48 protein-coding genes (1 of these 48 only partly in view) are annotated in these 57671 nt (G+C 71.4%); 21 read left to right on the forward strand and 27 right to left on the reverse strand.

Going from position 1 to position 57671, the window contains the following annotated elements; genetic code table 11:
* A protein-coding gene (locus ACFVH5_RS01500) for an extracellular solute-binding protein (protein ID WP_385831145.1) crosses the window boundary here: on the reverse strand, positions 1-499 show its 5' portion. Its footprint begins 758 nt before the window's first position; the window shows 499 of its 1257 coding nt (coding positions 1-499); it begins with the start codon at positions 497-499; its stop codon lies off the left edge, out of view.
* A 312-nt stretch (positions 500-811) separates the two neighbouring features.
* On the opposite strand from ACFVH5_RS01500, the gene ACFVH5_RS01505 reads away from it, so the two are divergent.
* From ACFVH5_RS01505 to ACFVH5_RS01535, 7 genes are all read left to right on the forward strand, one after another.
* Entirely contained in the window at positions 812-1651 is an 840-nt protein-coding gene (locus ACFVH5_RS01505) for a GntR family transcriptional regulator (RefSeq protein ID WP_385831147.1), read from the forward strand.
* Between the two features lie 180 nt (positions 1652-1831).
* Complete coding sequence (locus ACFVH5_RS01510) at positions 1832-2416, forward strand: TerD family protein (RefSeq protein WP_385831149.1); 585 nt, start codon at positions 1832-1834, stop codon at positions 2414-2416.
* 204 nt (positions 2417-2620) lie between these two features.
* Complete coding sequence (locus ACFVH5_RS01515) at positions 2621-3922, forward strand: MFS transporter (RefSeq protein WP_385831151.1); 1302 nt, start codon at positions 2621-2623, stop codon at positions 3920-3922.
* A gap of 66 nt (positions 3923-3988) precedes the next feature.
* A complete protein-coding gene (locus ACFVH5_RS01520) occupies positions 3989-4570 on the forward strand; it encodes a sugar O-acetyltransferase (RefSeq protein ID WP_385831152.1) in 582 nt (193 codons plus the stop codon).
* Between the two features lie 11 nt (positions 4571-4581).
* Positions 4582-5130, forward strand: a complete 549-nt coding sequence (locus ACFVH5_RS01525; protein ID WP_385831154.1) for a TetR/AcrR family transcriptional regulator — start codon at positions 4582-4584, stop codon at positions 5128-5130.
* An 82-nt stretch (positions 5131-5212) separates the two neighbouring features.
* Positions 5213-5626: a VOC family protein gene (locus ACFVH5_RS01530; RefSeq protein ID WP_385831155.1), complete on the forward strand. Its 414-nt coding sequence runs from the start codon at positions 5213-5215 to the stop codon at positions 5624-5626.
* An 80-nt stretch (positions 5627-5706) separates the two neighbouring features.
* Positions 5707-8097 (forward strand): ATP-binding cassette domain-containing protein, encoded by a 2391-nt coding sequence (locus ACFVH5_RS01535; RefSeq protein ID WP_385831296.1) that lies wholly within the window; start codon positions 5707-5709, stop codon positions 8095-8097.
* A 48-nt stretch (positions 8098-8145) separates the two neighbouring features.
* Here the strand turns inward: ACFVH5_RS01535 and ACFVH5_RS01540 are convergent, their stop codons facing one another.
* Entirely contained in the window at positions 8146-9699 is a 1554-nt protein-coding gene (locus ACFVH5_RS01540) for an FAD-dependent monooxygenase (RefSeq protein ID WP_385831157.1), read from the reverse strand.
* A gap of 50 nt (positions 9700-9749) precedes the next feature.
* Here ACFVH5_RS01540 and ACFVH5_RS01545 point away from each other — a divergent pair, with 50 nt between their 5' ends.
* A complete protein-coding gene (locus ACFVH5_RS01545) occupies positions 9750-10388 on the forward strand; it encodes a TetR/AcrR family transcriptional regulator C-terminal domain-containing protein (protein WP_385831158.1) in 639 nt (212 codons plus the stop codon).
* On the forward strand, positions 10385-11014 hold the full coding sequence (locus ACFVH5_RS01550) for a DinB family protein (RefSeq protein ID WP_385831159.1): 630 nt from the start codon (positions 10385-10387) through the stop codon (positions 11012-11014). The genes ACFVH5_RS01545 and ACFVH5_RS01550 overlap by 4 nt, the downstream gene beginning before the upstream one ends.
* Positions 11015-11027: 13 nt before the next feature.
* Here ACFVH5_RS01550 and ACFVH5_RS01555 read toward each other — a convergent pair whose 3' ends face one another.
* The 5 genes from ACFVH5_RS01555 to ACFVH5_RS01575 form a co-directional block, all read right to left on the reverse strand.
* Positions 11028-12284: a saccharopine dehydrogenase family protein gene (locus ACFVH5_RS01555; protein WP_385831161.1), complete on the reverse strand. Its 1257-nt coding sequence runs from the start codon at positions 12282-12284 to the stop codon at positions 11028-11030.
* A 76-nt stretch (positions 12285-12360) separates the two neighbouring features.
* Positions 12361-14703, reverse strand: a complete 2343-nt coding sequence (secD, locus tag ACFVH5_RS01560) for a protein translocase subunit SecD (protein WP_385831162.1) — start codon at positions 14701-14703, stop codon at positions 12361-12363.
* Between the two features lie 70 nt (positions 14704-14773).
* On the reverse strand, positions 14774-15247 hold the full coding sequence (locus ACFVH5_RS01565; protein WP_385831164.1) for a hypothetical protein: 474 nt from the start codon (positions 15245-15247) through the stop codon (positions 14774-14776).
* 145 nt (positions 15248-15392) lie between these two features.
* A complete protein-coding gene (locus ACFVH5_RS01570; protein ID WP_384804372.1) occupies positions 15393-15620 on the reverse strand; it encodes a helix-turn-helix domain-containing protein in 228 nt (75 codons plus the stop codon).
* Positions 15620-16117 carry a DUF2975 domain-containing protein gene (locus ACFVH5_RS01575; protein WP_385831166.1) on the reverse strand — a complete coding sequence of 166 codons (498 nt, stop codon included), beginning with the start codon at positions 16115-16117 and terminating at the stop codon, positions 15620-15622. Before ACFVH5_RS01575 ends, ACFVH5_RS01570 begins: the two co-directional genes overlap by 1 nt.
* A gap of 218 nt (positions 16118-16335) precedes the next feature.
* Here ACFVH5_RS01575 and ACFVH5_RS01580 point away from each other — a divergent pair, with 218 nt between their 5' ends.
* Entirely contained in the window at positions 16336-17541 is a 1206-nt protein-coding gene (locus tag ACFVH5_RS01580; RefSeq protein WP_385831167.1) for a cysteine desulfurase-like protein, read from the forward strand.
* A 22-nt stretch (positions 17542-17563) separates the two neighbouring features.
* Here the strand turns inward: ACFVH5_RS01580 and ACFVH5_RS01585 are convergent, their stop codons facing one another.
* From ACFVH5_RS01585 to ACFVH5_RS01610, 6 genes are all read right to left on the reverse strand, one after another.
* The gene (locus ACFVH5_RS01585; RefSeq protein ID WP_385831168.1) at positions 17564-19354 is read right to left on the reverse strand and encodes a hypothetical protein; all 1791 of its coding nucleotides are present in this window, start codon (positions 19352-19354) and stop codon (positions 17564-17566) included.
* Complete coding sequence (locus ACFVH5_RS01590; protein WP_385831169.1) at positions 19351-22995, reverse strand: DUF5682 family protein; 3645 nt, start codon at positions 22993-22995, stop codon at positions 19351-19353. The genes ACFVH5_RS01585 and ACFVH5_RS01590 overlap by 4 nt, the downstream gene beginning before the upstream one ends.
* A gap of 5 nt (positions 22996-23000) precedes the next feature.
* Complete coding sequence (locus ACFVH5_RS01595) at positions 23001-24170, reverse strand: AAA family ATPase (RefSeq protein WP_385831170.1); 1170 nt, start codon at positions 24168-24170, stop codon at positions 23001-23003.
* Between the two features lie 61 nt (positions 24171-24231).
* On the reverse strand, positions 24232-29292 hold the full coding sequence (locus ACFVH5_RS01600; RefSeq protein ID WP_385831171.1) for a hypothetical protein: 5061 nt from the start codon (positions 29290-29292) through the stop codon (positions 24232-24234).
* Complete coding sequence (locus ACFVH5_RS01605; RefSeq protein ID WP_385831172.1) at positions 29289-30146, reverse strand: DUF4132 domain-containing protein; 858 nt, start codon at positions 30144-30146, stop codon at positions 29289-29291. Before ACFVH5_RS01605 ends, ACFVH5_RS01600 begins: the two co-directional genes overlap by 4 nt.
* A 168-nt stretch (positions 30147-30314) precedes the next feature.
* Entirely contained in the window at positions 30315-30905 is a 591-nt protein-coding gene (locus tag ACFVH5_RS01610; RefSeq protein WP_385831174.1) for a TetR/AcrR family transcriptional regulator, read from the reverse strand.
* Positions 30906-31236: 331 nt separating this feature from the next.
* Between ACFVH5_RS01610 and ACFVH5_RS01615 the strand changes: the two genes are divergently transcribed.
* Positions 31237-32133 carry an alpha/beta hydrolase family protein gene (locus ACFVH5_RS01615; RefSeq protein WP_385831175.1) on the forward strand — a complete coding sequence of 299 codons (897 nt, stop codon included), beginning with the start codon at positions 31237-31239 and terminating at the stop codon, positions 32131-32133.
* Between the two features lie 69 nt (positions 32134-32202).
* Here ACFVH5_RS01615 and ACFVH5_RS01620 read toward each other — a convergent pair whose 3' ends face one another.
* A complete protein-coding gene (locus ACFVH5_RS01620) occupies positions 32203-32586 on the reverse strand; it encodes a MerR family transcriptional regulator (RefSeq protein ID WP_385831177.1) in 384 nt (127 codons plus the stop codon).
* A 129-nt stretch (positions 32587-32715) separates the two neighbouring features.
* On the opposite strand from ACFVH5_RS01620, the gene ACFVH5_RS01625 reads away from it, so the two are divergent.
* Entirely contained in the window at positions 32716-33789 is a 1074-nt protein-coding gene (locus tag ACFVH5_RS01625) for an alkene reductase (protein ID WP_385831179.1), read from the forward strand.
* 45 nt (positions 33790-33834) lie between these two features.
* On the opposite strand, the gene ACFVH5_RS01630 is transcribed toward ACFVH5_RS01625, so the two are convergent.
* Positions 33835-34260: an SRPBCC family protein gene (locus ACFVH5_RS01630; protein WP_385831180.1), complete on the reverse strand. Its 426-nt coding sequence runs from the start codon at positions 34258-34260 to the stop codon at positions 33835-33837.
* 221 nt (positions 34261-34481) lie between these two features.
* On the opposite strand from ACFVH5_RS01630, the gene ACFVH5_RS01635 reads away from it, so the two are divergent.
* Positions 34482-35018, forward strand: coding sequence for a DUF6328 family protein (locus ACFVH5_RS01635; protein WP_385831182.1), 537 nt, complete (start codon positions 34482-34484; stop codon positions 35016-35018).
* 6 nt (positions 35019-35024) lie between these two features.
* Here the strand turns inward: ACFVH5_RS01635 and ACFVH5_RS01640 are convergent, their stop codons facing one another.
* The 8 genes from ACFVH5_RS01640 to ACFVH5_RS01675 all read right to left on the reverse strand — a co-directional run bounded on the left by ACFVH5_RS01640 (position 35025) and on the right by ACFVH5_RS01675 (position 43766).
* Positions 35025-35534, reverse strand: coding sequence for an SRPBCC family protein (locus ACFVH5_RS01640; RefSeq protein ID WP_385831183.1), 510 nt, complete (start codon positions 35532-35534; stop codon positions 35025-35027).
* A 38-nt stretch (positions 35535-35572) separates the two neighbouring features.
* Positions 35573-36067, reverse strand: a complete 495-nt coding sequence (locus ACFVH5_RS01645) for a GNAT family N-acetyltransferase (RefSeq protein ID WP_384804343.1) — start codon at positions 36065-36067, stop codon at positions 35573-35575.
* A gap of 94 nt (positions 36068-36161) precedes the next feature.
* Entirely contained in the window at positions 36162-37355 is a 1194-nt protein-coding gene (locus tag ACFVH5_RS01650) for an acyl-CoA dehydrogenase family protein (RefSeq protein ID WP_385831184.1), read from the reverse strand.
* Between the two features lie 79 nt (positions 37356-37434).
* Positions 37435-38451 carry a ThuA domain-containing protein gene (locus ACFVH5_RS01655; RefSeq protein ID WP_385831186.1) on the reverse strand — a complete coding sequence of 339 codons (1017 nt, stop codon included), beginning with the start codon at positions 38449-38451 and terminating at the stop codon, positions 37435-37437.
* A 59-nt stretch (positions 38452-38510) separates the two neighbouring features.
* Positions 38511-40658, reverse strand: coding sequence for a PQQ-binding-like beta-propeller repeat protein (locus ACFVH5_RS01660; protein WP_385831187.1), 2148 nt, complete (start codon positions 40656-40658; stop codon positions 38511-38513).
* A gap of 161 nt (positions 40659-40819) precedes the next feature.
* Positions 40820-41695, reverse strand: a complete 876-nt coding sequence (locus ACFVH5_RS01665; protein WP_385831188.1) for a citryl-CoA lyase — start codon at positions 41693-41695, stop codon at positions 40820-40822.
* Positions 41692-42894, reverse strand: coding sequence for a CaiB/BaiF CoA transferase family protein (locus ACFVH5_RS01670; protein ID WP_385831189.1), 1203 nt, complete (start codon positions 42892-42894; stop codon positions 41692-41694). The genes ACFVH5_RS01665 and ACFVH5_RS01670 overlap by 4 nt, the downstream gene beginning before the upstream one ends.
* Before the next feature lie 86 nt (positions 42895-42980).
* The gene (locus tag ACFVH5_RS01675) at positions 42981-43766 is read right to left on the reverse strand and encodes an IclR family transcriptional regulator (RefSeq protein WP_385831190.1); all 786 of its coding nucleotides are present in this window, start codon (positions 43764-43766) and stop codon (positions 42981-42983) included.
* Positions 43767-43895: 129 nt separating this feature from the next.
* On the opposite strand from ACFVH5_RS01675, the gene ACFVH5_RS01680 reads away from it, so the two are divergent.
* Genes ACFVH5_RS01680 through ACFVH5_RS01705 form a run of 6 tightly spaced genes read left to right on the forward strand, consistent with a single transcriptional unit; the run spans position 43896 to position 51983 of the window.
* Positions 43896-45401 (forward strand): aldehyde dehydrogenase family protein, encoded by a 1506-nt coding sequence (locus ACFVH5_RS01680; protein WP_385831191.1) that lies wholly within the window; start codon positions 43896-43898, stop codon positions 45399-45401.
* Positions 45398-47194, forward strand: a complete 1797-nt coding sequence (locus tag ACFVH5_RS01685; protein WP_385831192.1) for a thiamine pyrophosphate-binding protein — start codon at positions 45398-45400, stop codon at positions 47192-47194. The genes ACFVH5_RS01680 and ACFVH5_RS01685 overlap by 4 nt, the downstream gene beginning before the upstream one ends.
* A gap of 58 nt (positions 47195-47252) precedes the next feature.
* Complete coding sequence (locus ACFVH5_RS01690) at positions 47253-48431, forward strand: ABC transporter substrate-binding protein (protein ID WP_385831193.1); 1179 nt, start codon at positions 47253-47255, stop codon at positions 48429-48431.
* Between the two features lie 35 nt (positions 48432-48466).
* Positions 48467-49336: a branched-chain amino acid ABC transporter permease gene (locus ACFVH5_RS01695; protein WP_107017219.1), complete on the forward strand. Its 870-nt coding sequence runs from the start codon at positions 48467-48469 to the stop codon at positions 49334-49336.
* The gene (locus tag ACFVH5_RS01700) at positions 49333-51201 is read left to right on the forward strand and encodes an ATP-binding cassette domain-containing protein (protein WP_385831194.1); all 1869 of its coding nucleotides are present in this window, start codon (positions 49333-49335) and stop codon (positions 51199-51201) included. The genes ACFVH5_RS01695 and ACFVH5_RS01700 overlap by 4 nt, the downstream gene beginning before the upstream one ends.
* A complete protein-coding gene (locus ACFVH5_RS01705) occupies positions 51198-51983 on the forward strand; it encodes an ABC transporter ATP-binding protein (protein WP_385831195.1) in 786 nt (261 codons plus the stop codon). The genes ACFVH5_RS01700 and ACFVH5_RS01705 overlap by 4 nt, the downstream gene beginning before the upstream one ends.
* Positions 51984-52004: 21 nt before the next feature.
* Here ACFVH5_RS01705 and ACFVH5_RS01710 read toward each other — a convergent pair whose 3' ends face one another.
* The gene (locus tag ACFVH5_RS01710; RefSeq protein ID WP_385831197.1) at positions 52005-52877 is read right to left on the reverse strand and encodes a helix-turn-helix transcriptional regulator; all 873 of its coding nucleotides are present in this window, start codon (positions 52875-52877) and stop codon (positions 52005-52007) included.
* A gap of 173 nt (positions 52878-53050) precedes the next feature.
* On the opposite strand from ACFVH5_RS01710, the gene ACFVH5_RS01715 reads away from it, so the two are divergent.
* Together ACFVH5_RS01715 and ACFVH5_RS01720 are read left to right on the forward strand one after the other, a co-directional pair.
* The gene (locus ACFVH5_RS01715; protein ID WP_385831198.1) at positions 53051-53917 is read left to right on the forward strand and encodes an SDR family NAD(P)-dependent oxidoreductase; all 867 of its coding nucleotides are present in this window, start codon (positions 53051-53053) and stop codon (positions 53915-53917) included.
* 44 nt (positions 53918-53961) lie between these two features.
* Positions 53962-54960 (forward strand): aldo/keto reductase, encoded by a 999-nt coding sequence (locus tag ACFVH5_RS01720; RefSeq protein WP_385831201.1) that lies wholly within the window; start codon positions 53962-53964, stop codon positions 54958-54960.
* Positions 54961-55004: 44 nt separating this feature from the next.
* Here ACFVH5_RS01720 and ACFVH5_RS01725 read toward each other — a convergent pair whose 3' ends face one another.
* The 3 genes from ACFVH5_RS01725 to ACFVH5_RS01735 are packed head-to-tail and all read right to left on the reverse strand — an operon-like array spanning position 55005 to position 57519.
* A complete protein-coding gene (locus tag ACFVH5_RS01725) occupies positions 55005-55364 on the reverse strand; it encodes an STAS domain-containing protein (RefSeq protein WP_384804311.1) in 360 nt (119 codons plus the stop codon).
* The gene (locus ACFVH5_RS01730; protein ID WP_385831203.1) at positions 55361-56710 is read right to left on the reverse strand and encodes a SpoIIE family protein phosphatase; all 1350 of its coding nucleotides are present in this window, start codon (positions 56708-56710) and stop codon (positions 55361-55363) included. Before ACFVH5_RS01730 ends, ACFVH5_RS01725 begins: the two co-directional genes overlap by 4 nt.
* Positions 56710-57519 (reverse strand): alpha/beta fold hydrolase, encoded by an 810-nt coding sequence (locus ACFVH5_RS01735; RefSeq protein ID WP_385831205.1) that lies wholly within the window; start codon positions 57517-57519, stop codon positions 56710-56712. The genes ACFVH5_RS01730 and ACFVH5_RS01735 overlap by 1 nt, the downstream gene beginning before the upstream one ends.
* Between the last annotated feature and the right edge of the window lie 152 nt (positions 57520-57671).

The raw sequence follows: 57671 nt of genomic DNA on the forward strand, positions 1-57671 counted from the left end.
TCTTGATCGCGGCCGGGTCGACGCCCGCCTTCTCGAAGAGGTCGGTGCGGTAGATGACGACGCGGTTGGCGGCGTAGTAGGGGATGCCGTACTGCTTGCCCTCGAAGGCGCCGGGCTCGGAGAGGCCCTTGAGCCAGTCCTTCCCGCCGAGTTCGCCGACCTTGTCGCTGAGGTCGAGCAGGCCCCCACTCTGCGCGAACTGGGCGACCTGGGTGTTGCCGGTCTCGATGACGTCGGGTGCGTCGGTGCTGGCGAGGGCCGCCGTGACCTTCTCGCCGATGCCGTCCCACTCCTGGATCTGCACCTTGACCCGGATGTCGGGGTGAGCGGCCTCGAAGCTCTTGACGAAGTCCTTCTGGAACTGGTCCGAGACGCTGTCGCGCATCAGCCAGACGTCGATGGCGGTGCTCCCGTCGGAGGCGTCGGAGGAACTGCTGCAGGCACTCAGCCCGGCGGTCACGACGAGCGCGGACACACCGGCGAACAAGCGGAACTTCACGGTTCACCTCTGGAGGACATGAGCAGACCACCTGACCAGTGAAGCCCACTGGACAGCTCACCTCTCGATGCGGGGATGAAACTGGCATAGACCAATCGGCGGCGTCAACCCCTTGCGCTGCATGGGTTGTTGGGGCTCACGTGCGTCAGTACTCAGGCGACGAACCATAGACAGCGGTTACACTTCGCCCGACCAGGAGTGACGCGGCGCGCGACAACTGGTCAACTGGTAAAGGGGATGTCGCGCACGACAGCCCGAGGGGCACAGCATGGGGGGCGTCATGAGGGTGAGCGGTACGAGGGCGGGAGCGGCATGAGGGAAGACGCATCGGGTGCGGTGCTGAAACGGGAGCGGGTCCGCGACTTCATCCTCGACCTCGTCGAGTCGCGCAGCCCGGGTGACGCGATCCCCTCCGAGCGCTCCCTGTGCGCCCGTCTGGGAGTGTCCCGCCCGACCCTGCGCGCGGCGGTCGACGAACTCGTGGCCGCGGGACTCCTGGTGCGCGAGCACGGCCGGGGCATGTTCGTCGCGCCCGAGAAGATCACCCAGGAACTCGTCTCCGGACAGCAGACCATGACGGCACCTCAGGCCTCCGGAGCCTGGTCGAGCCGCCTGCTGGAGTTCACCACCTTCGCGGCCGGCGCACGCGTGGGCCGCAAACTGCGGATGTCACCCGCCGCCGAGATCGTGTACGTGGCACGGCTGCGCCTCGTCGACGGCGCCCCGATGGCCATCGAGCATCTGCACATCAGGGCCGATCTGGTCCCCTCCCTGTCCGCGCAGGAACTGGAGGCGGGCGACCTGTACGAGCACCTGCGCGAACAGCACGGCGTACACGTCCAGGAGGCCGTGCAGGCGATCGAGCCCACCGTCGTCACCCGCGCCGAGGCCGAACTGCTCGACGTTCCCGAGCTGTCCCCGGCCCTGCTCTTCGAGCGGCTCACCTCGGACACCACCGGCCGGCCCGTCGAATACGTCCACTCGATCTACCGCGGCGACCGCTACCGCATCGTCTCCCGCCTCACCCTCGACTCCTCCGCCACCGAACCTCCGAACCGCCTCGGCCACCACCCCGGCATCCCGCCGGGCGACTTCGCCCATCGCGAGACGATCGCGTCCTCCACGCGGGGGGACATCCAGACGGGGCAGTGAGTCGTCACAGGGCGGTGAGTCGTCCCGTGGTGAGGGGACGGATCGCCTGATGGGCGTATCGGGGCGCCTGTGACCCGAGCGGGGCGGGGATCTGGTGATTCGTGTGGGTCCCGGGCTATGTGGTGTGACACGGGGCAGGCACACTGCATACAGGCATTCTCACGATCAAGAGGAACAGGCATGATCACGCTTACGAAGGAAGACGGCCCGGCGGATCTCGACGGAGTGACCCACCTGTCGATCGGGGTGTCCTGGGACCCCACCGTCGGCAGCAGCGGCGGACTGATCGGCAAGCTCCGCCAGAAGACCGGCACGGACCTCGACCTGATCGCCATCGCCATGCAGGGCTCGGACCCGGTCCGGCTCGCGGGTCTGGACTCCCTGGACCCGCTGGGCAACGGCTCGTTGGTGCACACCGGCGACAACCAGACCGGCAAGGGCGACGGTGACGACGAGACGGTGACCGTCGAGTTCTCCCGCGTCCCGACGAACATCACCTCGATCGTCTTCGTCGCCGCCGCCTACAAGAAGAGCAGCTCCTTCCAGAAGGCGCGGAACATCAGCTTCAAGGTGTACGACGCCAGCGGGGGCAGCACGCAGCAGGTCGCGGACATCTGGCCCAGCCTTCTCAGCAACGACAACGGCTGCGCCGTCGCCAAGGCGATCCGGGTCGGCGGGGCCTGGAAGCTGCAGGTGATCAACGAGACCGGGAAGATCAAGCAGGGCGACGAGCAGGCCCTGATGCGCTTCGCCGCGAGCAAGTAGGTCACACGCGAGCGATCGCGCGGAAGCGGGACGATCGCGCAGAGGCGGGACGGGGCGGGACCGGCGCACATGCCGGTCCCGCCCCGCCGTGCGTCCCGCCCCGCCGTACGCCGTGGCCCGCCGGGCGCCCTGCCCGGCCGTGTGTCCTGACCTGCTCGAAACCAGGAGTGTACGTTCGTACGCTCCCGCTATAGGCTCACCCTCATGACTGTTGACGTACTGCGCCGACCCGCGTCGGCCGAACGGCAGGCTCGGGTGGCCGTTGCCGTGCTGTTCTTCACCAACGGAGCCCTGTTCGCCAACCTCCTGCCGAGGTATCCGCAGATCAAGACGGATCTCGGCATAGGGAACGCGGCCTACGGTCTGGCCGTCGCCGCGTTCCCCGCGGGCGCCATCGCGGCCGGTCTCGCCGCGGGAGTGGTGATCCGCCGCATGGGCTCGGCGCGGGCGGCGGTGGCCGGCACCCTGCTGACCGGTGCGTGGATCCTCCTCGCGGGCCTGGCCGACTCGGTCGTGCTGTTCGCGGCGGCGCTGTTCCTGGCCGGAGCGATGGACGCGGTCACCGACGTGGCGCAGAACGCCCACGGCCTGCGCGTGCAGAGACGCTACGGACGTTCCATCATCAACTCCTTCCACGCGATCTGGTCCATCGGGGCCGTCACCGGCGGAGCCATGGCCGCGGCGGCGATAGCGCTCGGCCTCTCGCGCGGACAGCATCTGACGATCTCGGCGGTGGTGTTCGCGGTGGCCGCGTGCGTCGCGCTCCGGTTTTGCCTGTCCGGCCCCGAGACCGGGGCCGAGATCGAGTCCGAGGACGTGGGTGGTGCGGGGACCGAACCCGTGGCGGACCTCGGATCGGTGGCGGACCCGGCAGCGGAGTCCGGTCGCGGCGGCCGTGCAGAACAGCCGCAGGGGGGAGAACAGGCGCGGGTGGGACGTGCGACACCGGGCCGGCGTACCGCGTACGTACTGGCCGCCCTTGTGCTCATCGCCACAGCCGGCACCCTCGTCGAGGACGCGGGCAGTTCCTGGGCCGCGCTCTACCTCTCCGGTTCACTGTCCGCGTCGGTGACGCTGGCCGCCTCCGGCTACATCGCCCTGGTCGGGGCCCAGTTCGTCGGCCGTATCATCGGCGACCGCCTCGTCGACAGGTTCGGGCAGCGCACGGTGGCCCGCGCGGGCGGCCTCATCGTCGTGGCCGGGATGGGCCTGGCACTGGCCGTGCCCACGGTGCCCGGCACGATTCTCGGGTTCGCCGCAGCCGGGTTCGGCGTGGCGACGCTGGTCCCCGCGGCGATGCACGAAGCCGACGAGCTGCCCGGCCTCAAGCCCGGCTCGGGGCTCGCCATCGTCTCCTGGCTGATGCGCCTGGGCTTCCTGCTCTCCCCGCCCGTCGTCGGACTGGTCGCGGACGCGGCGAGCCTGCGGGTGGGTCTGCTCGTGGTGCCGCTCGCAGGCCTGCTCGTGCTCCTGCTCGCCGGAGTGCTGCAGCCCAGGCGCCGCTAAGGTCTGTCCCCCTCGACGTGCAGGTTTCCCGGGTCGCGGCCCGTCGGCGAGTGTACGATCGTACGCATGTCGACGGACTACTTCGCCCAGGATCCCCGTACGCATCTCGAACGCATGATGGCGGGCGATCACTACATCGCCGACGACCCGGAGATCGTGCGCCGGTACGAGCGGGCCGTGCGGTTGGCCGCCCGCTACCAGGCCGCCTATCTGGAGGACACCGAGGGGGCCCGCCCGATCCTCGCCGAACTGCTCGGCTCCCTCGGACCCGACGTACACCTGCGGCCGCCGCTGTTCGTCGACTACGGCAGCAACATCACGATCGGCGCGCGCACCTTCGTCAACTACAACCTGACCGCCCTGGACGTCGCGGCGATCACCATCGGCGAGGACTGCCAGATCGGTCCGAACGTCCAACTGCTCACCCCCACCCACCCCTTGGAGCCCGAGCCCCGGCGCGACAAGCTGGAGGCCGCGCAGCCGATCACCATCGGGGACAACGTGTGGCTGGGGGGAGGCGCCATCGTGCTGCCCGGTGTCACCATCGGGGACAACTCCGTCATCGGCGCCGGGGCCGTGGTGACGAAGGACGTGCCCGCCGGCGTCGTCGCCGTCGGCAACCCCGCCCGCCCGGTCCGTACCCTCTGAAGGCTCCCGTCATGGCCACCGGACACACCGACCCGCAGCGCCGCGAACGCATCATCGGCGCGACCCTCGACCTCATCGCCGAGGAGGGGATCGCCAGCGTCTCCCACCGGAAGATCGCCGCGCGTGCCGGCGTCCCCCTGGGGTCGATGACCTACCACTTCAGCGGTATGGACGAGCTGCTCCGGGAGGCGTTCACCCGCTTCGCCGACCACATCGTGGCCGTCTTCGACGCCCACCTCGCCGCTCCTGCGGACCGTGACCAGGCCCGTCAGGCCGTGGCGGACCTGGTCCACGTCCTGTCGGAGGGGAGCCAGCGCGACCTCGTACTCACCCAGGAGCTGTACACCCTCGCCGCGCGTCGGCCGGTCTACCGGGAACTCACCCACGAGTGGATGGGCCGCAGCCGCACCCATCTGGAGAAGCACTTCGACCCGGACACGGCACGGCAACTCGACGCCCTGATCGAGGGTCTGACCCTCCACCGAGCCCTGGACAACGAGCCGCACGACCGTGCCCTGACCCTTGAGGCGATCACCCGCATCACCACCCCCGGCAGGTAGGGACGCCGGCCGGGCGCGGGGGCACCGGATCGATCAGGAATCGAGAAGCGCCGACCCGGGTGCCGCGTCTAGCGTGACTGCCATGGACGTCACCCTGTACGCGAGCTTCCTCCCGCACACCGATCCGGACGCGTCCCTGACCTTCTACCGGGACGCCCTCGGCTTCGAGGTCCGCGACGACGTCGGCCACGGCGCGACGCGCCGGATCACGGTCGGCGCCGCTGGCCGGTCCGGCCCGTCCCTCGTCCTGGAGCCGCCGGTCACCGACCCCGGTGTCACCGAGGAGGAGCGCCGTACCGTCGCGGAGATGATGGCGAAGGGCGCGTACGCGGGCATCCTCCTGGCCACCCCCGACCTCGACGCCACCTTCGAGCGGGTGCGGGCGGCCGGCAGCGGCGAGATCGTCCAGGAGCCGGCCGAGCGGCCGTACGGCGTCCGGGACTGTGCCTTCCTCGATCCCGCGGGCAACATGATCCGCATCCAGGAACGGCGCTGAGCGGTCCGGCGAGCGCAACAGGCGAACAGGTCAACAGGTCAACAGGTCGACAGAGCGACAGATCAACAGATGGAGACATGATGAGCATGGCCCCGAGGAGCGACACCCAGTCGTCCGCGCCGCACGCTGCCGACAGCCATGACCTGATCCGCGTGCACGGCGCGCGCGAGAACAACCTCAAAGACGTCAGCATCGAGATCCCCAAGCGCCGCCTGACCGTGTTCACCGGTGTCTCCGGCTCGGGCAAGAGCTCGCTGGTGTTCAACACGATCGCCGCCGAGTCGCAGCGAATGATCAACGAGACCTACAGCGCCTTCCTCCAGGGCTTCATGCCGACCCTGGCCCGCCCCGAGGTCGACGTCCTCGACGGACTGACCACCGTGATCACCGTCGACCAGCAGCGGATGGGCTCCGACCCGCGCTCCACCGTGGGCACCGCCACCGATGCCAACGCGATGCTGCGCATCCTCTTCAGCCGCCTCGGCGCGCCGCACATCGGCCCGCCCAGCGCGTACTCCTTCAACACCGCCTCGGTCCGGGCCAGCGGCGCGATCACCGTCGAACGCGGTGCCAAGAAGACGGTGAAGGCGACCTTCAACCGCACCGGCGGCATGTGTACGCGCTGCGAGGGCCGGGGCTCGGTCTCCGACATCGACCTCAGCCAGCTCTACGACGACTCCAAGTCCCTCTCCGAGGGCGCGTTCACCATCCCCGGCTGGAAGTCCGACAGCCAGTGGACCGTGCAGGTCTACGCCCAGTCCGGCTTCGTCGACCCGGACAAGCCGATCCGCGAGTACACCAAGAAGCAGTTGCAGGACTTCCTCCACGGGGAGCCCGTCAAGGTCAAGGTCAACGGCGTCAACCTCACCTACGAGGGCCTGATCCCGAAGATCCAGAAGTCGTTCCTGTCCAAGGACAAGGAGTCGATGCAGCCGCACATCCGGGCGTTCGTGGAGCGGGCGGTCACCTTCGCCACCTGCCCCGAGTGCGACGGCACCCGGCTGAGTGAAGGCGCCCGGTCGTCGAAGATCGGCAAGATCTCCATCGCCGACGCCTGCGCGATGGAGATCCGCGATCTGACCGAATGGGTCCGCGGTCTCGACGAGCCGTCCGTGGCACCGCTGCTCGCGGCGCTGCAGCAGGCCCTCGACTCGTTCGTGGAGATCGGTCTCGGCTATCTCTCGCTCGACCGGCCCGCGGGCACGCTGTCGGGCGGCGAGGCGCAGCGCGTCAAGATGATCCGCCACCTCGGCTCCTCGCTCACCGACATCACCTACGTCTTCGACGAGCCCACCATCGGCCTGCACCCCCATGACATCCAGCGGATGAACGGCCTGCTGCTGCGGCTGCGGGACAAGGGCAACACCGTGCTCGTCGTGGAGCACAAGCCCCAGACGATCGCGATCGCCGACCACGTCGTCGACCTCGGCCCCGGCGCGGGCACGGGAGGCGGCACCGTCTGCTTCGAGGGCACGGTCGAGGGACTGCGGGCCAGTGACACCGTCACCGGCCGCCACCTCGACGACCGGGCCACCGTCAGGGAGACACCACGCGAGCCCACGGGCTCGCTGGAGATCCGCGGCGCGACAGCGCACAACCTGCAAGGCGTCGACGTGGACATCCCTCTCGGGGTGCTCACCGTCGTCACGGGTGTCGCCGGCTCCGGGAAGAGCTCGCTCGTCCATGGATCGATCCACGACGACGAGGGCGTGGTGTCGATCGACCAGGGCGCCATCCGCGGTTCCAGGCGCAGCAACCCGGCGACCTACACCGGAATGCTCGACCCGATCCGCAAGGCGTTCGCCAAGGCCAACGACGTGAAGCCGGCCCTGTTCAGCGCCAATTCCGAGGGTGCCTGCCCCACCTGCAACGGCGTGGGCGTCGTCTACACCGACCTGGCGATGATGGCCGGAGTCGCCACTCCGTGCGAGGAGTGCGAGGGAAGGCGGTTCCAGGCCGCGGTCCTGCAGTACCACCTCGGCGGCCGTGACATCAGCGAGGTGCTCGCGATGTCGGTGACCGAGGCCGTGGAGTTCTTCGGCCAGGGCGAGGCGAGCATTCCGGCCGCGCACCGCATCCTCGAACGCCTGGCCGACGTCGGACTCGGCTACCTCAGCCTCGGCCAGCCGCTCACGACACTCTCCGGCGGCGAGCGTCAGCGGCTCAAGCTGGCCACCCACATGGGAGGCAAGGGCGGTGTGTACGTCCTCGACGAGCCGACCACCGGCCTGCACCTCGCCGATGTCGAGCAACTGCTCGGCCTGCTCGACCGGCTCGTCGACTCCGGCAAGTCCGTCATCGTCGTCGAGCACCACCAGGCGGTCATGGCCCACGCCGACTGGATCATCGACCTGGGCCCCGGCGCGGGCCACGACGGCGGCCGGATCGTCTTCGAAGGCACCCCGGCCGACCTGGTCGCCGCCCGCTCCACCCTCACGGGCGAACACCTCGCGGCGTACGTGGGCGCCTGAAGGTACGCCCTCGCGGCCCGGTGACTCCGCGTCCTGCGAGGGGCGCGGTCAGCCGGCCGCCGCCGGGCTTGGCGCGGGGCCGTACGTGCCGGTGAGCGCCCGGTCCGCGGCGGCGGCCAGCGCGGTGTCGTCCGGGTCCGTACCGATCCAGGCCACGTGGCCGTCGGGGCGGATCAGGGCGGCACGCACCGATGCCCAGGCCGCCGGGGGCCGGTCGAGGGTCGTGGTGTGCACAGTGAGTCCGGGGCGTGCCCGGTCCGCGAGGACACCTTCCGCGCGGATGCCTTCCGGCCGGACGCCTTGACCGGGTACGGGTGCGGGTACGGCGCCCGTCAGGTCGAGGAGCAGGTGACTGTCCGCGCGCAACCGCCCGTGCAGGCCGCCCCTGGAGTCGGTGAAGGACAGGTCGGGGGCGCGGCTGCCGGTGAGCGGATGGGCCGCCGAGTCCGGTGCCGGGTAGGCGACGCCGAGCGCGGTGAGGCGTTCGGCCAGGGCCCGGCCGAAGTCCGGCTGCGTGGCGATCATCCCGCTGAGGAACGACCGCAGATCGAGGCCCTCGGGAGTGAAAGCGGTCATCAGGGCGGTCTGGGCCCGACTGTGCTCCATCAGCTGCGCGCCGACGGGGTGGCGCTCGGAGTGGTAGCTGTCGAGCAGGCCGTCCGGGGCCCGGCCGCCGAGGGCCGCGGCGAGCTTCCAGCCGAGGTTGTGGGCGTCCTGGATGCCGACGTTCATGCCGACACCGCCGGTCGGGAAGTGCTGGTGGGCGGCGTCACCGGCGAGCAGGACCCGGCCGCGCCGGTACTCCGCGGCCAGCCGGGTGGCGTTGCCGAAACGGGAGAGCCACACGGGGTCGCGCATCCCGTAGTCCTCACCGGTGATGGCGACGACCTTGGCCCGCAGCTCCTCCAATGTGAGGTCCTTCGGCGACTCGGTGGTGAGGCTGTCGGGGCCGACACCGACGAGACGGTGCCGCCCACCGGGCAGGGGCGCGACCAGCAGCCCGCCCCGGGGCCCGAAGACGCCGAACCCGGGTCGCGGCGGGTGGTCGAGCACGACATCGCCGAGCCAGCCCAGAACCGTGGAGGGCGTACCGGGAAAGTCGATACCGGCGGCGGTGCGCACGGTACTGCGGGTGCCGTCGCACCCGACGAGATACGCCGCCCGCAGCTCGTACGGCCCGTCGGGCCCCTGCACCTGTACGGTCACCGACCCCGCGTCCTCGGTGAACCCGCCGACGCGGTGCCCGCGCACGATCGTGGCGCCGAGCGCGAGCGCGTGCTCCTCCAGCAGTTCCTCGGTACGGGCCTGGGGCAGCGCGAGGGTGTACGGGAACGGGGTGTCCAGCACGCTGAAGTCGAGCCGATCGTCGAGCGAGGCGAAATGCCCGCCCGGTATCCGCAGTCCCTCCGTGAGGAAGGGCTTGTGCACCTCGCGCGAGGCGAGGATCTCGATGGTCCGGGGATGGATGGTGAGCGCCTTGGAGCGCTGATCGACGTCGGTCCGCTCCTCGACGACGGTGACGGAGACCCCGCCCAGCCGCAGTTCGGCGGCCAGCCACAACCCCACCGGACCTCCGCCCGCGATGACAACCTGCTGTTCCACGCACCCTCCTAGGTCAGTGACCAATAATGTGTCCGTAGTAAACTAGGTCAATGACCAATAGGCAAGCGAGTGAGGGCCGCACCCCCCGGCTGGACCCCGCGACGGTGATCCGGGCCGCGCTGGAACTGCTGGACGAGAAGGGCCTGGACGCGCTGTCCACCCGGGCCGTCGCCGACCGGCTCGGCGTCCGCATGAACACCGTGCTGTGGCACGTGAAGACCAAGGCCCGGATGCTGGAGCTGATGGCGGACGCCGTCGTCGGCGAGGCCCCACTCGACGGACTTCCGGCCGACCGGGACGAACGCGTCCGCGAACTCGCCCGCCGCTACCGCCGCGCCCTGCTCGCCCACCGCGACGGCGCCGCCCTCGTGGTCGGTACGTACGCCGCCGAACCGCACACCCTGGCCTTCGCCGAGGCGCTGGTGACCGCGCTGCTGGACGGCGGTCTCGACGACCGGGACGCCGCCTGGACCACGTGGACGATCATCTATCTCGCCCTCGGCCTCACCCAGGAGGAACAGGCGGCGCCCTCCGCCCCCCTGAACGACGGTCTGGCGAACGCCGTTTCCAGGACGGCACACCCCGCCCTCCACCGCGTCCTCCACCACCTCGACGCGCGATCCTTCGACGAGCGCTTCGAGTTCGGACTGTCCGCGATCATCGTGCGAGCGGGAGACTCGACCCCATGAACACATCGGATCCCCACGCCGGTCACGAGACCGACCCCGAGGCTGCTCCCAAGGCCGACCTGCGCTTCTATCTGCAGTCCGCCCGCGATGCCCTGCTGTGGAAGCTCGAAGGGCTCTCGGAGTACGACGTTCGCCGCCCGTCGACGCCGACCGGCACCAACCTCCTGGGCCTCGTCAAACACGCGGCCGGGGTGGAACTGGGCTACCTCGGCGACACCTTCGGACGGCCGTCCGGCGAGTCGCAGCCCTGGCTCGAGGACGGCGCCGAGACCAACGCGGACATGTGGGTCACCGCCGACGAGTCACGCGAGCACATCGTGGGCCTCTACCGCCGGGCCTGGGCGCACGCGGACGCGACGATCGACGCGCTCGCCCTGGACACGGTCGGCCGGGTGCCGTGGTGGCCGAGCGAGCGGAACGAGGTGACCCTGCACCACGCCGTCGTGCGCGTGATCGCCGACACGCACCGGCACGCCGGCCACGCCGACATCGTCCGCGAACTCATGGACGGCTCGGTCGGGATGAACCAGACCAACGGCAGTGTGGCGCCGGGTGATGCGGCGTGGTGGGAGGAGTACCGGGGCCGCCTGGAGCGGGCGGCCAAGGAAGCCGAGAAGGGCGCGTGACGACCACGCTGCGTCACGGAGCGTCCGGTCCGGGTCCGCTCTCAGACACGTTCTCCTCCCGCATGCCCCACGGCGACCCGTACTCCGTGAGCAGGTCGAGGAACGGCCGGGGAGGCATCGCCTCGGGGCCGAGCACTCCGCTGCCGTGCCAGGCGCCGGACGCGATGAGTTCGAGGGCCGCCACGGGGTTGATCGCGGTCTGCCAGACCACCGCCTGGGAGCCGTACTCACGCATCGACCACTGGTTGTCGACCACGTGGTAGAGATAGACCTCCCGTGACCGGCCGTCCTTGGTGCCCCTGACCCACGTACCGGCGCACGTCTTGCCGTGCATGTGGTCGCCGAGGCCGGCCGGATCGGGGAGGCAGGCGGCGACGACGTCCCGCGGGGAGACCGCGACCCTGCCCCCGCCGCCGTCCACGGCGACCGGGTCGGTGCGGTCCAGGCCCAGCTTGTGCAGGGTCTGCAGGACGCCGATGAACTCGTCGCCGAGACCGTACTTGAAGGTGACCCGACCGGCCTTCAACCACCGGGGGATCAGCAGGACCTCCTCGTGCTCGACGTTGACGCACTCCACAGGACCAATGCCCGCCGGGAAGTCGAAGACCTCCGGCTCGCTGAAGGGCGGGGTGGTGAACCAGCCCCGGTCCGCCTCGAAGACGACCGGCGGGTTGAGGCATTCCTCGATCGTCGTCCAGATGCTGAAGGACGGGGCGAAGTCGTAGCCGTCCACCACCAGGTTCGCGCCGTCGCGGATGCCGATCTCCTCGATCTCGTCGAAGAGGACGTCGGCGGCGTACCGCGCGAACACGTCCGACAGGCCCGGCTCCACCCCCATGCCGACCAGCGCGAGCCGGTCCGCCGCCTCCCACTCGGCGGACCGCTCGAACTGCGCGTCACCCAGCTTGACGCCGCACTCCTCGTAGGGGCGCGTCGGATGCGGCCGGGACAGGGACATCGCCATGTCCAGGTAGTGGGAGCCATGGGCGAGCGCCGCGTCGAAGAGCGGCAGCACGAAACGCGGATCGGTGGCGTTGAGCAGGACGTCGCAGCGGTGCTCGGCGAGGGCGGCCCGTACGCCGTCGGCGTCCGAGGCGTCGAGCCGTACCGCCGAGAAGCGGTGCCCGTCCTCGCCGAGTGCCGCGACGGCCGACTCCGCCCGCGCGAGGTCGTAGTCGGCGACAACCATGTGCTCGAAGAAGGGGCGACGGGCCGCGATCCTGGTGATCGCGGTGCCGACGCCCCCTGCTCCGACCAAGAGGACTCGCATGGTGCAGCTCTCCTTCGTCCCGCCCGCCCGTTTCGGTGGGCCAGGACGATAGCAGTGGCACCGTGCGGTCCGGTCCCTACCGCGAGCCCTGTTTCCCCGTGCCGGGCGGCGACGGGTCGGTGCGGGCGTTGAGCTCGATGGCCAGGGGCGCGGCCGTGAACATCGAGGAGTACGTGCCGACGACGATGCCGATGAGCAGGGCGAGCGCGAAGTCGGTCAGGGAGTCGCCGCCCAGCAGGGTGAGGGCGGCGAGGATGAACACGGCTCCCATACCCGTGTTGACGGTCCGGGGGAGGGTCTGCAGGATCGCCGTGTTGGCGAGCACGGGAAAGGGGACCTTCTTTCGTTTGCCATGAGAGCCGTCGGGACCGGCGGGGCTGTCGGTCCGGTTGGCGGCCGACAGTTCCCTGATCCGGTCGAAGACGACCACGGAGTCGTTGACCGAGTAACCGATCACCGTCAGCAGCGCGGCGAGGAAGACTCCGTCGACCGGCTTGCCCAGCCAGGCGAAGACACCGATGAGGATCAGGGTGTCGTGGACCATCGCCGCGACCGCGGACGCCCCGAAGGCCCACCGGAAGCGGACCGCGAGATACAGCAGTTGCGCGGCCAGGGCCGACGCGAGGGCGATGAGAGCCCCACGGCGCAGTTCGTCCCCGAGGCTGGGGCCGATCAGCTCGTCACGGACCTTCTCGGCACCGCCCGCGAGCTCGCCGACCGCCTTGTCGACCTTCGCCGCCTCGGCGTTGGTCAGCTGATCGGTGCGTACGGTGAGATCGCCGTCGCCGGAGGTCTGCACGACGGCACCGGGCTGACCCGCGTCGGCCAGGGCCTCACGGGCGCGGTCGGCGTCGACCGGGGCGGAGGCGGTGTACTCCATGAGCCGTCCGCCGGTGAACTCGACGCCGAAGTTCAGCCCCCTGACCGCGATGCCCGAGGTGGCCAGGACGAGGGCGACCGTGGACGCCGCCAGCCAGGTGCGCCCGTGCCGCATCAGGTCCGGATTGCGCCGGGTGAGCCAGTCGCGGACCTTCCCGGTGTCCGCGATGCCGGTGAGCTGCGGACGGCGTCGTACGGATCGCCTGGCGACCGCCCAGTCGGCGAGGACGCGGGTGATGACCAGGGCACTGAGCATGGAGGCGAGTACGCCGATGCCCAGGGTGACGCCGAAGCCCCGCACCGGACCGGAAGCGAGGAGGAAGAGCAGTCCGGCGGCGATGAGGGTCGTGATGTTGGAGTCGGCGATGGCACTGAAGGCATTGCGGAATCCCGCGGTCAGGGCCGGGCGCAGGCCCTTGCGGCGGGCCGCGTACTCCTCACGGGCCCGTTCGAAGACGAGCACGTTGGCGTCGACGGCCATGCCGATGGCCAGGACGAATCCCGCGAGCCCCGGGAGGGTGAGCGTGGCACCGAGTGCGACCAGGGCCGCGTACGAGATGACCCCGTAACAGGCCAGGGCCACGGCGGCGAGGGCACCGAGGAGCCGGTAGACGGCGATGATGAACAGCGAGGTCAGCGCGGTGCCGATGACGGCGGCCCAGGCGCTGGCCTCGATGGCCGTGGCGCCCAGGGTGGGGCCGACGGTGCGCTGTTCGACGGTCTCGACCGGTACCGGCAGGGCTCCGCCGTTGATGAGCAGGCCCAGTTCGCGGGCTTCCTCCCGGCTGAACGAACCGGTGATCTGGGTGGACCCGCCGGCGATGCCCGTACGACAGGCCACGGACGAGTTGACCTGAGGGGAGGAGATGACCTTGTCGTCCAGGACGATGGCCACGCGGCGGGCCGGGTCGCCGGCCGGGTGACACGCGGCCCTGCCGGTCAGCTCGGCCCAGGCGTCGCCCTCTCCCTTGAACTCGATGCCGACGAACCAGCCGGTCCCGGTCTGCGGGTCGATACGCGCCTCGGCGCTGTCGACGTCCGCGCCGGTGAGTGCCGACGGGCCGAGCCGTACGGGGTGACCGGACTCGTCGGAGTCGACCGCGGCGGGGCCGGGGCCCGTGCTGGGATCCGTGCCGGGAGCCGTGTCGGTTTTCGCGCCGGGTTCCGGGCCGGTTCCTGTGTCCGGATCCGCGCCGAGGACGGGGTGGAAGGTCAGTTGGGCGGTGCGGCCGAGGACGTCGGCGGCTTCGCGCGGGTCCTGGACACCGGGCAGCTCGACGATGATCCGGTTGTCCCCGGAACGGGCGATGGTGGGCTCGGAGACGCCGAGCGCGTCGATGCGGTGGCGCAGTACCTCCAAGGTGCGGTCGGTGGCCTCGGAGTCGGCCTCGGCAGTGGGGGAGTCGCGGGTCTCCAGGACGATTTGGGTTCCGCCGCGCAGGTCGAGCCCGAGGCGGACCGGGACGGTCACGGTGATGTAGAGCGACAGGGCCAGAACGGCCAGGGCGAAGAACGCCCGCACGCGGATGGCGCGCGTCAAGGGTGCCTCCAACAGGCATACCGCACCCGGGAAACGGGCGCGGTGGAGATCGACTATCGACTGGGTGACGTCAGATGCCGGTCGGAGGCGGCGGGCCACGCCCGCTGTGCTGCGCGGAGTGCTGCGAAGGTGTGAAGGCGCCGAGTGCGGTCGGCAGCGGCAGCCCCGGTTTCGGCAGGGGGGTCACGAGGCCGGGCGGGATCCAGACCCCGCCGGGAGGCGGCGCGTGCCACTCACCCGCGGTGACCCGGCCCGCGCGCGGCGGCTGACCGCAGGCGGTGGTGCAGGTGTCGTCGACGCCGGCGCGGGTGTCGGGCCGGGCTTTCGCCGGTGGGGGTGCGGGGGTGAGTGCCTGGCTGTGGTGTGCGGTGACCGCGACCGGGGTCAGTGCGTCGGAGGAGGCCGCGGCGGGGTTGCCCTGCAGGCCGAGTACGCCGAGGAGGGTGAACAGCGCCGCCAGCAGGACGCCGGTGACAGGAGCCCGCCGGCTGCCGGGAGCCCGTCGGACGCCGGTGGACGAGGCCGCGCGGTCTCGATCTGCCATGACCTGCCCCTCCTCACCCGACTCCGAACCCGACCCCGAACCCGACCTTGACTCCGACCGAACGCGGCCCGGCCGACAGAGAGCTGCCTTCAAGGACAACGCACGGGGAACGCACAAGGTTCGCGTTCGCGCGGACCGGCACGGATCACATCTGATGGTCGGTGTCGTCGTCCGGCACCCACCGGAGCACATCACCGGGCTGGCAGTCGAGCGTGCGGCAGATCGCGTCGAGGGTCGTGAACCGCACCGCCTTCGCGCGGCCGTTCTTGAGCACGGCGATATTGGCGGGTGTGATCCCGACGGCGGCGGCGAACTCGCCGACCGACAGGTTGTGCCTGGCCAGCTGGACGTCGAGGTCGACGATGATCGCCATCAGACGACCGCTGCGATCTCGGTCTCCAGGTCCGTCGCCTTGCGCAGGAGTCCTCGCATGATGACGGTGAGCATCGCGAAAGCCGCTCCCACGGCGACAGCCATGACCGCGGCCCCCAGGACTCCGAGGAGCTCCATGCCGTCGTCCGGAGAGGGGATGTCGGCCAGGAGGATGTGCACGGCGGCACCGCCGGCCAACAGCGTCGCCACGACCGAGGACCCGATGACGATGTCGACCCAGCGGAAGGCCAGCGCCGTGAAGATCGCGTCACGCTGAACCATGTCGAGCAGCATCCACACCGCGAAGAGGGCGACCTGGACACAGGCGACGCCGATGATCGCCATCGTCACATAGGGCGTGGCGAACGGGGCGTAGGGCGGGAAACGCTCGACCTCGTCGGCCGCCGTCGTCGGAATGACCACGATCTGGCCGAAGAGCCCGACGGCGACCGTGGTGAGTATGCCGACCCGGAGTACGGCAATGAAGAGTTGATGCATCCATCGATTATCGATGGGTATCGATCGAAAATCAATCGATCTCGCGGATTTCATGGACGGCCTGAGGCGCGAGGACCTCAGGGGGACCCCGGCTGACGCAGAGGGGCCCTTGTGGCAGGCGGGGAGAACGATCACGATGCAGAGGCGGCCGGCCTCGATGGGCAGGGCCGGCCCCCAGCACAGCCGGTTGGCCCGGCATGGCACCGACAGGAGCATTCGTGACGTACGACATCACCGCCCTCCGCGCCCAGTTCCCGGCGCTGAGCGCAGGGATCGCCCACTTCGACGGCCCCGGCGGCACCCAGTCCCCGAAGCCCGTCATCCGGGCGATCGCCGACGCGATGGGGCAGCCGCTGTCGATCCGGGGCCGGATGACGCCGGGGGAGCGCAACGCCGAAGCCATCGTCACCAGGACCCGACAGGCCCTGGCCGACCTGCTGGGAGCGCGGCCGACGGGGATCGTCTTCGGCCGCAGCGCCACCCAGCTCACCTACGAGTTCTCCCGCACCCTCTCCAAGGCGTGGTCGCCCGGCGACGAGGTGGTCGTCACCCGGCTCGACCACGACGCCAACATCCGCCCCTGGGTCCAGGCCGCCGAACAGGCCGGTGCCACCGTGCGCTGGGCCGACTTCGATCCCGCCACCGGGGAACTGACCGCCGACGACATCCGCGCCGTACTGTCCCCGCGGACCCGGCTGGTGGCCGTCACCGCCGCCTCCAACCTGATCGGCACCCGCCCGCCGATCGCCGAGATCAGCGGCCTGGCCCACGAAGCCGGAGCGCTCACCTACGTCGACGGCGTCCACCACGCCGCCCACACGCTGGTCGACGTGGAGGAGTTGGGCGCGGACTTCTTCGTCTGTTCCCCGTACAAGTTCTTCGGCCCCCACCACGGAGTGCTCGCGGCCCGGCCCGAGCTGCTGGAGACCCTGCGGCCGGACAAGCTCCTGCCCTCCACCGACGTGGTCCCCGAACGCTTCGAGCTGGGCACCCTGCCCTACGAGTTCCTCGCGGGCACGGAGGCGGCCATCGCCTTCCTCGCCGGCCTGGACACGGACGCCACCGGGACGCGGCGGCAGCGCCTCGCCGCGGCCTTCACGGCACTCGAAGCACATGAGCAGAGCCTGCGCACCCAGCTCGACAAGGGGCTGGCCGCGCTCCCGGGAGTCCAGGTCCACTCCAGGGCGGCCGACCGCACCCCCACCGTGCTGCTCACCTTCGAGGGCCGGTCGACGGCGGAGGCGTACAGCTTCCTCGCGGAGCGCGATGTCCACGCTCCGGCGGGGTCCTTCTACGCGATCGAGGCCTCCCGCCGCCTCGGCCTCGGCGACACCGGCGGTCTCCGTGTCGGGCTCGCTCCCTACAACAGCGCGGAGGACATCAAGCGGTTCCTGACGGGCCTGGCCGAGTTCCTGACACGCTGACGGGACCGTCCGGCCGCCCCTCTCACGAGGCGCCCCACGCCGCGGCGCACAGCGCCCGGTCCACCTCCTCGGTGTAGTGGGCCGCCGCGAGCCAGGCACGGGCGAACCGGTTGAGGTCGGCGGGGACGAGACGGCCGAAGACATCACGGGACCGGTCCGCCGCAGACGCGTGGAGTTCGTCGAGGAGGTCCCCGGCGCAGGCGAAGCCGTAACGGCTCAGACGACTGCTGTCGGCAGCGCTGTCACCGGGGAAGGCGAGCACGCGACGGCCCGCCGAGGCCGCCTGGTGGACACGGCGTCGCAGCAGATGCAGCGGCGCCTCGTCCGGGAGGACGGGCGAGGAACCGGCCGGCACCGTGGAGGCCGTCGCGGGAGCGGGCAGGTCCGCGTGCTGAAGGCGGTCCAGGCCCAGATCGACATGGGCCTCGGCATCACTGGGGTGGGTCGCGGCGACCAGGAGTGCCCGGGGTACGGGAGAGGGGTCGAGGCGGGCGACGACGCGCAAGCGGGTGGCCGGGGCGGTCGCGAGGAGACGGAGGTTGTCCCGGTAGGGCAGCGCGGGGTGGTCGTGCGCGGCGGCCAGACGGAGTGTCAGGCCGCCGCAGTCGGCGAGCAGGCAGTCGCCCGCGGCCTCCCGGACCGTCCCGGTGAGGGTCACATCGAGGAACAGCAGCCCGTCCCCACCGGTCAGGGCGCGCGACACCTGTTCGGCGACCGGTACCTGCCACAGGCGGTCGAGAGGAGCCTCGCTCCAGGCGGCGCCCGCCGCCCGCACGGCCCGCACGCCCGCACCCGCGCCCAGTCGGCCCGTCGGGGAGACGGTCGCGCCGGACACGGCGAGCCCGGCCCGGGACAGCTCCCGGTGGGAGAGAGCCGTGTCCCCGACACGCACAGCCCGGTCGGCCGCACCCACGGCCCGGCCGGAACCGCCCGGGGCGACATCGGAGACCGTGTAGAGCCTGCCGTCGGCGCCGGCCGTCCAGGTGACCGCGCCCGCGTAACCGGTCGCTGTCAGGACGGGCTCGGAGAACAGTCCGTACAACCGCATGGAGCCGTCCGGAGCGTAGGGCTGCCGTGCGGTGCCGCGCAGGTCGGCGAGTTCGGCACCGGTGGCGTCCGGAAGGCGATGGGCTGTCATGAGGACGTCACGCAGAGCCGTGGTGAGTTCGGCGAGGCGGTACGCCGGATCGGCGCTCCGGGCGGCCCGGAGCTGGGTGACCACGGAGACCGCCGAGGCGGCGACCCGGGGCAGCCCACCGACCCGCGCGGTGTGCGCGGCGCGCAGCAAGTCCGCCTGCAGCACGGCCCCGGACCCGTCCGTACCGGCTTCGAGCACGGCGGCCGTGGCGTCGTACACCGCCAGCGCGGCCGTGCGCTGCTCGCCGGTGACGGTCTCGGACTCCGCCTCCGGTACGGGGGCGGCGCCGGATGTCGACCCGGCAGCGGTGTCCGAGCCGGACCCGGAGGCTGATTCCGGCTTTGGATCCGACGCCGCTGCCGCCTCCTTCTCCGCTTCCGGTTCGGCCTCGGCGATCGGGGCGGCCGAGGCGGCGGCCGCGCGGTGCAGACAGTCCGGTGCCAGCAGGCAGCCGCAACGGATCGCGTCCGCGCTGGTCACACTGCCGCCGGGGGCGTGCAGTTCGAGGGTGGTGTCGTCGTCGACGGCGATGCGTACGGTGTCGCCGTCGCGGACGCACGGGCGGTCCGCGAGCTTGGTGATGCCGGCGTCCAGCCGCTTGCGGAGGCGGGGGGTGAGCCCCTGTACGAGAGCGGCGGTCACGGACGGGGCGACCGGAGGCAGGTCGAGGCTCATGAGACTTTCTCCCCTACCCAGCGGGCGAGTTCGAGCGGGCTGAGGGCGGCGACGGGCATGCCCGCCGCGACGAGCTGTCCGGCGACGCCGGTCGAGTACCGGGGGCGGCCGGCGTCGTCGAGACTCGCGCAGCCCAGGACATGGCAGCCCGCCCCGACGAGGTTGCGGACCTCGGCGAGCAGACCCCCGATGGGATACCCCTCCTCGAAGTCGCTGACCACCACGACGAGGGTGCGGGACGGCACGGTGACGAGCTCGCGGGCATGGCGCAGTCCCGCGGCGATGTGCGTGCCGCCGCCCACACTGACCTCAAGCAGCAGTGACAGCGGATCGTCGACATGGCCGGTGAGGTCGATGACCTCCGTGGAGAAGGCCAGGAAGTGCGTGGACAGCGTCGGTACGCCCGCCAGGACCGACGCCGTGAGCGCCGCCCAGACCGTCGATGCCTCCATGGACCCGGAGACGTCGGTGACCAGGATCAGCCGCCAGTCCGCGGCGCGTTTGGCGCGCGAGCGGAAGACGGGGTGCTCAGGAATGACCTGGACGGTCCCGTCCGGGCCGCGGCGTGCCGTCGCCAGGTTGGCGCGCAGTGTGCGGGCCAGGTCGAGTCCGCCGCCCGGCCGTCGGCTGGGGCGCGGCAGGGTCGTGCCGTGCAGCGCGGGGCGCAGACGTGTGGCCAGTTCCCGGGTCAGCGCCTCCACCAGACGGCGTACCAGGGGGCGCAGTGCGGCCAGTCGGGCCTCGGGCAGTCCTCCCGCGTGCCGCAGCACGGTACGCAGCAGGTCGACCGAGGGCCGCACGCTCGCCGGATCGAGTTCGGCGAGGACGTCCTTGCGGCCCGACGCGGCGGCAGCCGCCAGCACCTCCTCCCGGATACCCGGGCCGAACAGCGCGGCAAGCTCCTCGGACCACTCGCGCACACCCGGGTACGAGGCCTCACGGCCGCCGCGCGAGCCCGGTCCGTTCAGCCCGCCCCTGCTGCCCTCGCCGCGCCCGCTGCCGTACAGCTCGTCCAGCGCGGTCGCCAACGCCGAAGCGGAGGAAGGCAGTTGATCCGTACGGCGGCCGAGCACGAGCCGCCAGCGATCGGCGGCCCCGAGGACGTGCTCCTCGGGAACTCTCTCACCGGCGTTGTGCGGTGCGAGAGATTCCGCCGACGGTACGAGCTTGTCCACGGGCGGAGGCGGCAGCAGCCCGAACGTGCGCAGGGCGGCGCGGGCCGTGAGGTCCGCGCGGGTCCAGGTGGCGAGCGCGACGGGGTCGACGCCACCGGTGTCGCTCAGCCGCGTGATGGCGAGACGCTCCTCGACGATGTCGAGCAGCCGGTCGCGGGCCGCGGGACTGAGCGCGTCGAAGCCTCCCCGCAGCGCGGGCAGCCGATCGAGCAGATCCCGGTCGGGCATCTCGGCCACACGGTCGAGCAGCGGCTCCAGGGCGGGAGCCGCCGCCTCCAGCAGCGGACCGGCTGCGGTCAGTACGCCGACGAGGCGATCGGTGAGGGCGGCGCGGGCCTCGGGGGTGGCGGCCCCGTCCACCCAGGAGGCGATCCGATCCCCGAGAGCGCGCGCATCCTCGTGTCCGAGGAGCACCCGTACGGCTCCGGCGGCGCCGCGCATCAGCGGGGAGCCGTCGGCGGCCAGCCTGGCGAGCGCGTCGGTGAGCCGTATGCCTCCCAACAGGTCGGCGCGATGGGCGAGTTCGACCAGCGCGTGCGCGTCCGCCGGTTCCTCGGAGCCGGTGAGGCCGTCGACCTGCCGCACCGCCGCGGCGGTCAGCAATTCGGCCACGGCGGCCACCGTGGCGGTACGGTCCTCGTCGGCATCGAGGCCCGCGACATGCCCCGTCCGCAGCCGGTCCAACAGGGCCAGGGCGCCGAGGAGTTCCGGCAGCGTGGCGGACCGGGGCAGCACATCACGCACCTCGGTGAGGCGTTCGTCGGTGAGGGCCGGCAGACCGCACTCCGCCGCCTGCCGAAGACCCAGCAGGGTCTGGGCGGCGGTGGGCCCGCCCTCGTCCTGCTCGGCCCGCCGCCGTTCCCGCAGCAGACCTTCGGCGGCCTGCGCCGCGGTGACTCCCCGGACACCGGCCGCGGTCAGCATGGCCGCGGTGGCGGGTGTCCAGCGCACCTCCCAGCGCGAGGTCAGCGCCTCAGTGCCGCCGGCGCCCACGGATTCCCTGGACTCCCCATAGGGCACACCGCACACGGTCAGGCGGTGCAGCAGCAGTTCGCGGCGCCGGTCCAGGTCGGAGCGCAGCGGGTCCAGCCGCAGTTCCCGCGTGGCGTCGGCGCCATGGCTGTCGGGCCCGGGCAGCCGCAATGCCGCCAACTCGTCCTCCACGGCCGGAGCGAGTCCGCTGCGGGGTGCTCCGGGTGCCGGACGGCCAGCGCGCTTCCCGACGAGCACCCGCTCCATCGCCCGCGCCACGGCCCGGCCGCGCCCGTACGGCTCACCCTGTGTGAGAACCGTCTGCACCGCCTCCACCAGTTCTCCCCGGCCTGCCGCGGGCAGTCCGCGCAGCCGGGCGAGATCTCCGGCGAGCCGGCTGATCTCCCGGGCCTCGGCGGGGCCCGACGGGTGGCCCGTGGTGCGCAGTTCGGCACAGACCTGTACGGCGGCGCGTGTCAGGGACTCCTCCAGCACGACCGGATCGCCCGCCGCGCGCAGCACCAGGTGCTGCCACTCCGGGTCCCGGATCCCCGCCGGATAGCCGGACCGCTCGTCGAGCAGGGCGTAGGTGTAGGGGATGAGGGAGGTCGTCCAAGCCGCCGGAGCGGTGGTGGTGGCGGTGCCTTTGAGGGAGGGCGCCGGGCTTTCCGCGCCGGTGCTGCCCGCTGACTTCGAGGACTCGAGCGGGCCCGACGGCGCCGGCGCTGCCGGTGCCGTCAACGCCGGGGCGTGGAAGGCACCGACGACCACGGCGGCACGCTCGCCGTTCGCGGTGGCCGCGGCCAGCCGCGCACGCATCCACTCCTCACGTCGAAGGTCCAGCTCGGGCACGCCTCCCGAGGCCGCCGCCTCCTCCCGCAGCGCCCAGCCCGTCAGAAGCGCGGCGCGCCGCAGCGCTTCGGGAGGTGAGCCCGGGGCGGTGGCTTCGACGAGGCGGTCCCAGAGGTCATCACCGGTACGGCCGGTCAGCCGCGCGCGCAGGGCGGTGGCGAGGCCCGCCCCGGCCTGGGTTGCCGGTGCCGGAGCAGGTGACGGCGCGGGGTCGGGTGCGGGACCTTCGATCGGCAGCGGGGCCGGGGGCCGGTCCGTCCCCGCGCGGTCGGTGCTCCAGGCCCGGTCGGCGAGAGGCAGGTCGCAGGCGACGACCGGCACGTCGTGCCGCGCGGCCCAGCGCACGGCGGCCAGTTCGGGCGAGAAGTCGGCGAACGGGTAGAAGGCCGGGCCCCGGCCGCCGCCCCCCTCGCGGGGAGCGGCGGCGAGGGCGACCGGTGCCCGCGTCTCCTCATGGCTGAGCCAGGGCAGCCATTCCTGCATCTCGTCGGGGAGTTCGACGAGGAGCACATCCGGCGCCGCCGCGTCCAGCAGCGCGGGCACGGCCGCGGCCAGGGAGGGCGCGTGATGCCGTACGCCGATGAGATAGGGAGCCGCCGGGTCGGTGAGAGCCGCGACGGCTTCCTCGGGGGAGAGGGACACGGTGGTCAGTCCTCCAGGACGGTGCGCAGGTCCCACAGGGTGCGCCAGGTGGCGGAACCCTGCTCGGCGCGGCGCCTGACGGGGCCGTCCCAGTACCCGCGGAGCCGGGCCGCGTCCGCGGGGTCGTCCTTGCGGACCACGCCGAGCAGATGGCCCGGCAGCAGGCCGAGGACGTCGCGGTCGCCCGGGAAGTAGGCGGCGGCGAGGCCGAGGGCGCCCGCCACGGACACGGCTTCCGCGGTGCTCATCACCGTGGAGGGCCGCTCGACCTCCCAGCCCTCCGCGGACCGGCCCTCCCGCAGGTCCCGGAACGCCGTGATGAGCGCTTCCAGCACGGCGTCGTCGACCTTGAAGGGCGCCCCGGCCCGCTCGACCGAGGCCCGCGCCTGACTGCGGACGAGCGCGGTCTCGGCGTCGAGGTCCGCGATGGGGCCGATGGTCTCGAAGTTGAAGCGGCGCTTGAGCGCGGCCGACATCTCGGAGACGCCCTTGTCGCGCAGGTTGGCGGTCGCGATGAGGCTGAAGCCGGGCGCCGCGTGGGCCAGGGCGTCCTCGGTGCCCGCCAGTTCGGGCACGGCGATGCGCCGCTCGGAGAGCAACGACACCAGGGCGTCCTGCACCTCGGGCAGACAGCGGGTGACCTCCTCCACCCGGGCGACGGCTCCCCTGGTCATGGCGGTCAGGACGGGCGACGGCACGAGTGCCTGCCGGCTGGGCCCCTGGGCCAGCAACAGGGCGTAGTTCCAGCCGTACTTCAGCTGGTCCTCCGTCGTGCCCGCGGTGCCCTGGACGACCAGGCCGCTGGTGCCGCAGACCGCGGCGGACAGCAGCTCGGACAGCATGGACTTGGCGGTGCCGGGCTCGCCGACGAGGAGCAGCCCGCGCTCACCGGCGAGGGTGACGACGCACCGCTCGACCAGGGCACGTTCGCCGACGAACTTCCCCTCGACGACGAGACGCCGCGGCACACCCTCGGGCACCTGGGCGCCGTCGGGCAGCTGCAGGGCCCGGCCTTCGCTGCCCATGACGAACGTGACGACGGCACGGGGCGTGAGCCGCCATGCCGGTGGCCGCGGCCCGTCGTCGTACCCGGCCAGGAAGGCCAGCTCGGTGGCGTGCCGGTCCTCGGGCGGGGTGATCTGGCGGCCCGGGGCGGAGGCCAGGGTGGTGGTCATCGGTGGTCCGTCCGGTCGGGTCGGTGGGTCATCGGGAGAAGGGGTGTCGCCTGGTGAGCGGTCATCGGCGGCGGCCCTTCCGGGTGGCACGGGTGGTGAGCTGCTCGTAGGCGGGCGCGTCGCCGTCCTGCACACGTCGCCAGGCGCGGGCGAACAGCTCGGGCACCGGCAGGAGCGGCACGGCACGCGTGTTCTCGCGTATCGGGTAGAGGCTCTCCTTCCAGGTCTCCACCGGCAGGGCGGGGGACTTGAGGTCGCGCCAGCCGCACGGCAGGAAGAGGGTGCGCCCTGCGCGCGGTCGCTTCGCCTCGACCACCAGGTCGGTGGCGGCCAGTTCGGCGCGGGCCTTCTTCATCCGGGTGGGCTTCCAGCCGGTCCAGCGGGCGCAGTTGCGGTCCGTCGGATCGGGCAGGGCCAGCAGCTGGAGGTAGAGCGTCGCCGCGTCCTCGCCCAGACCGTGTGCCGCGGCGATCTCGGCGACCAGTTCGGGAGCGACGACGGTCGGGTCCTGGGCGTACCCGGCGGGGCCCTCGGGGTCCGTGCCGGCCTCCAGCGCGTGGGCCAGTTCGTCGTCGAGGATCGCCCGCAGGGACTGGACACCGGCGTCGCGCTGCGGACCCACCAGGCCCGCGAGGAGCCCGATGACCGCGTCGTCCGGACCGGTCAGGGCGGTGGGGCGCAGCAGGACCGTCTCCCGCTCGGCGTACCAGGGCCGCAGCGCGAGGGCGTCGCCGACGGGTGTCAGGCCGTGCGCGCCGGCGCCCCCGGTGGCGGGGAGTCCGTACGCCTTGCGCAGTTCGACCGCCGTCGAGCCGCCCTTCTCCGTCCACATGACATCGAGTGCGAGCAGCAGTTCGGGGTCGGTGAGGCGGTGCCGCAGGGCGGCGAGGCCCACGGGCAGGGACGCACGCAGCGGGTGCCCGTACGGCAGTGCGTAGGCGAGTGAGGCCAGCGCGGCCACCGCGCGGGTCAGGTCGTGCGCCCCGGGCAGTGCGGCGGGGTCCGCCGCGACGAGGTCGCCGTCCTTGTCCGGGCGCTGCACCGTGGTGCGGCTGATCCAGGGGGTGAGCCCCGGGTTGAGCACGGCCTCGGCGAAACCGGCGGGCAGCCCGGCGAGATCGACCGCGAGGTCCTCGGGCAGCCGGACGACGGAACCGAGCCGCTCGGCCCACACCCGGCCCGCCGCCGCGGTGTCGGGACCGGTGGTCCACAGGTCCGCGGGGTCCTCGGGCAGCAGGGCGCCCAGCAGCGCGGACCGGTCCTCCCGGCCGAGCGACGACAGGCGGCCGTTGCCCAGGTCCAGCTGCCGGGGCTTGAGTCCCATCGTCGCGAGGGCGTCGGCTCCGGGATTCTGCGGACGTCCGGCGAGCAGCACGGTGGCCTGTACGGGGCCCAGACCGCCGCGGGTCGCGTCGGCGAACGCGGCGGGCGCCTCGGGCAGCCACGGGGCGGCGCCCTTGTCCCGGATCAGCCGGGTGAGGGCGGCGAGCCCGTTCTCGGGGAACGCCGCCACCACCGGGGTCTCCCTCTGCAGGGTGAAGTGGGCGACGGCGCCGAACGCGCCGGAGGGATCGTGGTCGAGGGCGAGCCAATTGACCCGGGCGTGCTGGGTGTCGACGTTGTCGCAGCCCAGGACGACCACGGTCCGGCCCTTCCGGCGCAGCACCTGACCGACGCGCTGCTGCTTGGTGTGCGGTTCGCTCAGCACGATCTCGCGCAACCCGCCTCCGGGTGTGGCGAGCGGCCCTTCGGTGATCGCTTCGAAGAGCAGGAGCAGTGCTTCCCGCTCGGCCTCGGTCGCCACGGGCGTGGCGGCACGGTAGGCCAGGGGCCGGAGCGAGCCGAGCAGGGACGTCCACGCGCTGCCCATGCCGGGGATCGTGTGTTCCTCGCTGCGCCACTTGTCACCGACAGCGCCCGTCCGGGCCAGGTCGGGCAGCGGTTTGCCCTCCGCGGGCTTTCCGGACAGGACGTGGTTCACGGAACGGATCTGGCGCAGGGCGGTCCACTGGGACTCGCCGCCCCAGCCTCCCCACATGTCGGCGAGGCCGTCGACGGCCGTGCGCACCGACCGGTCGTCGCCGTGCACGGGGCTGTAGTCGGGGAACATGCCCTCGGTCCGCCTGCGGTCGGCCTGCGGCCGCTCGACCGGCGGCTCCACGAACGTGCCGACCGACCCTTCGACGCGGAGCGCCGCACGGACCAGGGCGGACACACCGGTGAGCATCCGCTCGTCGGCGAGGCGGGGCAGGGCCTTGGCCACGGCACCCCGCACGAAGTCGTCCGCGGACGCGACGACGGGCTTGCCGTCGGCGGTGGTCCTGGTCGCGTCACCGGCGCCGAGGACGGCGTCACCGGCCTTGCGGATCTGGGCCTGCCGCTTCGCCAGGGCCCGGTCCGCGGCGGCCAGCACCTCGGCCGCCGCTTTGTCGGTGAGCGCCCGCAGCACGGCGGACGCCCGCTCGTCACGGGGGCGCAGCGCGTGCCAGAAGGCGACCGGCGGTACGAGCCGCGTACCGGCCGCGAACTCCCCGCCGCCCTGACCGGGTGTCACCCGGCCGAGTTCGCCGGAGTCCGAGGTGTCCTCGGCGGCGAACAGCGCGACCTGCTGGTGGAACTGCGCCGCGACCGGCTCGGCGCCGCCGGGCAGCCGCAGCGCGCCGAGGGGGAAGCCCGTCGACCGGCTGTCGGCCGAGGCCCGGGTGACGGTCCGGCCGTCCGGCGTACCGGTCGTCGTCCGGGCCTCGGCCCCGGTGCCCTCAGAGCGCACCCAGCGGCCCAGAACCGTACCGTCGGTGCCGAACGGGCTCTGTTCGAGGCCGGGTTGCAGCGGCAGGACCTGGCAGTGCTGCTGCAGAAGCGTGGCGTCCTCACGGATGCCCGACTGGAGGAAGGCGGGCAGGGAGGCACGTCCGTGCGTCCCGGTGGCCGGGTCGTACTCCAGCCAGACCTGCTGCAGTCCCTGCCGGCCCTGACGCCAGCACGTGGTGCCGTCACCGATGACGGGACGGTCGGCGGGCAGGACGGTGTCGCCGGCGTGCAGGGTGCGTCCGCCGGTGGCACGGCCGCCACCGGTCAGCGGGATCGAGGGATCGGTGGCCTCGCTGCCGTACCAGTACGGCAGTTGCTCGCCGCCGAGGGTGAACACGTCGGACGGCCGGGCCGACCAGTAGCCGAACTGCTTGTTGTCCTGCCGCCACATCACGAGCAGTTCACCGTCGGTGTAGCGGAACCGCGGATACGTCCAGCGGTCCAGTTCGACGGGCAGCCGCAGCGCGTGGTCGAGGAGCACCTCGTCCGGGCCGACGACGACTACCTTGTGGCCGCGGGAGAGGATCAGGGCGGGCCAGGCCTCCGTGAGGCGCAGCTGGTCGTCCTGGTTGCGGCCGGTCTCGCTGTCCATGAGCCGCAGCGCCTCGTCGAGCGCGGGCCAGCCCAGCTCGTCGGGGACGCCGGCCCGCAGGGTGCGGCCGAGCAGCGGCGCGATCTCGTGCTTCGCGACGCGTGCGACCGCTCGCGGGCTCACCCGGGCGGCGACCGGACGGAAGGGGCGCAGCCGCTGGAGGGCCGCGCGGGCGCCGGGCAGGCCCGTAGACGCGCCGAACGTCTCGGCCGCGTCGTCCAGCCATTCGCGCAGCACGTCGTTCAGTACGGGGTGGTCGGCCAGGCTCTCCAGCAGCTTCGTGGAGACCGACCGGTCGTTGCCCAGCGTCCCGATGGCCCGGAGCAGCAGCGGCCGGCAGCGCGTATCCGCTGCGGTGGCGGCCAGGTCGCGTCCATCGGGCCGGCTCTCGCGGAGCCAGCGGTCGAGGGCCAGATGCACGTCCTTGTCCGCGGCGGGCATCGCGAGCGGGATGCCCTGCGCCACGCACAGGTCCAGCAGGTCGAGGTCGGCACCGGCGTACCAGCGGCCCGTGAAGAGGTCCACGGCCCGGCCGTCGGCGCGCAGCCGCGGCGCCATCCGCTCGACGAGCTGAAGGGTGAGCGGGGAGCGCCCGCTGACCGTGGCGCCGTGCTTGCGGTGGGTGGCCCAGCGGCTGAGCCAGTCCGCCGCGTCGACGCCGTCCGCCGTGACGTCGCGCTCGGCCGTGTCACCGGCGTCACCCGCGCCGTCCTCGCCGGTGAGGAGGCGGTCGGCGCCGCTCTCCGTGAGCAGCGTCAGCCAGAACTCGTCGTTCTTGACGTCGTGTCCCAGGCCGGTCGGCATGATCTCCAGCAGCCGGGCCCGTACGGCCGGTTGCCGCTCGGTGAGGACGGCCAGGGTGGCTCGGTACGCCGTCCAGAAGGAGGCGGGCGCCCGCACCGCGGCGGGTGAGGCGACCAGATCGGCCACGAAGGCGCATTCCTCGGTGACCCGGTCGAGCCCCGCGGCCTTGATGAGACCACGGGCGTCCTGCGGCAGCGACGCGTACGGCGGCATGCCGGCCGCGCAGCGCTCCACGCACAGCTGCCGGAACTGCGCCCATGCCGTGGCAGGGTCGAGCCGGTGGGCGAGATCCTTCACATGTTCCTTGAGCGCCTTGACCGTCAGCGCCCCGGCGAAGGCGAACTCCAGGAACACGGCACGCTGCCGCTCCTCGTCGACGGTGAGCGCGTGCACCCGCTCGGCCTCGCGGGCCTTGCCGAAGAAGGTGGCCCCGTACGTCGTGTTCTCGTGCTGGAGGAAGACCCGCGCGGCCTGCTCGTAGAAGGTCGGCAGGAAGTGCGGCACGGCCCGGCCGAGCCGCACGCCGAGTGCCTCGAAGCCCTCCTTGGCCGTGCCGGGGCGGGACTTGGCCTGACGCGCGAGCCGTTCGACGTCCTTGACCAGGGCCAGCGCGTGGTGGCCGTTGGCAGGGTCGTTGACCAGTGCCCAGGCGGGGAAGCCGAGGGTCTCGCGGCGGACCTGGCCGACCTCGGGCGTCTCCGGCTCACGGGCCAGACCCAGGAACTCCAGAGCCAGGTCCTCGGCCTCGCCGAGCGTGCCCGGCACGAGGCGGACGGCCACCCGGCCGTCCAGTGCGGGATGGCTGTACGTCCGCACGGTGAGGGTGTCGGCGTCGTCGCCGGTGTGGGTGCCCGGGGGCAGCACGGCGCCGGCTTCGAGCAGTGCGGCCGTGTCGATGTGCGCGTACGTGGTCATGCCGCCTGCTCCTCGTCCTCGATGTCACGCCCGGCGAACAGGGTGGCCGCCATGCGCATGCCCTCCGACCAGGCGACGGGCCCCACCTGACCGAGCTTCAGCACCTTGCCCGCGCCGTCCGTCCACATCAGGGGGCCGGTCTCGGTCTGCTCGTAACTGTCGTAGTCGCCGATCCAGACGCGGGCCTCGATGCCGCGCGAGTCCTCCCGCACGGAGCAGACCGCGTTGCCGCCGCGTACGCGGTATCCGTGCTGGGTGACCCGGCCCTGCAGGAAGCGCAGTTGCTTGAACGCGCCGCCCGCGTACTCCTCGACGGAGGTGGCTTCGGCGTCGACGGCCGAGGGACGGTGCCACACCTCACGGAAGAGCTGCTGGGCGCGCTGCTCGACACCGATCTCGACCGCGAACTCCCGCAGATCCTCCAGCTCGTCGAGAAGGACGGGATGGGGGAGGCGGACGAGTTCCGGGGTGATGCGCACGCTGTCCCCGTCGAGGTCGACCAGACCGAGACCGCGATCGAGGTCGACGTCCCGCAGGAATCCGGCCACTTCGTTGTTGTCCGGACCGGTGACCACGAGATCACGGAGCGCGCTCTGCCAGGCCGGATCCGGCCACACCCGCGCGATGACCGCGAAGGGCACCGGCAGCGAGCGCACCATCCAGTTCTCGACGTCGGTGAGGCACTGGCGCTCGTGCCGCTCCAGCCACTCGGCGAGCTGCCGCAGTCCCATGACCGCGGGATCCTCCGCGAGTTTGGGCGGTACGGACTTCAACTGCCGTCCCGCGGCGTTGCGGCACACCACCTTTCCGCCGTCGAGGCCGACCTCGTAATCGCCGGCCGTGACCCACCCCATATGTGCCTCCCCGCACTTCACTGATCAAGTGCGGAGAACTCTAGGTGAGACCACTGACAATGCCCTTCCGGAGCCCACCGGCAGCGACTGACAACGCTTTCGAGCCAACCGCCGACTGATGGTCGGCGGCCACCGACCGGCAGTCACCCGACGGCAATCGGCCACCTCTCAAGGCCGGCTGCGCAGGCCCGAGACGAGGATTCCCACCAGTCGGCGTGCGTCGTAGCGGGGGTTTTTGCCCGCGCCGGCGCAGAGTCCGCCGACGCCGCGCATGAGTGCGTACGGATCCATGCCGGGATCGATCTGCCCCGACGCGGCTGCCGCGTCGAGCAGTTCGGCGCACACGGGCACGAGGCGCTCAAGGAAGTACGAGTGCAGGGGGTCGAAGCAGGGGTCGTCGGACTGCAGCACGGAGGCGAGCCCCTGTTTGGTGACCACGAAGTCGACGAACAGGTCGATCCACTGCGCCAGCGCGGCGTACGGGTCCGCGCCGGACGCCAGCAGTGTGGGACCGGCCTCGGCCAGGGCCTCCACCTGATGCCGGTAGACGGCGACGATGAGGTCCGCCCGGGTCGGGAAGTGGCGGTAGATCGTGGCTGTCCCGACGCCTGCCTCGGCCGCGATGTCACGGATCGGCGCCTCGACGCCCGACGCGACGAAGACCGCGGCGGCCGCGTCGAGCAGGGCCTCCTTGTTGCGGCGCGCGTCCGCACGTTTGGGGCGGGCCGTACGTCCCGCACCCTGATCGCTTCCGCTCACCACATGGTCCCTGTCGCTGTCGGCGTCACTGTCGGCTGTCGTTGCCGACTTTACTAAACGGGACAGTGTCCCGTATGTTCGATCTCAATGCGGGACAGTGTCCCGTTTCCCCATCATGGCAGGTGGGGGAGTCGGTGACCAGCCGCGCAGAGTCAGCACGTCGGACGGCCGGAAGAGGAAGATCCCCGTGACCGCATCAACTCCCGCAAGCGCGGCAACCGCAGCCGTATCGGCAACGGAATTCGCACAGGCACGGGCACAGGCGCAGGTGCCGGTATCGGCACACGCACCGGCATTCGCGCCCCGAACCGCACCCACCCCCGTCGTCTCGGTGAAGCCGGTGGTGCTGGAAGTGCCCGGCCGTGGCCAGGACCTCCAGGTGAGGATCTCCGCGCCGGTGACCGGGAGCGGGCTGCCGATCGTCGTCCTCTCGCACGGCTTCGGGTCGTCGCTCGACGGCTACGGCCCCCTGGCCGACTTCTGGGCCGCTCATGGCTTCGTCGTCGTCCAGCCCACCCACCTCGACTCCCGCACGGTGGGCCTCGCCCAGGACGATCCGCGTACGCCGCGGATCTGGCGCCACCGCGTCGAGGGCGTGAAGCGGGTTCTCGACCGGCTCGATCTGCTGGAAGCGGCCGTTCCCGGTCTCGGCGGCCGGCTCGACCGGACCCGTATCGCCGCCGCCGGACATTCCTTCGGCGGTCAGACCGCGGGCAATCTGCTGGGGCTGCGGGTCCTGGATCCGGTGAGCGGAGAGGAAGCGGACCTCTCCGACGCGCGGATCAAGGCGGGCGTGCTGCTCGCCACGGCGGGGAAGGGCGGAGCCGACCTGACGCCGTTCGCGGCCGGGAACTTCCCCTTCATGAACCCGAGTTTCGCGAACATGACCGCACCGGCCCTCGTGGTCGCAGGGGACCGGGACGACTCCCCGCTGTCCGTCCGGGGGCCGGAGTGGCTCGCCGACCCGTACTTCCTGAGCCCGGGTGACAAGAGTCTGCTCACCCTGTTCGGGGCGGAGCACTCGCTCGGCGGGATCGCCGGTTACGAGGTCAGGGAGACGACGGACGAGAACCCCGAACGCGTCGCCCTGGTGCAGCGGGTCACCTGGGCCTACCTCCGCCATGCGCTCGGCATCGAGGACGACAGCTGGGCGGCGGCGCGGAAGGCGCTCTCGGAAGGTGCCGCCCCCAGTGGTGCCGCCGCACTGGGCCGGATCGAATCCAAGTGACGTTCCGCGCGGTCGCGCTTGTACGTGCAGGCGCGCAGGCGTGCATGTGGGTGCCTGTGCGCGCAACCGTCAGACGCAGGCCGCCGCAGCCGCCTGGAGCTGGTCGCGGTGTGCCCGCGCCGACGTCATCAGCTGGTCGAGGGCGTCGCGGGTCTGGACGAGTTCCGCGATGTGCGTGGTGAGCCGGTCGCGTTCCTGGCCCATGCGGTCGAGGGCGGCGTCCGAGTTCTCCTCGCTGGGTGAGTCGACGCAGGGCAGCAGCTCGGCGATGGTCCGGCTGGACAGGCCGGCCGCGTAGAGGTTCTGGATGAACCTGACACGTTCGATCTCGTCGTCCGTGTAGTGCCGCTGGCCACTCGGACTGCGAGTGCTGGTCAGCAGCTTCTGTTCCTCGTAGTAGCGCAACGACCGGACGCTGACTCCGGCCCGTTCGGCCAGCTCTCCGATACGCATGTGCTTCTCCCCGCTCTCCCCGTGTGCCGCTGTTACCTGGGTCACAGAACTTGCCCCTGACGTCAATGTCAGGTTTTAGCGTAACCGCTGTGCCCGGTACCCGGGCCACGGATCGCGAAGGAGTCGCAAGTGACCAGCCTGTTCCAGCGTTACGACCTCGGTGCCCTGACGCTGCCCAACCGCGTGGTGATGGCCCCCATGACCCGGGTGAGGGCCGCGGCCGGCGGTCTGGCCACGCCGTCGATGGCCACCTACTACGCTCAGCGGGCGAGCGCCGGACTGATCGTGACCGAGGGCGTCCAGCCCAGTCTGATCGGGCAGTCCAACCCGGGTACGCCGGGCCTGCACACCGATGAGCAGCAGGCGTCGTGGCGGCCCGTGACGGATGCCGTGCACGCCAACGGCGGACGGATCTTCGCCCAGCTCATGCACGGCGGACGCGTCTCGCACCCCGACACCACGGGTTCGCGGCCGGTCGGACCGTCGGCCGTGGCCGCGGTCGGCGAGGTGTTCACACCGACCGGACCCCAGCCCGCGCCCGTGCCCCGCGCACTGGAGACCTCGGAGATCCCGGAGCACGCCCGCTCCTACGGTGACGCGGCCCGCCGGGCCGTGGACGCGGGATTCGACGGCGTGGAACTGCACGGCGCCAACGGCTACCTGATCTCGCAGTTCCTCTCCACCAACGCCAACTTGCGGACGGACGGCTACGGCGGTTCGGTGGCCCACCGCATCAGGTTCGCCGTCGAGGCGGTGTCCGAGGCCGTCGAGGCCGTCGGGGCGGCGCGCACCGGCATCCGGCTCTCGCCGGGCGGGACCTTCTGGGGAGTCGAGGAGACGCAGGTCATCGACCTCTACACCGCTCTGCTCGGCGAGTTGGCGCGGCTGGACGTGGCGTACGTGCACATCGAGGCGACCGCGGAGGAGGAGGTGCTGGTGGCGCTGCGCCGCGCCTGGCCCGGCACGCTCGTCATGAACCCGGTCCTCCCCATGGGGCCCAAGCAGACCGGACGGTCGGACGCCGACCACTGGCTCGGCCTGGGCGCGGACCTCATCAGCTTCGGCCGCGCCTTCATCGCCAACCCCGACCTGGTGGAACGGCTGCGCACGGGGGTCCCCATCGCGCCCGTCGACGAGGCGACCTACTACCAGGGCGGCGACGCCGGATACCTGACCTACCCGGCCCACCAGTACAGCGCCTGACCCCGGTCGGCGGAACGCCGGGCCGAGGTCGGGGCGGCGGGGGAGTCAGGCCGACGCGGCGGTCTCGGCGAGTTTCTGGAACTCGCCGAGGTCGTAGTTGGCGAGCGCCGAGTCCAGATTGGTCAGGGCGCCCAGGCGCTCGACGAAACCCTTCGGGTCGTACTCGATCTGCAGGGTGACGCGGCTCGACGTGTCGTCGAGGCGGTGAAAGGTGACCACTCCCGCGTGGTGCACGCCCTCGACGGTGTGCCAGGCGATCCGCTCCTCGGGGATCACCTCGGCCAGCTCGGCGACGAAGTTCTTGTCCGCGCCGGGCAGGGACAGCTGCCAGGCGAAACGCCGTTCGTCCAGGGGCTCCACCAGCCGTACGTGGCTGAGGAAGGACGGCCACCTCGTCACATCGCTCCACAGGGCCCAGGTGACGGAAACGGGGGCTTGGATGTCGACGGTCTCCACCAGGGATGCGGACACGGGGGCCGCCTTTCGTGGTCGGTCGGGCGCCGAACCGGGTGGATCGGCAGGGCCCGGTTACCCGCACGCACCCCTCCCACACGCGAAGGGTGAGCGGGCTTGACGCAGGCCGTGCGGGGTATGCGGCATTCTCCGACGTGCCGCACACGGCCCGTGACCCGACCCTGCACTCGCGGCCGTCGCCCGTATCCGTATCCGTATCCGTATCTGTGGAGGACATCATGGCCGTGACGGACCCGCCCGCTCCCGCGATAGCCTCCGAAGCCTCGGAAACCGGGGACGCGCAGGAGAATTCGGAGGCGCCGAGAGAGCAGGCGAACCGTCGCTGGAACGAGATCCTCCAGGAGACCCGGGTCGCCCAGACCGGCGTACAGATCCTCTTCGGCTTCCTGCTCAGCGTCGCCTTCACCCCGGGGTTCCGGGACCTCGGCACCATCGACCGGACGATCTACGTCGTCACGGTCGTCCTCGGCGCGGCGGCCACCGGTTCCCTCATCGCCCCGGTCTCGATCCACCGCTTCCTGGTCGGCCAGCGGATGAAGGACGAGCTGGTGGAGACCGCCCACCGGCTGATGATGTTCGGAATGGTCCTGCTCGCCCTCACCATCGGCGCGACGCTGCTGCTCATCCTGCGCGTCGTCCTGCCGGGCCTCATAGCGGAGTTTCTCGTCGCCGGGGTGATGCTGTACTTCGCCCTGTGCTGGTACGCACTGCCCCTCTGGCTGCGCCACCGCGCCGCACGCGACGAGAACGCCTGAGGCCCCTCAGGGATGGGCCGGCGCTTCCAGCTCCCGCTTGAGGTTGCGCAGGGTTCTGTCGATGTTGCCGACCTGGAAGACCGCGAAGGTCTTGCCGCCGGTGGCCACGCGGTCGAAGGTGTTGGCCACGAGGGTGGGCCACGAGCGCCGGTCGTCGGTCCAGGTCTCCGTCACCCGGGTGCCGCCGCCCTCCGCCTCGAACCGGTACTCCCATGTGGCGATGGGCGCCTTGAGGCGCGGACGCCGGATCCCGATCGCGTGGACGCGGAAGGCGAGGCGGCTGCCTGCATCCGCCGCGGTGACCGTGCAGCGGGTCGTCCAGCGGAAGCCGCGACGCTTGTTGTGCCCCTCGAAGACCATGCCGACCTGGGCCGGCGCGTCCCCGCCCGGGACGGTCGCGCCGAGGTTCTCGGGGCTCCAGCGGCCCATCTGTGAAAGTCGGCTGACCTGGTCGTACACCGTCGACGGTGACGCCTCGACCAGGATGCTACGAGTGACGGTGAACGTGCGGGGCATGGGCACTCTCTCCGTGGGCGCAGAAGTTACCGGAGAGTCTACTGGTAAGTAGGAATAAGGAACTCCAGCTCGGGCCGGTCCCACACCACCGCGGGCGGCGTCGCCGACGCGATCCCGACGTGCACCGCGCCCACGCTGCGGTAGAAACCCTCGGCGGGAGGATGCGACACCACGCGGACCCGGTCGAGCCCGGCCGCCCGTGCCTCGGACTTCATGTGTGCCACGAGCAGCCGTCCCACCCCGCGCCCCTGTGCCTGATCGGCGACGAACATCAGGTCCAGTTCCGGCGGGGCGAGGACGAGCGAGTAGAACCCGAGCACCTGGCCCTCGTGTCCCTCCGCGGCGGTGACGGCCACGAACACGCGGTGGGTCTCGATGTAGTCGGGGCCGACCCGGTAGCCCGCCACCATCGCCGCGTACTGGCCCTCGTAGGCGCGTGAACCGCGCACGAGCCGCGTGAGCCGTTTGGCGTCCCGCGCGGTGGCCCGGCGTACCGAGACCGATCCGCTCCTGCCCGTAATGCTCCGGTTCATCAGGCGAGTATCACAGGCAGGAGATCGTCGTCCTCACACCGGGCCCCGGAACGCCGGGCGGTCCTCAGAACACCCGGCCCCGGAACGGCACGCCTCAGACGAACGCGCTCTCGCCGGTGACCGCCTTACCGACGATGAGCGTGTTCATCTCCCTGGTCCCCTCGAAGGAGTAGATGGCCTCCGCGTCCGAGAAGAAGCGGGCCACGTCGTAGTCCAGCACGATCCCGTTGCCGCCGAAGATCTCCCGGGCCCAGCCCACGACCTCGCGCATACGTGCCGTGACATGGGCCTTGGCCAGCGACGAGTGCTGGTCCTTGAACACGCCCGAGTCCTGCAGCCGCGCGAGCTGCAGCAGCATGCCCCAGCAGGCGGTGATGTTGCCGAGGCTCTTGACCAGCAGATCCTGCACGAGCTGGAAACCGGCGAGCGGCCGGCCGAACTGCTCGCGCTCGGTGGCATAGGCGAGCGCCAGCTCGTACGCGCCGATCATCACCCCCAGTGCCTGCCAGGCGACCCCGCTGCGGGTGGCACGCAGGACCTCCGCGACGTCGCGGAAGGACTCGACGTTCTGGAGCCGGTCGGCCTCCGGCACCCTGACCTCGGTCAGCGTGATGTCGGCGTTCTCGACGATACGCAGGGAGATCTTGTTCGCGATCTTCTCCGTGACGAAGCCCGGCGTGCCCTTGCCGACCATGAACCCCTTGACCTGCTCGTCCGCGAGATCCCTCGCCCAGACCACGACATGGTCGGCGAAGGTGGCATTGCCGATCCAGCGCTTGGCGCCGTTGAGGACCCAGGTGTCGCCCTGCCGCTCGGCCGTGGTGCCCATACCGGCCGCCACGTCGGATCCGTCGAGCGGTTCCGTCAGGGCGAAGGCCCCGATCGTGTCCATGGCGGCCATGCCGGGCAGCCAGCGGTCCCGCTGCTCCTGGCTGCCACCGGCGTGGACGGAGTACATGGCCAGGCCGGTGTGGACGCCGAAGAACGTGGCGACCGACGCGTCCACCCGGCTCATCTCCAGCGCCATCATCCCGGTCAGCAGATGGCTCACGGCGGGACGGTGCTCGCCGTAGCCCTCGTACGACAGCCCCACCAGACCGCTCTCCCGGAACTTGGTGATCAGCTCCGGGGGAAAGGTGCCCGCGGCCCAGTTCTCGTTCACCAGCGGCTTGACCTCGTCGTGCATGAACGCGCGTGTCTTCAGCAGGATCTTGCGTTCCTCGTCCGACAGCGCGCCCTCGAAGTCGTAGAAGTCGGCAACGATCCCGTCATCCATGGAAGATCTCATCCTCGCCTTCTTCCACGCTTTCCTTGCAGGATGCACGGGAATTCGGCGAATGGGTCAACCCGTACCGCGCAGGAGTGAGTCAGCCCGCCCGGCAGAACGGCTCCCTGCCCATGGCGGACTCGATGCCCCCGAGGAGCAGGCGCTGGAAGTGTTCGGAACCGGGGAACGAGCCGTCCGTCGAGAAGGCCGCGGCGTCATGGCCGAGGGTGGTGAGCCAGGCCCGCCCGCCGTCGTAGTACTGGCACCAGGCGACCGGATGGTCCCTGCCATGACCGGGGTGCCCCTGATTGCCCGTGACGCCTTCGGTCAGCGTGGACTCGTCGACGGTGGCCAGGACACGGACCTTCGAAGGGGCCGGGACGAGGTTGTACCACTCGTCGGAGAAGTCCCAGTGGGCCGGCAGCCCGGCGGTGGAGGAGTCGCGCCGGTTGTGCGCGACGACCTTGCCCGGTTGTGCGGGTCCGTGGTCGTAGAAGTTGGCGCCGCCCAGCAGACCCTCGTACCAGGGCCAGTTGTACTCCGTGCCGAACGCGTTGTGGATCCCGGCGAAACCACCGCCGCCGCGGATGTACTGGCGCAGCGAGGTCTGCGCGGCGTCGTTGAGGGCGTCGCGACTGGTGGAGTAGAAGACGACGGCGTTGTACCGGAACAGCCGGGCGGGCGTGGCGAGTTGGGTGACGTCCTCGGTCCAGTCGACGGTGAAGCCGTGCTCCCTGCCCATCTCGACCAGGGCGTTCTGGACGACATTGGTGTCGGCGAGAGCAGGGTTGAGTCCGGCGCCGAGCGCGGGGCCGAGGTTGGCGTGCCGGGGCCCGGCGGTCCGCGTGTAGAGGAGGACGCGGTAGCCGTCGGCGGCCGGGGAGAAGTTGCCCCAGTCGTGGTAGCACTTGGCACTCGTGCCGCGGCAGACACCGTAGTCCGGACTGCCCAACTCCTCAGCGGCCTGCGTATGTTGACCACCCGTCGACGCGCCTTCGCCCCGCGCGTCCCTCTGCTGCTGAAGGCCGAGGAAGGCGGCCAGCGCGATGAGGAGCGTGGCACTGACGGTGGCGGCCACGGACACGGTCGTACGCGCCGCACGTGCTCCGGATGTCATGGTGACCGGCCCTCTCCCTGGACGGCGATTCGCTGAACGGCGTTGCGCTGTACGGCGATTCACTGGACGACGATCTTGCCGGTGGACTGGGGGAAGGCCGGGTCGTTGTAGAAGTACTCGCCGCGCCTGCCGAAGGTGTACGTGTACGACTGGCCCGGCATCAGCAGCCCGGTGTCGAACTCCGCGTCGAAGAACGCGACCGCCCCATGGGCCTGCGCGTTGTCGGCGGGGTTGGTGAAGGTGACGGCGGTGCCGGCCGGGACCGTCAGGTGCTGGGGTGCCATGGCGTTCTGGGCGACCGTGTTCTCGGCTGTTCCGGGCGCGCCCGTGGCGGTGTTCCAGACGCGGCCGAGCGTGACGGTGTCGTGTGCCGTCGCCCCGGTCACGGCGGCGGTACGGATCTGGTTGCGGCGGGACGGGGGAGTGGGCGCGGGGGCCTGGCCCACCTTGCCGCCGAGCTTGAACGCCCAGAGGTGGTCGCCCCGCGGGATGTCGGGGAAGGGGAGGCCGTTGCCTCCGGCCAGCACGGCGACGTACTGCTCGCCGTCGATCTCGTACGAGACGGGGACGGTGTTGACCCCGGCACCGCACTGCCACGTCCACAGCGTCTTCCCGTCGGTGTCGTCCATCGCTTCGAGGACGCCGTCCGGGCGGCCCTGGAAGAGGACGCGGCCTGCGGTGGTGAGGATGCCGTTGCCGTGCGCCAGCGACCAGGGGCCCTCCTTGCGCCAGGCGACCGTGTTGGTGCGCGGGTCCATCGCGACCAGACCGCCGCCGAACAGCTCGCCGAGGGGCCGGGCCGTGTTGACCCGGCCGCCGCGGGTGTTGGAGTAGGAGGAGTTGACGAGCCCGTAGCCGACGTAGACGTATCCGGTCCGGGGGCTGAAGGAGGGGAAGCCCCAGTCGGCGCCGCCGCCCGCTCCCGGGAAGAGGATGGTGGCCCGGTCCCAGAAGACCTCGTACAGGCCGCCCGTCGGATAGAAGGGGACGGGCCGGGTCGTCTTGTTCAGCTCCGGGTAGGGGGACACGAACGGTTCGCCGCCGGGGAACGGCTGGGTGGGGGACGTCTTCTGCAGGGTGTGCTGGGGGACCGGCCGCTCCTCCATGCCGTGCACGGCCTCACCCGTACGGCGGTCGAGGACGTAGTACCAGCAGGTCTTCGAGCCGTAGACGACGACCTTGCGTTTCGTGCCGTCGACGAGCAGGTCGGCGAGCACCGGTGCCATGACGTTGTCGGCGTCCCAGATGTCGTGGTGGACCGACTGGAAGTGCCAGCGCCGTTCGCCGGTCTTGGCGTCGATGGCGACGATCGAGTTGGCGAAGAGGTTGTCGCCGCCGCGCGAGGACCCGTCCGTGCGGGGGTAGGGGTTGCCGAACGTCCAGTAGACCAGGCCGAGTTCGGGGTCGACGGCAGGGTGGATCCAGGGGACCGCGCCGCCGGTCTTCCAGGAGTCGCCCTCCCAGGTGTCGTGTCCGTACTCGCCGGGTCCCGGCGGCCCCCAGAACGTCCACACGACGGCGCCGGTCCGGGCGTCCAGCGCGTAGCCGCGTCCGCGGGCGCCGGCGGTCGAGCCCTCCGTGCCGATGTAGACCAGGCCGTCCCAGTGCACGACCGCGCCCGCGAGGCCGCCGCTGTTGCCGCCGCACTGGCCGCTGTCGTTGTCGCAGCCGTCGTCGCCGCCGTTGTCGTCCACGATCAGCGGCTTCTGCCAGACGATCGCGCCGGTCCGCCGGTCCAGGGCGTACACGATGTTCGTGCCGGAGATGGTGAAGACCTTGCCCTCGGCGACGGCGACGCCCCGCATGTTGGTGGTCTCGGTGCCGAGGCCGGTCCTCCAGATCACCTCGCCGGTCCTGCCGTCGATCGCGAAGACGTTCTGCTGGGTGGTCTCGACGTACAGCACACCGTCCCGCACGACGATCGTGCACTGCTGGTACGTGCCGGTGGAGCCGCCCTCCAGGTTGATGTGCCAGGCCCCGCCGAGCCGCTTGACGTTTCCCGGGGTGATGTCCTGGAGCGTGGAGTGGTTCTGGTTGCCGTAGTCGCCGCCCACCTTGGGCCAGTCGGCGCCGGTGGTGCCGAGGGCGGCGGACTGCCGGGGGACCGGGAGCGCGAGGTCCGGGCCCGCGTTCGCGGTGGACGCCGCAGTGGAGGCGCCGACCGCGCTGCCCGCCGCGGCCGTCAGGAGGAAGGTCCGTCTTTCCATCGTTCAGTTCCCTCGATTCTCGGTTCGATCAAGGTCCGCTAGATGGTTCGCGCAAGCCACAGAATGGGTTCGCGTGATGGGAGGTCACGTTAGGGACGGCCATGTGTCCATGACAAGACACGTGACAGGGGAGTTTCGAGCCACGAAAGTGAACGTGCGGGTCAACCAGGCGCTATGCGCGCTGTTGGTGCCGTCAGATGGACCGGCACCATGGAGGGCGGCATGGGGCTCTTGTTGCGGCGCCCCTGCCCTGTCTCCTCCCAGGCGTGCGCCAGGATGCCGACACTGCGGCTGAGCACGAACAGACCGCGGGCCAGAGGCGCGGCGAAGCCCAGCTCGGCGTAGATGACGGCCGTGGCGCCGTCGATGTTCATGGGCACGGGCCGCTTGCCCTCGCGCCCGCGGTTGAGCAGTTCCTCCACCGCGCGGGCCGCCCGCAGATGGGCGCCCTCCACCAGCCCGTCCGCCACGGCCCGGTCCACCAGGGCGAGCAGCGGGTCGCGGCGCGGATCGCGGGGGTGGAAGCGGTGCCCGAAGCCCGGCAGATAGCGCGAGCGGGCCCGCCACTCGCCGACGACCTCCGCGACGGCGAGGTCGAACTCCGCGTCCCCGGCAGGCTGCCCGGACCGACGGGCGGGCCGCGCGCCACCCCGGTCGTGCCGTTCGACGATCTCGCTCAGCAGCTCCACGCACTGCTGACCGGCCCCGCCGTGCACATCGCCGAGCATGTTCACGCCGGTGGCCACGGCACTGTTGAGCCCCACCCCGCAGGTGGCGGCCATCCGGGCGGCGGCGATCGAGGGCGCCTGCGGGCCGTGGTCGACGCCGGCCACCAGGGCCGCTTCCAGGAGCCCGGCCTGCTCGGCACGGGGGAGTTCACCGCGCAGCATCAGCCAGATCGTCTCGACGAAGGTCGCATGGCCGATCAGGTCCTGGACCGGATGCTCGCGCAGTTCGACGATGCCGGGCTCGACCCGGCTGACGGCGGTGGCCCACCACTGCGCGACCAGACCGTCCTGCGGCCCGGCCGCCGTCATGACGCCCGGGCCTCGGCGGCGTGGCGGTGTGCCCGCCAGCGGGTGATCAGCCGTTCCCGCTCCTTGCCGTGCTGGTCGAGCAGCGGAGGCGGGGTGTCCGGCGACAGCGCCTCGCCGTCCACCAGCACGCCGTTGCCGCTGACCCTCAGCGTGCGGCCCGAGCCGTCCGGATAGGGCAGGTCCGTGAAGAAGCCGCGATGCGCCAGCTGTTCCAGCTCGACTGCCTCGGGGACGGTCAGGACACGGGCCGCCGGGACCCCTGCCGCGGACAGCATGGCCTCCCACTCCAGGGCGGTCCTCCGGCGCAGGGCCGCGTTGAGTTCGGCGTTGAGTTCCGCGCGGTGCCGTTTCCGCGCCTCCCGCTCGGCGAACCTCGGGTCGTCGATCAACTGGGGCAGCCCGGCGAGACGGCAGAGCGTGACGAACTGCTCCTGCCGGTTGGCCGCGATGTTCAGCCCTCCGTCGGCGGTCTCGAAGGTCCCGGAAGGCGCCGCGGTGGCGTTCTGGTCGCCCATCGGCTCCGGATCCACCCCGCTGACCAGGTAGTTGGAGACCGCCCAGCCCATCGCGGAGAGGGAGACCTCCAGCATGGAGACGTCCAGCCGGGCCCCCTGTCCGGTCCTCTCCCGTCCGACCAGGGCCGCGCTGATCGCGAGGGCCGCGCCGAGGCCGCCCAGCGAGTCGCACACGGGGAAGCCCACCCTGAGCGGGGCGGTGTCGGTCGTGCCGGTGATGCTCATCATCCCCGAAAGCCCCTGGATGATCTGGTCGTAGGCGGGAGCGGCACTCATCGGCCCCGACTGTCCGAAACCGGTGATCGCACAGCTGACCAGCCGCGGGTTCAGCTCCCGCAGCCGGTCGGCCCCGTACCCCATCCTGGCCAGCACTCCGGCCCGGAAGTTCTCCAGGAGGACGTCCGCGCCGCACAGCAGTTCCTCGAAGTCGGCCCGGTCGGCCGGGTCCTTGAGGTCGAGTACGAGGGATTGCTTGCCCGCGTTCTGGGCGAGGAAGGAAGCGCCGATACCGGACCGGTTCAGCTCCGGATCGGGGCCGAGACTCCGTGCGAGGTCGCCCCTGCCCGGCTGTTCGACCTTGACGACCTCGGCGCCGAGAAGCATGAGGTGGTAACTGCAGTACGGCCCTGCGAGCACATTGGTGAGATCGAGTACGCGGATTCCTGAGAGCGGTCGTTCGGGCATGCACCGGCTCCTTCTGCGGTCACAGCGGTTCGAGCGGGTCCAGCGGGTTCAGCGGGTTCTGTGAGTCGGCGGTTCACTTCGGTGGTTCACTTCGCCGGGCTGAGCGGATGGTCGAAGCCCTGTTCCGACATCTGCCGGGCGACCTCGGCGAGCGCGGTGGCGAACCGTTCGACGACGGACTCGGGGAAGCGGTGGCTGGGCCCGCTGAGCGAGAGCGAGGCGACCACGGCCCCGCCGCGCCCCTCGACGGGTACGGCGACGGCGGTCAGCCCCTCGTCGCGCTCGCCCCGGCTGACCGCGAAGCCCCGCTCCGCCGCCAGATCCGCCCACACCCGCAACTGCCTGGCATGCCCCTCGCCGTGCGGCGATCCCGCGGCGATCCGGCGCAGCAGGGAATCGGGAGCCGTCCGCAACAGAATCTTCGACGAGGCACCCGCCCACAGCGGGAGCTCGTCGCCGACCCGTACGACATGACGCAACGGCTGCGGGCTCTCCTGCTGGGCCACGCAGACGCGGGACAGGCCGCGCAGCATGAAGAGATTGACCGTCTCCTGCTGCTCCTCGGCCAGTTCCCGCATCAACTTGCGTGTCTCGCGCGGCAGTTCCCAGCTGGTGTGCGCGAGATGGGCCCAGCGCCACAGGCCGGGACCCGCGGTGTAACCGGCCGGGGTGTCCCAGAGCAGACCGCACTGCTCAAGGGTCTGCACCATGCGGACCACCGTGGTCTTGGCCAGCCCGGTGGCGTCGACGATCTCCCTCAGCGTCACCGTCGGCTGATCCTCGGTCAGCAGTCCCAGGATGTCCAGAGCCCTGCGCACACTGCGCACCCCGGTCGCCTCGGCCGCCGCCCCCTCATGGTCGGTCCCGCTCACGCGCCTTCCCCCTCTGCTTCGAAACTTCCTCGAACGGCCCTCTTGTCACCGCGAGTTGGCGCCCGTACGTTACACGCCGACCCACAGAGCAGTCCACCAGTACCACTGAGCGGTTTCCTGGGAGATCTCATGCTCGATTCCCTTCTCAAAGCCGGCAGGGACGCGGCGGTGGCCGAAGCGCCTCCCTACGTCGCCGGCCAATGGGGTGGCGGCGGACCCGTGTCGACCCGAACAGGCCCGTATCTGCGCCGCGTCGTCAGCCGGACCTCGACGGCGACCGGTGACGAGATCTCCCGCGCCCTCGCCTGGGCCCGCTCCTCGACCCGTACGGTGGCCGGGCTCGCCCCCGCCCTGCGCGCCGACGTCCTGGACCGAGCATCCCGCGCCGCGTCCGCCCACCGCGAGGGGCTGGCCCGCCTGCTCGCCCTGGAACTGGGCAAACCGGTCAGGGACGGACTCGGTGAGATCGACCGGGTCGCGGACACCTTCGCCGTGTGCGCCTCGGAGGCGCGGCACATCGGCGGGGAGACCCTGCCCGTCGCGGGCTGGGCACGCGGCGTCGGCAACACCGCCTTCACCTACCGTGCCCCGGCCGGGGTCGCCCTCGCCATCACCCCCTTCAACGCCCCCGCGAACCTCCTCGCGCACAAACTCGGCGCGTCCTTCGCCGCGGGCAACACCACCCTCGTCAAGGCCCCGCCCCAGGCACCGGCCTCCACCGCAGCGATCGTGGCACTCCTCCTGGAGTCCGGTATGCCCCCGCAGGGCGTGCAGTTGCTGCACGGCGGCGGCGAGGTGGGCGCGATGCTGTGCGCGGCCGACGAGGTGGCCGTCATCAGCTTCACCGGCAGCGCGGAGACCGGCCGGGCCGTCGCCCGCGCGGCCGGCGCCAAACGACTGGTCCTCGAACTCGGCGGGAACGCCGCCACGATCGTCTGCGAGGACGCCGACATCGGGCAGGCCGCGAAGGAGTGCGCCCGCACCGGATACAGCAACTCCGGCCAGAGCTGCGTCTCCGTCCAGCGCGTCTACGTCCACCGCTCCCGCTACGCCACGTTCCTCGACGCGTTCACGGCCGCCGTCGACACCCTGAGGGTCGGCGACCCGCTCGACCCGGCCACCGACGTGGGCTCGATGGTCGACGAGGAGGCCGCCGAACGCGTGGTGCGCTGGTCCGCCGAGGCCGTCGCCTCCGGCGCCCGCGTCCTGCGCGGCGGCACCCGCGACGGCGCCACCGCCGCGCCCACCGTCGTGGCGGACCCCGCGCCGGACTCCTCGGTCGTGGTCCACGAGGTCTTCGGGGCACTGGTCGCCGTGCTCCCGTACGACGACTTCAATGCGGTCCTCGACATCTGCAACGCCAGTCGCTACGGCCTGCAGGCGGGGCTGTTCACCCGTGACCTGGGCCGTGTCGTCACCGCCTGGCGCGAACTGGAGACCGGCGCGCTGATCGTCGGCGGGACTTCCAACCACCGCCTCGACCACATCCCCTTCGGCGGGGTCAAGGACTCCGGCTTCGGCCGCGAGACACCCCGCTCGATGATCGACGACTACACGGTCGTCAAAACACTCATGCTCCGCGGCCTGTCCGTCTGGGGCGACACGACGTCCATCGACGGGGAGAGCACCGCATGACCGTGACCGCCGCCGAAGCCCTGGTCGCCCAACTGGAGTCGTACGGAATCGAGTACGTCTTCGGCACCTGCGGCCACACCAACATCGCCCTGCTGGACGCGCTCGGCCCGAGCCCGATCCACTTCGTGATCGCCCGCCACGAACAGGCCGCCGCACACGCCGCCGACGGTTACGCCCGCGCCTCCGGGAAACCCGGCGTCCTGCTCACCCACGTCGGCCCCGGCATGATGAACGCCGTCACCGGGGTGGCCACCGCCGCACTCGACTCGATCCCGCTGATCGTCATCTCCGGCGACATCCCCTCCTACTACTCCGGCCGCCACCCGCACCAGGAGGTCAACCTCCACGCGGACGCCGACCAGACCGCCGTCTACCGGCCCCTGACCAAACGCGCCTGGCATGTGCGCCGCGTCCAGGATCTGGCCCGTACGACCGAGCGGGCCTTCTGGACCGCGACCTCCGGCCGGCCCGGGGCCGTGCTCGTCAACATCCCGATGGACCTGCTGAGCCGACAGGTCGAGGAGTACGCCGACGGCCACCCGCTGCCCAGGGGCGCCGCGCTCCCCGGGCTCGACCGGGACACCGCCGAGCGCATCGCCCGGATGCTGCTGGCCGCCGAACGCCCGCTGATCTACTTCGGTGGCGGCCTGCGCAAACCGGCCGCGCGCCAGGCCCTTTCCGCCCTAGCCGAGCACCTCGACATCCCCCTCGCCCACTCCCTGATGGGCAAGGGCGTGCTGCCCGACAGCCACCCCCTGCTGCTCGGCATGCCCGGCTTCTGGGGCCTGGAGACCACCCATGAGTACACCAGGGGCGCCGATGTGGTCCTCGCGCTGGCCACCCGGTTCGCGGAGACCGACGCCAGCTCGTGGGACCCGGCGTACACCTGGACCTTCGGCGACCGGCGCGGCTCGTCCGAGGACAGGCACGGTCCGGCCGGCGACAAGAACGCTCCACCCAGCAGGCTCATCCAGATCGACATCGACCCCGCCGAGATCGGCCGCAACTATCCCGTCGAGATCGGGGCGGTCGCGGATGTCGGCGACGCGGTACGAGCCATAGGGGCCGCGGTGCGGTCCGCGAGGCCGGAGCCCTTCGTGCGGGAGGGACTGCGGGAGACCGTCGCCGCCGCCCGCCGGGCCGTCTTCGACACCGCCCGCGAGGACGGCCGCAGCGACAACTTCCCCCTGCGCCCGCAGCGCATCCTCGCCGACCTGCGCGACGCGCTCCCCGACAACGCGGTGCTCGTCACCGACGTCGGCTGGAACAAGAACGGCGTCGCCCAGTGCTACGAACTCCCCGACGGCGGGCGCTTCATCACCCCCGGCGGAGCCTCCACCATGGGCTTCGGACCGGCCGCGGCGGTCGGCGTGCAACTGGCCCAGCCGGACCGCGTGGTGGTCGCGCTCATCGGCGACGGCGGGATGAGCGCACAGCTGCCCGCGGTGCCGATGGCCGTCGAACAGGGCCTGCCCGTCCTCTTCGTGGTGATGAACAACCGGGCCCACGGCACCATCGCCGACCTGCAGGCCTCGTCGTTCGGCCGGTCCTACGGCTGCGAGTTCACCGACGCCGAGGGCCGGCCCTACAGCCCGGACTTCGCGGCCTTCGGACGGTCCTGCGGCGCCGACGGACACACGGTCACCGCCCCCGCGGACCTCTCCAAGGCCCTCGCCGACGCGGTCGCCCGGCGCAGGCCCGCCGTCATCGACGTACCGATGGTCAACGAACCGGTGCCGACGCCCGGCCACTGGAACATCAAGGACATCTACCGCGGGTCCTTCGCCGACTGACCGCCACCCCCCGACCCCGTCCTGTCCGTTCACCGCTCGCTCACAACGAGGTGACCCCATGACCCGCAGCACCCCACGACCACGCACCGGCACGCGCACCACCGTCCGAGCCGCCGTCTGCACCGCATCCGCGCTGGCCGTCGCCCTCACCGCGTGCAGCGCGCCCGGTGAATCGGACGACGACACCAAGGCGTCCTCCGGTCCCATCAAGGTCGCCGTCGTCAACGCGCAGAGCGGGCAGCTCAGTTCGCTCGGCGACTGGGAGTACAAGGGCGCCAGGCTCGCCGTCGACGAGTGGAACGAGAAGGGCGGTGTCGACGGCCGGAAGATCCAGCTGAAGCTCTTCGACGACCAGGGCGACCCGACCACCGGCACCAACATCGCCCGCAGGCTGGTCAGTGAGAAGTACGTCGCCATGATCGGCACGGCGGAGAGCGCGGTGACCATCGCCATGGGTCCGGTGCTGCAACAGGCGAAGATCCCGAACATCACCTCCGGCCAGTCCGACGGTCTGGTCGCGCTGAAGAGCCCGTACCTCTTCCTCAACGGGCCGACCAGCACCACCTACGACTCGACGCTCGCCCAGCACCTGGTGAAGGACAAGGGCTACAAGAAGATCGCCATGATCACGAACAACGGCTCCTTCGGGAAGGGCGAGCACGACGCGTTCCTGAAGGCGGTGAAGGACCTCGGTGTGACCCCGTCGACCGACCAGGTGGTCACCACCGACCAGAAGGAGTTCAGCGCGGCCCTGACGAAGATCCGGTCCACGAAGCCGGAGGTCGTCTTCATCGGCTCGGAGGAGGTCGAGGCGGGGCTGATCGTCAAGCAGGCCCGGGACCTGGGCATCACCGCCCCCTTCGCGGGCGCGGCCCCCCAGGGCACCCCCGTCTTCATCGACACGGCCGGGAAGGCCGCCGTCGAAGGCACCATCGTCAGCTCGCCCTATCTGAGCAACGACGCCAGTCCCGCGTCGAAGAAGTTCGCCGCCGCGTACAAGGACGCGTACGGCAAGGAGGCGGAACTGCACGGCGCCAAGGCCTACGACGGAGCGAACATCCTGCTCACCGCGCTGAAGACCAGCAAGGCCGCGAGCGGCCAGGAACTCGCGGACGCCATCCGCGACACCCGCTACAAGGGTCTCCTCGGCGACTTCCGGTACGACGCATCGGGCGTCGGCATCACCAAGACCACCATCGGAGTCATCCGCGACGGCGAACTCGTCCCGCAGCAGTAGGCATCGGGAGCACTGGGACTACTGGGAGCACCGAAGTGCAGGAGACACTGCAGACACTCGTCGGAGGCCTCAGCCTCGGGGCGGTCTACGCCCTGGTCGCCATGGGGTTCTCCCTGGTCTACCGCACCATGGGCCTGGTCAACTTCGCGCACGCCGACATCGCCATGATCGGCGCCTACGCCGCCTCCACCTTCTACCTGACCTACAAACTGCCCTTCGCCGTCGCCATGGTCGTCGCCATCGCGGTCACCGCGGCGATCGGCCTGGTCATCGAGCGGGTGCTACGGCCCCTGGAGAACAAGGACTTCGACCTGATGCTGATCGGCACGATCGGCTTCGGCATCGTCCTCCAGGCCGTCGCCATCCTGATCTGGGGCACCACCGGGCGGGCGGTCCGCTCACCCGTACCGGCCGCCCCGCTCGATGTGTTCGGGGTGCGCGTACGCACGTACGACCTGCTGGTGATGGCCGTCGCGGCCCTCGCGGTGCTGGGCCTCGCCTGGTTCCTCGCGCGCACCAAACGCGGCGCCGCCATGCAGGCCGTCGCCATGGACCACGAGGCGGCCACCGCCGTCGGCATCGACGTGGGGCGCAGCAACGCCCTCGCCTTCTCCATCGGCGCGGGCCTCGCCGCCCTCGCGGGTGGTCTCGTCGGCCCGATGCTGTACGTCGACGCCTCACTCGGCGGAGCCCTCGGCATCAAGGGCTTCGCCGCCGCGATGCTCGGCGGCTTCGGCTCCATCCCCGGCGCGGTCGTCGGCGGCCTCGCGATCGGCGTCCTGGACTCCTACGCGGCCGGCCACTTCCAGGGCTACTCGGTGCTCGTGACCTTCCTGGTCTTCACCGCCGCCATCATGATCCGCCCGATGGGTGTCTTCGGGGAGAGGACGGTGAGCCGCGCGTGAAGTTCCGTGCAGCAACCCTCGGAGTCCTGGCAGTCGCCGCCTGGCTGCTGCCGTACGGCCTCGGCAGCTACTCCATCCATGTCGTCAACATCGCCCTCATCTATGCCCTGTTGGCCATCGGCATGGGACTGGCCATGGGCATCTCCGGGCAGATCAACCTCGCCCAGGTCGCCTTCTTCGGCGTCGGCGCGTACACGCTCGCCATCCTCACCACCGACTCCGGACACGGGTTCTGGGCGGCGGCCGTGGTCGCGGTGCTCGCGACCGTGGCGACGGGCCTGTTCGTCGGCATCCCCGCCCTGCGCATGCAGTCCCACTACCTGGGGATCGTCACCCTCGGCCTGGCACTCGGCTTCATCAACTGGATCACCAACGCCTCCGTCACCGGCGGAGCCGACGGGATCTCCGGCATCCCGCTGCCCACCCTGCCCGGCATCGACCTCTCCAGCGAATACCTTTACTACTACCTGGAGTTGGTGGTCTGCGCGCTCGGCCTCGGCTTCGGACTCTTCGTCGTCCGTACGCACCTGGGGCGACGGCTGCGCGCGATGCGCGACGACTCCCTGGCCGCGGGCGCCATGGGCGCCGAGATCCCCCTGCTGCGCATGACCGCGTTCCTGCTCGCCAGCCTGTACGGGGGGCTGGCCGGAGTGCTGTACGCGGGCCTGATCCGCTATGTCGCCCCGGAGACCTTCTCCATCGGCAACATGTTCATCCTGCTCGCCATGGTCGTCATCGGCGGCCGGCGCTCCCTCGTCGGCTGCGTGGTCGGCGCGATCGGGCTGACCCTGATCCGCGAGTGGCTCTCCGACTTCTCGACCTACGCACAGCTCGGCTACGGCGTGGTGGTCGTCCTCATGGTCGTCTTCGCACCGACCGGCCTCGCCGGAATCCCGTCCCGCGTACGGGAGTTCGTGAACCGGCGGCGACTGCGGGGGAGTCCGGGCGAGGACCGTGCCCGGCTGCGCCCCTTCCAGCCGTACGAGGCCGTCGAGCCCCCTGCTTCCGCCGCCGGGCCGCTCCTCGACATCCGGTCCGTGACCAAGGACTTCCGCGGACTGCGCGCCCTGGACGACGCCTCCCTCACGGTCGCCCCCGGCGAGATCCGCGGCATCGTGGGCCCCAACGGCTCCGGCAAGACCACCCTGTTCAACGTGATCAGCGGCTTCTACCGGGCCACTTCGGGACAGGTGCGGTTCGCCGGCCGCGCCACCACCACCGCCCGCCCCTACACGCTCTCCCTCCTCGGCCTGGCCCGCACCTTCCAGAACCTGCGCCTGTTCGGCCAGTTGACGGTCCGGGAGAACATCCTCGTCGCCCTCGACCGCACGAGGACCCACACCATCTGGCAGTACGCGGTGTGGCAGCCCGGAGTCGTCCGCCGCGAGCGGCGACTGCGCCGCCGGGCCCAGGAACTCCTGGACCGCTTCGGACTCACCGACTTCGCCGAGGCGGCGCCCGGCTCCCTGCCCTACGGCATTCAGCGGCGCATCGAGATCGCCCGCGCCATGGCCGCCCGGCCCCGGCTGCTGCTGCTCGACGAACCGGCCGCCGGACTCAACGGCGAGGAGGTGCGCCAACTCGCGCACATCGTGCGCTCCATCCGGGACAGCGGCACGACGGTCGTCCTCATCGAGCACAACATGGGCCTGGTCATGTCGCTGTGCGAGCGCGTCACCGTGCTCTCCAGCGGCGGGGTCATCGCGGAGGGCACACCGGCCGAGGTGGTGGCCACTCCGGAGGTCATCGAGGCGTATCTCGGGGATTCGGCGCCGGGGCCGGGGACGGAACCGGGGCTGGAACCGGAGCCTTCGCCCGCTCCGCCCGCTTCCCCTCCGCCAGCTTCGAAGGAGGCGACTCGATGAGCCCGATGAGCCCGCTGAGTCCGCTGCGGACGATCCCCTTCCGGCGAACGGCCGCACCCGACACGGCTACTCCGGCCACCCTCACCGTCGACGACCTGTCCGTCCACTACGGCGGGGTCCGCGCGGTCAGTTCCATCAGCTTCAGTGTGCCGCCCGGGGCGTCGGTGGGCATCATCGGCGCCAACGGCGCGGGCAAGACCTCCACGCTCAAGGCCCTGATGGGACTGGTCCCGCGGGGCGGCGGACGCATCACCCTGGGCGAGCGGGACCTGACCCGGGTACGGGCCCGCGACATGGTCCGACACGGCATCGGCTACGTACCCGAGGGCAGGCATGTGTTCCCCGGCCTGACCGTCGAGAAGAACCTGCTGCTCGGCGCGTACGCCCGCCGGTGGGACGCCGGGACCCGGGCCACGCTGGCCGAGGTGCACGAACTCTTCCCCGTACTGGGGGAGATGGGCGGGCGGCTGGCCGGGGCGCTCTCCGGCGGACAGCAGCAGATGCTCTCCATCGGCCGTGCCCTGATGGCCGGGCCGCGCATCCTCCTCCTCGACGAACCGTCCATGGGGCTCTCGCCCAAACTCGTCGGGGAGATCCTGAGCGCGCTGAAACGGCTGCGCGAGGAAGGGCTGAGCCTGCTTCTCGTCGAGCAGAACGCCAAACTCACCTTCGGCGCGACGAGTCACTGCCTGGTCATGGAGAACGGCGGCGTCGCCATGACGGGCACCTCCGAGGAACTCAGCCAGGACCCGCGGGTGCGGCGGATCTACCTCGGCCTGTGAACCGCCGGCCCCCGGGTGCCATCACTCGGTGGGGCCGGCGGCGAACCGGTCGGTGCCCAGCACGGTGAGCAGGGCGAGCTTCTCATGGCTCTCCGTGCCCGGTGTGGCGGTGAAGATGAGCAGCGACTGGCCCTGGTCGGGCTCCAGCAGGAGCTGGCAGTAGAGGTCCAGCTCCCCGACCTGGGGATGCACGAACCGCTTGGTCTCGCTCCACCGCAGGCCCACCTCGTGGCGCTCCCACAGCCGGGCGAACTCCTCGCTGGTGCGCAGGAGGACGTCCGCCAGATCCGCCGCGGTGGAACCGGGCCCGTCCCGGGTGACGGCCGCCCGCAGCAGCGCCACATTGGTCCGGCTGTTCTTGCCGTACTCGTCGGGGTGGTACCGCTCACGGGCGACCGGATCGGTGAACCACCGGTACGTGGCGCTGCGGTCGTTGCCGGTGTACTGGGTCTGGTGGCCGAGCAGCGCCACCGCGGACGGCGTCTGCAGCAGGGTCTCGCCGAGTGGGCCCATGACCTGCGCGGTCGTGGCCGCCAGGCCGTCCATGACCCGCATCAGCCCGGGGCTCACATGGTGAAGGCGCGCGTCGCGGCGGGCGGTGCGGTAGCCGGCGAGCAGGAACAGGTGATTGCGTTCGTCCGGGGTCAGCCGCAGGCCGCGCGCGATGGCCGCGGCCATCTGCTCCGACGGCTGCGGCCCGTCGCCGCGTTCCAGCCGCGCGAAGTAGTCGGCGGACATGGTGCACAGCTCCGCGACCTCCTCGCGGCGCAGCCCCGGAGCACGCCGGCGCTGCCCGCGACGCAAGCCGACATCCTCGGGTTGCAGTGCCGTGCGTCGGGTGCGCAGGAAGGCGCCCAGGGACGATCGGTCGAACGTGTGGTCCATGGTCTCCATCCTTGGACATCCGGCAGGGCTTATCCACGACCTCCCATTCAGTGGTTGAGCGTGTCCTTCCACCGTCCTGGCACGGCGAGTTCACTGATGTCGAGATCACCGTTCGCCACGCATCACAGGGGACGCGGCACGCCCTCACCGCAGCACGCCCCCGGATCACGGAGCCACGAATCATGCACACGAACAGCTGGACAGCCGACGACATCCCCGACCTGACCGGCCGCACGGTCGTCATCACCGGCGCGGGCCGCGGCCTCGGCCTGATCACGGCACGCGAACTCGCCCGGGCCGGCGCCCGCGTCGTACTGGGAGTACGCGACACCGAGAAAGGCCGCCAAGCGGTCGCCGACCTGCCCGGCACCTTCGACATCCGGCCGCTCGACGTGTCGGACCTGACCTCGGTACGGGCCTTCGCCGACGCCTGGACCGGTGACATCGACATCCTGATCAACAACGCCGGAGTGATGGACATCCCCGCCGTGCGCACCGCCGACGGCCTCGATCTGCAGACCACCACCAACTACACCGGCCCCTTCCTGCTGACCACGCTGCTGCTCCCGCACCTCACCGACCGCGTGGTGCACGTCACCAGCGAGCTGCACAAGCAGGGGAGGATCGACCTGGCCGACCTCGACTGGCGGACGCGCAAGCACAACGGCATGCGGGCCTACCAGGCGTCGAAGCTCGCCGTCGTGCTCTTCTCGCTGGAGCTGCAGCGCCGGCTGACGGCCACCGGCAGCCCCGTGCGCTCGGTGCTCGCCAGCCCCGGCATCGCCCGTACCTCGCTGGCGGCCGGTTCCAGGTCGAACGTCGTCAACCGGTTCACGTTCCTCACCAACGACCCGGAACGCGGGGTCCTGTCGGTGCTCTACGCCGCGACCGAGGACGTACCCGGCAACGCCTACGTCGGGCCGGACGGCCCCGGCGGTTTCAAGGGCTCCCCGTCCCTCCGCCGACCGGGCAGGGCGGGCCTCGACCCGGCCATGGCCGGCCGGCTCTGGAACGCGACCGCCGACCTCGTCGGGGCGGGCACCCGATGAGCCACCGGAACAGTTACTCGGAAGCAACCGACCAGGGCGAGGACATGACGTTGCGGACTCACAAGATCGGCGCGCACGGCCTGGTCTCCTCCGTCGAGGGCCTGGGAACCATGGGCATGACCGCGATGTACGGCACCCCGGACGAGACGGAGGCCATCAGGACGGTCCACCGCGCGGTCGAACTGGACGTCACCATGTTCGACACCGCGGACATGTACGGGCCCTTCAGCGGCGAGGAACTTCTGGGACGGGCACTGAAGGGCCGCCGCGACGGAGTGGTCGTGGCGACGAAGGGCGGCGGTGTCACGCTCGACGAGAACGGACGGTTCGTCGGCGGCCCCAACGGCAGTCCCGCCTATCTGCGGGCGTGCGTGGAGGGCTCGCTGCGCCGGCTGGGCACGGACCACATCGACCTGTACTACCTGCACCGGGTCGACCCCGCTGTCCCCGTCGAGGAGACCTTCGGCGCGCTCGCCGATCTGGTGACGGAGGGCAAGCTGCGGTACCTCGGTATCAGCGAGGCGTCCCCGGCGAGCATCCGCGCGGCACACGCGACCGCCCCTCTGTCGGCGGTGCAGACCGAGTACTCGTTGTTCAGCCGCGGCGTCGAGGTCAACGGCGTGCTCGACACGGTCCGTGAGCTGGGCATCGGGTTCGTCGCGTACGCGCCGCTCGGCCGCGGTTTCCTCACCGGGGCCGTGCGATCGGTGCGGGACCTGCCGGCCCATGACTTCCGCCGCACCTCACCGCGTTTCGCCGACACGAACCTGGCACAGAACCTGTCGCTCCTCGACCGGATCGTCGCGACGGCGGACGAACTCGGCGTGACGGCCGGCCGACTCGCCCTGGCCTGGGTCCTCGCCCAGGAGGGAGTCACAGCCGTCCCCGGCACGAAGCGGCGCACCTGGCTCGAAGAGAACGTCGCCGCCGCGGCCGTCCGGCTCGACCCCGCGACCCTCGCCGCGCTGAGCGCCGCGATACCGGTCGGAGCCGCGGCGGGAGACCGGTACGCGCCGATGGGCATGGCCTCCATCCAGGAGTGATCCCGGGACTCGGCACCCGGCACCTGGCACCTGGTGTCAGCGTGTCAGCTCGCGGTGGGCCGCCAGGCGGCTTCGGCGGCCAGGACGGTCGGGTGGACGGGAAAGACCTGGTCCAGGCCGACGATACGGAAGATCCGGCTGACGGCATCGGGGACGGCGGCCAGGGCGATGCCCGCGCCGGCCGTCAGGGCGTGATTGCGGGCGGCGATGAGCACGGTGATACCGCTGGAGTCGCAGAAGGTGACACCGCCGAGGTCGAGGACGAGCTGCTGGCCCGGACGCAGGTCGAGCCCCGGCAGTGCCGCGCGTACCTCGGGGGCGCTGTGGTGGTCCAGGTCCCCGGCCAGCTCGATGACCGCTCCGGCGGGAGCGGTACGGGTGCGGAGGGTCAGGTGCTGGGTCACGGCAGCTCTTCACTGGGAGGTCGGGGCACGGGGAGGCCGGGCACGTGGATGGCCAGGACGGCGGTGTCGTCGTCCACGCCGCTGCCGAAGGTGTCGAGCAGGTCGCGGATCGCGTCCACGGTGTCGGAGGCGGTGGTGGGCGCCAGCGTGCGCGCGAAATCGAGAAGGGCGTCGTCGCCGTAGCGGTCCTCGCCGTCGACGGCGTTGACGTGGGCCTCGGTGAGTCCGTCGGTGTGCAGCAGCAGGGTGTCGCCGGGGGCCAGCCGGACGGCGGTGGTGCCGATGTGGGCGTCGGCCAGGACGCCGATGAGCTGTCCGCCCGGCGTGGGCAGATGGTCGGTGGTGCCGTCGGCGCGCATCAGCAGGGCGGGCGGATGACCGCCACTGGCCAGGGTGATGTGGAAACCGCCCCGGTCCGGGTCCGGGGTCAGCAGACCGAAGATGACCGTGCAGAAGCGGGGGTCGGCGCCGTTGTACTCGTGGTTGAGGACCGTGTTCAGGTTCCTGAGGACGGCGACCGGGTCGGGGTTGTACACGGCCGCGGCCCGCAGGGTGTAGCGGGTCAGCGAGGTGACGGCCGCGGCGGCGGCGCCCTTGCCGCACACATCGCCCAGGAACAGTCCCCAGGTGCCCTCGGCCAGCGGGAACAGGTCGTAGAAGTCGCCGCCGACCTCGTCGACGGAGGCGATGTGGTAGTACGCGGACACGTCCAGGCCGGGCACGTTGGCCAGGGCCGGCGGCAGGAGCGTCTTCTGCAGGGTGGCGGCCAGGCGCTGGAGCCGTTCGCGTTCCCGCTCGGCCTCCTTGCGGGCGCGCAGCAGCTCGGTCTCGTAGGCGCGGCGGTCGCGCGCGTCGAAGAGGGTGGTACGGATCAGCAGCGGCTGCCCGTCCCTGCCCGTCCGCACGGTCGAGGTGACCAGGACCGGCAGACGGGAGCCGTCGGCGGCCTTGAGTTCCAGGGCGATGCCGCTGACCTGGCCCTGCATTCTCAGCAGCGGGGCGAAGTGGGTCTCGTGGTAGAGCCGCCCGCCGACGGTCAGCAGGTCGGAGAAGTGTCTGCGGCCCAGCAGGTCGTCCCGCTCGTAGCCCAGCCAGTCCAGCAGTGTGGTGTTGATTTTCGCTATCCTGCCGTCCAGCAGGGTGGACAGATAACCGCAGGGCGCGTGCTCGTACAGATCCTCGACGCTGTCCTCCAACAGCGCGGAGAACTGCGCCCGATCGTCGGAGGAGTCGAAGTCGCCCTTGCCCCAGCCGCCCGCCGTCGCGCCCCGCTGACCCACTCTGCCTGCCTCACCCACCCCGCCCGCCTCGGCCACCCCGTCCTCCTTGTCGCCGGACGTGCCCATCAGGCGAGTGCTTCGACGAACGAGGTGATCGCCGCCGTGGTCTCCTCCGGAGCGGCGAGCTGCGGGCAGTGTCCGGTGGCGTCGAGCGTCACCAGGCGGCTTCCCGGAATCCGGGCCCGCACGAACTCGCCCACCTCCCGCGGAGCGATCGCGTCACTGGCGCACTGGGCCACCAACGTGGGCACCCCGACCAGGGCGAGATCCTCGCGGTGGTCGGACAGGAACGTCACCCGGGCGAAGACCCGGGCGATGTCCGGATCGGTGCGGCAGAAACTGTTGGTCAGCTCCTCGCCCAGTTCCGGTCGCTCCGGATTACCCATGATCACCGGGGCCATGGCGCCCGACCAGCCCAGATAGTTCGCGTCCAGCGATCCCAGGAGCTCATCGATGTCCTCGGCGTCGAACCCGCCCCGGTAACCGGTCGCGGGGTCGTCGACGAACCGCGGCGAGGGCGCCAGCAGCACGAGCCCGGCGAACGCCTCGGGCTCCCGGCCGGCGGCCACCACACCCATCATCGCGCTCACGGAATGCCCCACGAACGTCACGGGACCGAGCGCGAGCTCCCGGCACAGCTCCAGCACGTCCTCCACGTACCCGTCGAGCGTCGAGTACCGCTCCGGGCTCCATGCCGACAGATCGGAGTTCCCCGCGCCCACGTGATCGAAGAGCACGACGGTGAAGTCGCGCTCCAGCGCCGGGGCCACCAGACGCCACATGTTCTGGTCGCACCCGAACCCGTGCGCCAGCATCAGCACAGGCCCGCCGGGCCGCCCCGACACCGTCACATGGTTCCTATGTCGCACATCCATATGCAGCATCCTCGCAGACCGCAGGCGGTCCCCGTGGTCCGAGGACCTGCCCGGTACGGCTCGGTCCACGGCCGCGCCCGGCTCGCAGGGGTTCCTCCGTACGCCGTCAGGTGGACGCCACCGAAGCGGTGACGCGGGATGGCGGAGCGTCC

This window comes from Streptomyces sp. NPDC127119 (assembly GCF_042677425.1).
In the GTDB taxonomy this organism is placed as follows: domain Bacteria; phylum Actinomycetota; class Actinomycetes; order Streptomycetales; family Streptomycetaceae; genus Streptomyces.

Excerpts from the sequence above, each read along its gene's own strand:
- ACFVH5_RS01515 (WP_385831151.1), top strand. The coding sequence starts at position 2,621 with ATGACTGTTGACGTACTGCGCCGACCCGCGTCGGCCGAACGGCAGGCT.
- ACFVH5_RS01645 (WP_384804343.1), bottom strand. The coding sequence starts at position 36,067 with ATGAACCGGAGCATTACGGGCAGGAGCGGATCGGTCTCGGTACGCCGG.
- ACFVH5_RS01720 (WP_385831201.1), top strand. The coding sequence starts at position 53,962 with ATGACGTTGCGGACTCACAAGATCGGCGCGCACGGCCTGGTCTCCTCC.
- ACFVH5_RS01710 (WP_385831197.1), bottom strand. The coding sequence starts at position 52,877 with ATGGAGACCATGGACCACACGTTCGACCGATCGTCCCTGGGCGCCTTC.
- ACFVH5_RS01650 (WP_385831184.1), bottom strand. The coding sequence starts at position 37,355 with ATGAGATCTTCCATGGATGACGGGATCGTTGCCGACTTCTACGACTTC.
- ACFVH5_RS01665 (WP_385831188.1), bottom strand. The coding sequence starts at position 41,695 with ATGACGGCGGCCGGGCCGCAGGACGGTCTGGTCGCGCAGTGGTGGGCC.
- ACFVH5_RS01660 (WP_385831187.1), bottom strand. The coding sequence starts at position 40,658 with ATGGAAAGACGGACCTTCCTCCTGACGGCCGCGGCGGGCAGCGCGGTC.
- ACFVH5_RS01510 (WP_385831149.1), top strand. The coding sequence starts at position 1,832 with ATGATCACGCTTACGAAGGAAGACGGCCCGGCGGATCTCGACGGAGTG.
- ACFVH5_RS01715 (WP_385831198.1), top strand. The coding sequence starts at position 53,051 with ATGCACACGAACAGCTGGACAGCCGACGACATCCCCGACCTGACCGGC.
- ACFVH5_RS01690 (WP_385831193.1), top strand. The coding sequence starts at position 47,253 with ATGACCCGCAGCACCCCACGACCACGCACCGGCACGCGCACCACCGTC.
- ACFVH5_RS01570 (WP_384804372.1), bottom strand. The coding sequence starts at position 15,620 with ATGGCGATCATCGTCGACCTCGACGTCCAGCTGGCCAGGCACAACCTG.
- ACFVH5_RS01575 (WP_385831166.1), bottom strand. The coding sequence starts at position 16,117 with ATGCATCAACTCTTCATTGCCGTACTCCGGGTCGGCATACTCACCACG.
- ACFVH5_RS01565 (WP_385831164.1), bottom strand. The coding sequence starts at position 15,247 with ATGGCAGATCGAGACCGCGCGGCCTCGTCCACCGGCGTCCGACGGGCT.
- ACFVH5_RS01620 (WP_385831177.1), bottom strand. The coding sequence starts at position 32,586 with ATGCGTATCGGAGAGCTGGCCGAACGGGCCGGAGTCAGCGTCCGGTCG.
- ACFVH5_RS01735 (WP_385831205.1), bottom strand. The coding sequence starts at position 57,519 with ATGGATGTGCGACATAGGAACCATGTGACGGTGTCGGGGCGGCCCGGC.
- ACFVH5_RS01705 (WP_385831195.1), top strand. The coding sequence starts at position 51,198 with ATGAGCCCGATGAGCCCGCTGAGTCCGCTGCGGACGATCCCCTTCCGG.
- ACFVH5_RS01530 (WP_385831155.1), top strand. The coding sequence starts at position 5,213 with ATGGACGTCACCCTGTACGCGAGCTTCCTCCCGCACACCGATCCGGAC.
- ACFVH5_RS01505 (WP_385831147.1), top strand. The coding sequence starts at position 812 with ATGAGGGAAGACGCATCGGGTGCGGTGCTGAAACGGGAGCGGGTCCGC.
- ACFVH5_RS01535 (WP_385831296.1), top strand. The coding sequence starts at position 5,707 with ATGAGCATGGCCCCGAGGAGCGACACCCAGTCGTCCGCGCCGCACGCT.
- ACFVH5_RS01685 (WP_385831192.1), top strand. The coding sequence starts at position 45,398 with ATGACCGTGACCGCCGCCGAAGCCCTGGTCGCCCAACTGGAGTCGTAC.
- ACFVH5_RS01600 (WP_385831171.1), bottom strand. The coding sequence starts at position 29,292 with ATGACCACGTACGCGCACATCGACACGGCCGCACTGCTCGAAGCCGGC.
- ACFVH5_RS01730 (WP_385831203.1), bottom strand. The coding sequence starts at position 56,710 with ATGGGCACGTCCGGCGACAAGGAGGACGGGGTGGCCGAGGCGGGCGGG.
- ACFVH5_RS01655 (WP_385831186.1), bottom strand. The coding sequence starts at position 38,451 with ATGACATCCGGAGCACGTGCGGCGCGTACGACCGTGTCCGTGGCCGCC.
- ACFVH5_RS01640 (WP_385831183.1), bottom strand. The coding sequence starts at position 35,534 with ATGCCCCGCACGTTCACCGTCACTCGTAGCATCCTGGTCGAGGCGTCA.
- ACFVH5_RS01595 (WP_385831170.1), bottom strand. The coding sequence starts at position 24,170 with ATGACCACCACCCTGGCCTCCGCCCCGGGCCGCCAGATCACCCCGCCC.
- ACFVH5_RS01520 (WP_385831152.1), top strand. The coding sequence starts at position 3,989 with ATGTCGACGGACTACTTCGCCCAGGATCCCCGTACGCATCTCGAACGC.
- ACFVH5_RS01550 (WP_385831159.1), top strand. The coding sequence starts at position 10,385 with ATGAACACATCGGATCCCCACGCCGGTCACGAGACCGACCCCGAGGCT.
- ACFVH5_RS01605 (WP_385831172.1), bottom strand. The coding sequence starts at position 30,146 with ATGGGGTGGGTCACGGCCGGCGATTACGAGGTCGGCCTCGACGGCGGA.
- ACFVH5_RS01585 (WP_385831168.1), bottom strand. The coding sequence starts at position 19,354 with ATGAGCCTCGACCTGCCTCCGGTCGCCCCGTCCGTGACCGCCGCTCTC.
- ACFVH5_RS01525 (WP_385831154.1), top strand. The coding sequence starts at position 4,582 with ATGGCCACCGGACACACCGACCCGCAGCGCCGCGAACGCATCATCGGC.
- ACFVH5_RS01680 (WP_385831191.1), top strand. The coding sequence starts at position 43,896 with ATGCTCGATTCCCTTCTCAAAGCCGGCAGGGACGCGGCGGTGGCCGAA.
- ACFVH5_RS01635 (WP_385831182.1), top strand. The coding sequence starts at position 34,482 with ATGGCCGTGACGGACCCGCCCGCTCCCGCGATAGCCTCCGAAGCCTCG.
- ACFVH5_RS01555 (WP_385831161.1), bottom strand. The coding sequence starts at position 12,284 with ATGCGAGTCCTCTTGGTCGGAGCAGGGGGCGTCGGCACCGCGATCACC.
- ACFVH5_RS01670 (WP_385831189.1), bottom strand. The coding sequence starts at position 42,894 with ATGCCCGAACGACCGCTCTCAGGAATCCGCGTACTCGATCTCACCAAT.
- ACFVH5_RS01545 (WP_385831158.1), top strand. The coding sequence starts at position 9,750 with ATGACCAATAGGCAAGCGAGTGAGGGCCGCACCCCCCGGCTGGACCCC.